Genomic DNA, 55,602 nt, shown 5'->3' with positions numbered 1-55,602 from the left:
GTCGAGCGCCTCGGCCAGCGCGGCCTGCACCGCCGCCTCCGAGGTGGAGTCGAGGCTGGCGGTGGCCTCGTCGAGCACCACGATCCGCGGCTTCGCGAGCAGCAGCCGGGCGATCGTCAGCCGCTGCCGCTCCCCGCCGGAGAGCCGGTAGCCCCGCTCGCCGACGACGGTGTCCAGCCCGTCCGGCAGTGTCGCGACCAGCGCGCCGAGCCGGGCCCGCCGCAGCGCCGACGACAGCTCGTCCTCGCTCGCCCCCGGCGCGGCCAGCAGCAGGTTCGCGCGGATCGTGTCGTGGAAGAGGTGGCCGTCCTGGGTCACGAACCCCACATCGCCGTGCAGGTCCGCCGCCCGCACGTCCCGGACGTCGACCCCGCCGACCGACACCGTGCCGCCGTCGACGTCGTAGAGCCGGGCGAGCAGCTGCGCGATCGTCGACTTGCCGGCGCCGGAGCTGCCGACCAGCGCGGTCAGCGAGCCGGCCGGGACGGTGAACGAGACGTCGTGCAGCACGGTGTCGCCGCCGCGGGCGTCGAGCGTCGCGACCTCCTCCAACGAGGCCAGCGACACCCGCGCCGCGGCCGGGTAGGCGAAGTCGACGTGGTCGAACCGGACGTCGAGCGGCCCGGCGGGCAGCGCCCGCGGCTCGTCGGGGTCCTGGATCGCCGGCTCCAGGTCCAGCACCTCGAAGACCCGCTCGAAGCTGACGACCGCGCCCATCGCCTCGACCCGGGCCCCCGCGAGCGCGGTCAGCGGCGCGTAGAGCCTGGTCAGGAGCATCGCGAGGGAGACGACGGCGCCCGGCGCCAGCATCCCGCCGAGCGCGAGCCCACCGCCGACGCCGTAGACCAGCGCGAGCGCCAGGGCCGAGACCAGCGTCAACGCCGTCACGAACACCCACTGCACCATGGCCGAGCGCACGCCGATGTCGCGCACGCGCCCGGCCCGCGAGGCGAACTCCGCCGACTCCTCCGCGGGCCGCCCGAACAGCTTGACGAGCGTGGCGCCGGGCGCGGAGAACCGTTCGGTCATCTGCGTGCTCATCGCGGCGTTGTGGTCCGCGGCCTCGCGCTGCAGCCGGGCGAGCCGCGAGCCCATCCGCCGCGCCGGCACCACGAACACCGGCAGCAGGACCAGCGCGAGCAGCGTGACCTGCCACGAGATGCTCAGCATGACCGCGAGCGTGAGCACCAGCGTCACGACGTTGCCGACCACCCCGGACAGGGTGTCGCTGAATGCCCGCTGCGCGCCCAGCACGTCGTTGTTCAGTCGGCTGACCAGCGCACCCGTGCGGGTGCGGGTGAAGAACGCGACCGGCATGCGCTGCACGTGGTCGAACACCGCCGTGCGCAGCTGCAGGATCAGTCCCTCCCCGATCGTCGCGGAGAACCAGCGGGTGAGCAGCCCGAGCCCGGCCTCGGCGACCGCGACGACGGCGATCAACCCGGCCAGCCCGCCGACGACCCGGAGCCCCTCCCGGGCGTCGATCGCGTCGACCACCCGCCCGGCGAGCAGCGGCGTGACGACGGTCAGCACCGCCCCCGCCACGCTGAGCAGCACGAACGCGGCGATCCGCCGCTTGTGCGGCCGCGCGAACCCCGCGATCCGTCGCAGCGTGACGGGCACCGGCGCCCGCGTCTCTTCCCGCTCGCGGGAGGCGGTGCGCAGGGCGCTCCAGGTGTTGACGTCCATGAGGCGACGGTAGAACCTGAAGTGAACTACAGGTCAAGCTCGCTGATCTGCACGGTGCGCCGGTCTCGTGAGACGCAGCGCCTTCGAAGATCGCCGGTGCTGTGCAGCCAGGGCGGCGGAACCCGCCCCGACTGCACGGACTCGCCGATCATGCATCGCATGATCAGCAGCTGTGTGCGCTCACGGCTCAGCCCACTGCCCTTGGCGCACTCAACCGGCGATCACGCTTCGGGTGGCTGTGTGCGTTCACGGGGTCACTTGTTCGCCTTCTCCGCGGCCGAGATGACGTTGCGGAAGAGCATGGCGACGGTGGTGGGGCCCACCCCGCCCACCCGCGGGGTGATGGCGCCCGCCACCTCGGCGCAGGACTCGTCGACGTCCGGGAGCAGCCGCTTCCCGGAGTACCGCACCCCGCCGCCGATGACCGTGGCGCCCGGCTTCACGTGCTCCGGCTGGATGATCCCCGGCACGCCGGCGGCGGCGATGAGGATCTCGGCGCGCCGGGTGTACCGGTCCCAGTCCGGGACGCCGGTGTGCACCACGGTGACCGCGGCGTTGGCGGTGGGCCGCTTCTGCGCGAGCAGCATCGCGAGCGGGCGGCCGAGGGTGGCGCCGCGGCCGAGGATCACGACCTCGCGGCCGGAGACCGGGATCTCGTGGAAGGCCAGCAGCTCCTCGATGCCCGCGGGCGTGCAGGGCAGCGGCCCGGGCAGGCCGACGGCGAGGCGGCCCATGTTCATCGGGTGCATGCCGTCGACGTCCTTGTCCGGGTCCATCTCGGCCAGCGCGGCGTCGTAGTCGAGGTGGCCGGGCACCGGGTACTGGATCAGCAGGCCGTGGACCGCGGGGTCGTCGTTGTAGCCGCGGATGGCCGCGACCAGCTGCTCCTGGGTGGCGTCCTGCGGCAGGTGCGTGTGCGGCGAGTCGATGCCGAGCTCGGCGGCCTGCTTCTGCTTGATGCGGATGTAGCCGGCGGAGGCGTCGTCGTCGCCGACGAGGATCGTGGCCAGGCTGGGGGTGACGCCGCGGGCGCGCAGCGCGTCCGCCCGGGCGGTGACGTCGGCCAGGACCCGCTCGGCGACGGGCTTGCCGGGTAGCAGTCGTGCGGTCATGGGTTCCCTCGTGACGCGGGGGCCCAGGCGGTCGACCCCCGCGGACGTCAGCTCCCCGATGGTCGTTGCCATCCTCGGTATGCCGCCAGTCGCGCGTTCGCCATGATTGTTCCACGTGCGCCCCGACCGCCGCCCAGCCGCAGCCACTGCGCGGGAATTGGCCCTTGGTGGGGAGGCCACCTCGGGGGACCCTGGGAGTGTGGATCTCCGCCCGCTCCCCGTCAGGCACGCCCCGCTCCGCCGGCTCCCGCAGCTGCTCGCCGGCCTCGCCCTCTACGGCACCTCCATGGCGATGCAGGTCCGCGGGGCGCTCGGGCTCAACCCGTGGGACGTCCTGCACCAGGGCCTGGAGACCCGGCTGCCGCTGAGCTTCGGGCTGATCACCGCGATCACCGGCGCCGTGGTGCTGCTGCTGTGGATCCCGCTGCGGCAGCGTCCGGGCGTGGGGACCGTGGCGAACGTCGTGGTGATCGCCCTGTCCGTCGACGCGGCCCTGGCCCTGATCCCCGAGGCTCACACGTGGCCCGCGCGGGTCGGGCTGATGGTCGGCGGGATCGTGCTCAACGGCGCGGCCTCGGCCGCGTACATCGGCGCCCGGCTCGGCCCGGGCCCGCGGGACGGCCTCATGACGGGACTCGCCGCCCGCACCGGCCGGTCGATCCGGCTGGTGCGGACGGCGATCGAGGTCGTGGTGCTGGCGACCGGCTGGCTGCTCGGCGGCACCGTCGGGATCGGGACGGTGCTCTACGCGCTGGCGATCGGCCCGCTCACGCAGGCGTTCCTCCCGCTGTTCCGGGTTCCGGGCGACCCGCGGCCCGCCGCTTCTGCGCCGGCCGCACGTACCAGCCGTTCCACACCATGAGCCCGACGAACGTGGCGATCCACAGCGCCGACCGAGGCGGTGACCAGCGAGTCCGCAGCAGCAGCGTGCGCGGGTCGCCGGTGGCGAAGGCCGGCGCGACGCCGCCGCCGTGGACCAGCAGCATCACCGTGGCGAAGGCGTTGAAGCTGCGCTGCCGGACCGCGGACCGGACGATCCGCGCCGCGGCGACCCCGGACGCGGCCAGCAGCGCGGGCCAGTCGGAGGCGCCGAGCAGGTGCAGGACGTAGTACGTCGCGATCGGCAGGCCGACGTCGAACGCCAGGCCCCGGAGCAGCACCCGCGGCGACGGGACGGCGGGCGCGCTCGGGGAGGTGGCCATGGTGGTCATCGAGCGTCCTCGTCGGGGATCCACGAGCCGTGGAAGCCTGCGGGTACACCGCGGGGCAGCGTCACCCGCGCGACGGGCGCGCCGGCGACGTCCGTGGCGTCGAGTACCAGCAGCTCGGAGGCCTTGCCGTCCCGGGTGGTGGTGATGGAGAGCAGCCAGCCGTCCGCCTCGCCGCGGTCCGGCGCCCCGGACGGGACGAACACGGCCTCCCCGGCGACGACGTCCGGCCCGAGGCCGTGCGCCGCGACCGTGCCGCGCTCGGCGTCGTGCTGCAGGATCCCCTCGGTGTCGGACACGGCGTAGAGGTACCGGTTCGGCCGGCCGACCCGTTCGTCGTCGACGGTCGGGAACTCCAGGCCCGCATCCGAGAGCTGGGCCTGGGCGACCGTCCCGGCGGCCGGGTCGATCGTCCAGCGGTGCAACGTGGCGACGCCCGCGGCCGCGGCGGCCGCCGCGTGCCCGGACGGGCCCGGGCCGATGGCCTGCCAGGTGGCCGCGATGGCGTCCCGGGTGTAGCGGGCGACGTCGATCACGATCCGCCCCGCCTCGTCCTCGTACGCGTTGCCGACGTGGAAGACGTAGCAGGGGTCGATCTCGAACCACCGCACCTCGCCGAGCCGGTCCAGCGGCATGACGCCGAGCCGGGCGCCGTACGCGTCGTCCCAGCCGTAGGGCATGCCCTTCTGCAGCCGGAAGGTCATCGGCAGGTCGAGGAACACGGCGTGCCGGTCGGTGATCGCGAAGTCGTGCATCATCGTCGGGCCCGCGACCGGGACCTCGGCACTGCGCACGAGCTCGCCGGCCGCGGAGAGCCGGTGGTAGGTGAGGTAGGGCGGCAGCGCGCCGTAGCCGAAGAAGTGCAGGTCCCCGGTGACCGGGTCGGTCTTGGGGTGCGCGGTCATCGCCGTGGTGAGGCGGCCGGCGAAGTCGTCCGGCCCGACGGTCTCGAGCTCCGGCGTCACGACGTACGGGAAGCCGTTCTCCACCAGCGCCAGGATCCGCCCGGCGTGCTCGATCACGTGCGTGTTGGCGACGACGGCGGTGCGGTCGAAGGTCCCGTCCGGCCGCAGGAAGGGGCGCCCCTCCATCGCCCCGGTGCGCACCCAGCGGTTGCGGTACCACTCGGCCCGGCCCTCCCGCAGCCGCACGCCGTGCAGCATCCCCTGCCCCGCGAACCAGTGCCCCGGGTCCTGGCCGGGCAGGGGATTCGGTCCGTTGCGGAGGTACCGGCCGGTGAGCTCCGATGGGAGCGTTCCCGTGACGGGCAGGTCGGCGGCCTCGATCTCGTCCGGCACCGGGGCGAGCTGGCCCTGCAGGTAGAGCGGCGTCTCCGTCGTCGTCATGGGGAGAACGGTGCACCCTCCACGTACTACCTGTCAATAGTGACATGTCGAGTTCGACAGGTAGAGTGTGTGCATGTCGCTGTCGCACGCACTGCTGGGTCTGCTCTCCGTCCACCCCCGGAGCGGGTACGAGTTGACCAAGGCCTTCGAGCGCGACCTGGGCCGGTACGCCTGGCAGGCGGGCCACACGAGCATCTACCCGGAGCTGAACCGGATGGCCGAGGCCGGCCTGGTGGAGGTCACGCACGAGGGCGCCCGGGGCGCGCGGACCTACGACGTCACCCCGGCGGGGCGCGAGGAGCTGCGCACCTGGCTGCTCACCCCGCCGAAGCAGGCCAAGGTCCGCAACGAGCAGGTGCTGCGCATGTTCCTGCTCTCCGCGCTCGAGCCGGCCGACGCGCTCGTCGTGCTCCACCGGATCGCCGAGGCCACCGACCAGGGCGTCACCGACCTGCGGAAGGTTCGGGAGGAGCACGCCGACGCACCGATGACCGGCGCGGAGGGCTTCGGCCAGCTCGCGGCGGAGTTCGGGCTGCGGCAGTACGAGGCGGTCCGCGACTGGGCGCGGTGGGCGATCGAGCGCCTGGAGCGTGAGCAGGGGGCCTGAGCACTCTCGCGAACACCCCGAGAACGCCGACGGCCCCGGGCGCGGGCCGGGGCCGTCGGTGGGGTGCGGATCAGGTTGTGCTGCCGGTGCCGGTCAGGCGACGGCGGGACGCTCGTCCACGAACTCGGGCTCGACGACGGCGGGTGCGCTCTCCTCGTCGATGTTCCCCAGCGTCCAGGGCCGGACGACGGCGAGCAGCATGGTCAGCGCGAGCACCTGCGAGCCGGCGATGGTCAGCCCCATGGCCAGCGCGTCGTTGCCGAGCAGCCCGACGACCGGCGAGGTCAGGGCGCCGACGCCGAACTGGACCGCGCCGAGCAGCGCCGCCGCGGTGCCGGCGCGCTCGCCGTGCCGGGAGAGGGCGAGCGCCGGGGCGTTGGGCAGGGCGAGCCCGACCGAGGCCAGCACCGCCCAGAGCGGCACGACCACGCCCACGAGTCCGCCGGTCCCGGTGCCGGCGAGCACGGCCAGCACGGCCGCGGCGACGGTCCCGGACACGCTGGCGGTGAGCAGCAACTGCCGCGGCTCGAAGCGGCGCAGCAGCGCGGCGTTGGCCTGCGTCGCGCCGATCAGGAAGATCGCACCGGCGCCGAACAGCAGGCCGAACTGCTGGGCGTCGAGCCCGAACTCCTGCTGGAACACGAAGCTGGACCCGGAGACGTAGCCGAACATGCCGGCCATCGCGAACCCGGCGACCAGGATCAGGCCGACGTAGACGCGGTCGCGGAAGAGCGAGCCGTAGGCCCGCAGGGTCGGTCCGACGGCGGCGCTGCGGCGGCGCTCCGGCGGCAGCGTCTCGCCGAGGGCGAAGTACAGCACGGCCAGGATGACCAGGCCGTACACGGCCAGCGCGACGAACACGCCGCGCCAGTCCGCGACCCGCAGCAGCTCGCCGCCGAGGGTCGGGGCGAGCACCGGGGCCGCGCCCATCACGAGCATCAGCCGGGAGAGCAGGGTGGCCGCGGCGCGGCCGGTGAACAGGTCGCGGACCACGGCCATCGCGACGACCGCGCCGGCGGCGGACCCGACGCCCTGCAGCACGCGCAGCACGCCGAGCACCTCGACGTTCGGCGCGACCACGATGAGCAGCGACGACACGACGTGCAGCGCCGTGCCGGCGAGGAGGGGCTTGCGGCGGCCGACGGCGTCGGCGAGCGGGCCGATGAACAGCTGGCCGAACGCCAGGCCGATCAGCGTGCCGGTGAGGGTGAGCTGGATCGTCGACGAGGAGGTCTGCAGCTCGGTCGCGATGCCCGGCAGCGCGGGCAGGTACATGTCGATGGTGAGCGGGCCGAGCGCGATCAGTGCGCCCAGCAGCAGGGCGATGCGCGCGCGGCCGGGCGTCGTGGGCGCGGGTGTCGCTGGTGGTGTGGGCAACGGCGGGGCCTTCCTGGTGCTCACGGGTCCGGATCGCCCGGCGACGTCGCTCGGTCGCGGTTCGTACCCGCCGGTGGTGTTCCGGGTGGTTCAAGGCCCGATGCCCGGCGTGCTGTTCCGGTTCCCCGAACAGGTGTGTCATGGGTCACGTACTCGCGAGTAGCTACGCTCGGCCCCATGCGCAGCGAGGCACGTACCGTCCGCACCCCGGACGGCCTGGACCTGGCCGTCCACGTCACCGGCCCGGGGGGCGCCCCGGTCGTCGTCGCGGTGCACGGCTACCCGGACGACCACACGGTGTGGGACGGCGTCGTCCCCCTGCTGGCCGACACCTTCCGGGTGGTGACCTACGACGTCCGTGGCGCGGGCGCGTCGCAGGCCCCGGCGGACCGCGACGGGTACCGGGTCGAGCGGCTGGCGGCCGACCTGGTCGCGGTGCTCGACGCCGTCGCCCCCGACCGTCCGGTGCACCTGCTCGCGCACGACTGGGGCTCGATCCAGGGCTGGCACGCCGTCACCGACCCGGCGCTGCGCCCGCGGTTCGCCTCCTACACGTCGATCTCCGGCCCGTCCCTGGCGCACATCGGGGCGTTCGGGCGCAGCGCGCGGCTGCGCGACCGGCTCCGGCAGCTGCGCCGCTCCTGGTACGTCGGGTTCTTCCAGCTGCCGGTGCTGCCCGAGCTGGCCTGGCGCTCGGGGCTGGCGGGTGGGCTCGTCGCCCGCCGGGAGGGAATCCCGCGGCCCGCGGCGCGCGACGCCGTGCGCGGGCTCGAGCTCTACCGCGCCAACCTCGGCCGCGGCGGCGGGGAGCGGCGCACGGAGGTCCCGGTGCAGGTCCTGGCCCCGACCGGGGACCGGTACGTCACGCAGGCGCTGCAGGCGAGTGCCGAGCGGTTCACGGACGACTTCCGGTTCCGCCGGGTGGCGGGCGGCCACTGGCTGCCCCGCAGCCGCCCGGAGGTGGTCGCGCGCTGCGTGCGCGAGCTGGTCGACGCCGTGTCCGCGCCCGCCGGGGCGCCGCACCGCACGCGGCCGACCCCGGGCCGGTGGACCGACCGGGTCGTACTGGTGACCGGCGCGGGCAGCGGGATCGGCCGGGCGGTGGCCCGCGGCTTCGCGCGGCGCGGCGCGGTGGTCGTCGCGGCCGACAAGGAGCTCTCGACGGCGCGGCAGACGGCCTTCGAGACCGGCGGGCACGCCTACCAGGTCGACGTGGCCGACCCCGACGCGATGGCCACCTTCGCCGACCGGGTGTGCGCCGAGGTCGGGGTGCCGGACGTCGTGGTCAACAATGCCGGCATCGCGGTCTCGGGTCACTTCCTCGCCCACGAGCCCGCGGACTGGCGGGCGATCGTCGACGTCAACCTGATGGGCGTGGTGCACGGCTGCCGGCTGTTCGCGGCCCGGATGCGCGAGCGCGGCGAGGGCGGGCACCTGGTCAACGTGGCCTCCGCCGCCGCGTTCACCCCGACGACCTTCCTGCCCGCCTACTGCGCCACCAAGTCCGCCGTGCTGATGCTGTCGGAGTGCCTGCGCGCCGAGCTCGCGGGCGACGACATCGGCGTCACGGCCCTGTGTCCCGGCTTCCTGCCCACCGGCATCGGCGGCTCGGCGCGGTTCGTCGGGGTCGACGACTCGACGGCGGCCGAGCGGCGCCGCTCCACCGACCGGCTGCTCAAGCGCCGCCGGTACCCGCTGGACAAGGTGGCCGACGCGGTGGTCGCCGCCGTCGAGGCGAACCGGGCGATCCAGCTGCTCACAGTGGAGAGCCGCATCGCCTACGCGCTGTCCAAGGTGGCTCCCGGCGCCCTCCGCCGCGTCGCCCGCCTCCCCGTCCCACGCTGACGTCGCATTATGGTTCCACAACAACGCGCGAAAACACCTGCATATTCGCAGTAGGGTTCCATGACGTCGAAAATGCGCCCGCTGAATCGCATTATGGTTCCACAATGCACGGCGGGTAGGTTCTCCACGTGCGCGTCGACGACCTCACCACGCCCGCGCTGCTCGTCGAGCGCGGGGCCCTGCGCCGCAACCTCGACACCATGAGCGCCGCGCTCCCCGGCGCCCGGCTGCGCCCGCACGTCAAGGCGCACAAGTGCACGTCGCTCGCGCGCTGGCAGCGCGACAACGGCCATCCCGGCTTCACCTGCGCCACGATCCGCGAGTGCGAGGTCATGGCCGAGCACGGCCTCGGCGGCGACCTGCTGCTGGCCAACGAGGTCGTCGACGCCTCGCGGCTCGGCAAGCTCGTCCGCGACGGCGCGCGGATCACCCTGGCCGTCGACTCCCGGGAGACGATCGCGGCGGCGCTGCGCGGCAACGTCCTCGAGGTGGTGATCGACGTGAACGTCGGCCTGCCCCGCTGCGGCTGCCCGCCCGAGCGGGCCGGTGAGCTGGCCGATCTCGCCCGGCGCAACGGCCTCGAGGTGCGCGGCGTGATGGGCTACGAGGGCCACCTGATGATGGTCCAGCCCGCCGAGGAGCGGCGCCGGCTCGTGCGCGAGGCGATGGAGAAGCTCGCGGCCGCGGCCCGCGACGTCGGCGGCGAGCTCGTCAGCGCCGGCGGCACCGGCACCTACGACGTCAACGAGTGGGCCACCGAGATCCAGGCCGGCTCGTACGCGCTGATGGACAGCGCCTACACCCAGCTCGGGCACCCGTTCGAGCAGGCGGTCTTCGTGCTGGGCACGGTGATCTCGGTGTCGGCGGAGTGGGCGGTCGTCGACGTCGGGCTCAAGGCGCTGGGCATGGACCACGGCAACCCGACCATTCCTGGCGCCCAGGTCTGGTTCTGCTCGGACGAGCACACCACGTTCGCGCCCGGGGACCTGCGGCTGCGGGTGGGCGACCGGATCCGGGTGGTGCCGGCGCACGTCGACCCGACCGTCGCGCTGCACGACGCGATGTGGCTGGTGGACGGCGAGCAGGTCGCCGAGCGCTGGGCCGTGGACATGCGAGGGTGGTAGCCATGCTGGTCCCGCGGCTGCGCCCCTTCACCTCCACGATCTTCGCGGAGATCACCCAGCTCGCCGTGCGCACCGGCGCGATCAACCTGGGGCAGGGCTTCCCGGACACGGACGGGCCGGCGTCGCTGCTGGCCGACGCCGCCGCGGCGATCACCGACGGCGGGGTCAACCAGTACCCGCCGGCCCCGGGGCTGCCGGCACTGCGCGAGGCGGTGGCGGCCCACCAGAAGCGCTTCCACTCCCTCTCCGTCGATCCCGCCGATGTGCTCGTCACCATGGGCGCCACCGAGGCGCTCGCGTCGGCGGTGATCGCGCTCTGCGAGCCGGGCGACGAGGTCGTGGTCCTCGAGCCCTACTACGACTCCTACCCGGCCGTGATCGCGATGGCCGGGGCCACGCGCCGGACGGTCCCGCTGCGCGCCCCCGACTTCCAGCCCGACCCGGCCGAGCTGCGCGCAGCATTCGGGCCGCGCACGCGGGCGGTGCTGGTCAACACCCCGCACAACCCGACGGGCGCGGTGTTCGGCCGGGACACCCTGCGCGCGATCGGGGACCTCGCGATCGAGCACGACGCCGTCGTGATCACGGACGAGGTCTACGAGCACATGACCTTCGGGGCGGAGCACGTCCCGATGGCCACGCTGCCGGGCATGGCCGAGCGCACGCTCACGATCTCCAGCGCCGGCAAGACCTTCTCGGTGACGGGCTGGAAGATCGGCTGGGTGCACGGGCCGGCCGAGCTCGTCGCGGCCGTGCGGGCGGTGAAGCAGTTCCTGACCTTCGCCGGCGGCGCCCCCTTCCAGCCGGCCGTTGCGAACGCCCTCGCCCTGCCCGACGACGTGTTCGCCGCGATCTCGGGCGACCTGCGGCCGAAGCGCGACCTACTGGCCGACGGCCTGCGCGAGGCCGGGCTGCGGGTGTTCGAGCCGAGCGGCACGTACTTCGTGGTCGCCGACCTCGCCCCGCTCGGCGTGACCGACGCCGCCGCCTACGCCCGCGCCATGCCCGAGCGGCTCGGCGTGGCCGCGGTCCCGGTCGGTGTGTTCTGCGACGACCCGCACCTGGCCCCGACCCTGCTCCGCTTCGCCTTCTGCAAGCGCGACGAGTTGCTCCGGGAGGCGGTCTCACGGCTCCGCACCGCACCTCCCGCATGAACGAGCGGCGCTGTCGCTCACTAGATCTGAGCGGGAGCGCCGTTCGCTCATCGGTCAGGCGGACGCGTGCTTGCGACTTTCACGCCCGTTCGAGGCGGACGACGACCCATTTCGAGGTGGGGGTGCCCGACTCGAGGGCTTGGGAGTCGAGGGGGACCAGCGGGTTGGTCTCGGGGTAGTAGGCGGCGACGCAGCCTTTGGGGGTGTCGTAGGAGACGAGTCGGAAGTTCTCCGCGCGGCGCTCGATCCCGTCGTCCCATTCGGACATGAGGTGGACGTGGTCGCCGTCGGTGTAGCCGAGTTCGGTGAGGTCGGCGGGGGAGACGAACACGACGCGGCGGCCGGAGTGGATGCCGCGGTAGCGGTCGTCGAGGCCGTAGACGGTGGTGTTGAACTGGTCGTGGCTGCGGATGGTCTGCAGCACCAGCCGCCCCTCGGGCACGTGGGCGACCTGGAGTGGGTTGACGGTGAACACGGCCTTGCCCTCTGCGGTGGGGAAGGTGCGGGTGTCGCGGGGCGGGTGCGGCAGGGTGAACCCGCCGCGCCGGCTGATCTTGTCGTCGTAGGCCTCGCAGCCGGGCACGACCCGGCCGATCCGGCGCCGGATGTGGGCGTAGTCGGCGGCGAACTCGGTCCACGGGATGCCGTGGCGGCTGCCCAGGGTGGCGTGCGCGATCCCGCACAGGATGTCGATCTCGGAGCGCAGCAGCGGCCCGGCGGGGGTGGCGCGGCCGCGGGAGGCGTGCACCGCGGACATGGAGTCCTCGACGGTGACCCGCTGCACGCGCCCGCCGGTGCGGTCCTGCTCGGTGCGCCCGAGCGTGGGCAGGATCAGCGCGTCGTGCCCGGCGGTGAGGTGGCTGCGGTTGAGCTTGGTGGAGATCTGCACGGTCAGCGCGGCGGAGCGCAGCGCGGCCTCGGTGACGTGGGTGTCGGACATGGCGGCGGCGAAGTTCCCGCCCAACCCGACGAACACCTTCGCGTGCCCGTCGCGCAGGGCGCGGACCGCGGCGGCGGCGTCGTGGCCGTGCCCGCGCGGCGGTGTGAAGCCGAACTCGGCGCCGAGGGCGTCGAGGAAGGCGTCCGGGGCCTTCTCCCAGATGCCCATCGTGCGGTCGCCCTGGACGTTGGAGTGCCCGCGGACCGGGCACAGCCCGGCACCGGGTTTGCCGATCATCCCCTGCAGCAGGGCGACGTTGACGAACTCGCAGATCGTGGCGACGGCGTTGCGGTGCTGGGTGATCCCCATGGCCCAGCAGTTCACGATCTTCGTCGAGGTCGCGAACAGCTCCGCGGCCGCCTCGATCTGCGCCCAGGTCAGCCCGGTGGCGGCCACGACGGCGGCCCGGTCGAGGTCACGGATGTGGCTGGCCCACGCCTCGAACCCGACGGTGTGCCGGGCGACGAAGTCGGTGTCCACGGCGCCGCGCTCCAGCAGCAGGTGCCCGAGGGCCTGCCAGAGCGCCAGGTCGCCGTTGGAACGGATCTGCAGGTAGGTGTCGGCCAGCCCGGTGCCGCGCCCGGCCAGGCCGGTGGGGGTCTGCGGGTTGTCGAAGCGCAGCAGCCCGGCCTCCCGCAACGGGTTGATCGCCAGGATGCGCGCGCCGTTCTGCTTGGCGATCTCCAGCGCGGACAGCATCCGGGGATGGTTGGTGCCCGGGTTCTGCCCGGAGATCACGATCAGGTCGGCCTCGTGCAGGTCCTGCAGCGAGACCGAGCCCTTGCCGATGCCGATCGTGCGGGCCAGCCCGACCGAGGTGGACTCGTGGCACATGTTCGAGCAGTCCGGCAGGTTGTTGGTGCCGAAGGCGCGGGCGAAGAGCTGGTAGACGAACGCGGCCTCGTTCGACGCCCGCCCGGAGGTGTAGAACAACGCCTCGTCCGGGCTGGCCAACCCGTTGAGGTGTTCGGCGACCAGGGCGAACGCGGCGTCCCAGGAGATCGGCTGGTAGTGGTCGGCCCCGGCGCGGCGGACCATCGGCTCGACCAGCCGGCCCTGCTTCTCCAGCCAGTGGTCGGACTGCTGCTCGAGCTCCGGGATCGGGTGCGCGGCGAAGAACGCCGCGCCGACGGTGTCGCGCTGCCCCTCCCAGGACACGGCCTTGGCGCCGTTCTCGCAGAACTCCGCGGTGTGCCGGGGCTCGGCCGGGTCCGGCCAGGCACACGACATGCAGTCGAACCCGTCGACCTGGTTGAGCCGCAACAGATTGCGCGCCGACTTCACCGGCCCCATCTGCCGCAGCGCCCGGCCCATCGACACCCGCACCGCCCTGAGCCCCGCCGCATGCGTGGCCGGCCGGCCCACCCGCAGCCGGGACTCCTCGACATCGACACGAGCATCGACACGGGCATCGACACGGGGGGAATCAGGGGTGGTGGACACGGGGAACCTCCGGCGAACGTGCGGGCCGGTGGGGATCCGGCGCACCCGAGTCTAGATATCGCTCAGAGCAACAGGACGAGCGCGACGATGAGGAGCAGCACACAGAAGCCGAGGAGCGCGGCGAGCACCACGCCCGGGCGCTCCAGCGGCGACCGCACCCGCGTCCAGCCCAGGCCCGCGGCGGCCTCGTCGACGATCCGGTGGCCCTCCGTGCCGGCCTGCTCGGGGGCGTCGGGTCGCCGGCCGAAGCCGGTGAGCAGCGAGCGGCGGTCGCCGGCCTCCTCGGGGGCACCGGGCACCGGGCACCGGGACCCGGGTGTCGGTGACGCGGTAGGTGCCGCCCGCGGCGTCGAGCGCGACCCGGTGGGTCAGGGTCTCCGCGCGACGGCGGCCGCGCGCCCCGGGCGGGCTGAGGACCTCGGCGACCAGCTCGAACCCGTCGGCGGTGCCGGTGACCGTGTACGGCGTGCCCTTCGCCGCCTTGCGGACACGGGCGAGCAGGACCGCCGGGTCGTGCGCCACACCGGGGTCAGGCCGCCGGGGAGGCGCCCGCGCGGCCGCACTCGGCCAGCACGTCGAGCCCGAGGCCGAGCTCCGCGGCCAGGGCGGCGACGGTGAAGAAGGCGGGGGTGGGGATCCGGCCGGTCTCGATCTTGCGCAGCGTCTCCGGCGAGATGTCCGCGGCCGCGGCGACGTCGCCGATGCTGCGGTCGCCCCGCGCGGCGCGCAGCAGGGCACCCAGCCGCTCGCCGCGCTCGCGGTCCTCGGGGGTCAGGGGGACGCGGACCATGACGTCATACTAATACCGGTATAGTTATCGATGTGATCGAGCTGAAGACGCCCGGGGAGATCGACGCGATCGACGCGGCCGGGTCCGTGGTCGCCCGCATCCTCGCCGCGGTGCGCGGGCGGGCGGCGCCCGGTGTCCGGCCGAGCGAGCTGGACGCGCTGGCCTCCGACATGATCGCCGAGGCCGGGGCGGTGTCGAGCTTCCGCGGCTACCACCCGCGGTGGGCGCCCGGGCCGTACCCGGGCGTGCTCTGCGTGAGCGTGAACGACGCGGTGGTCCACGGGATCCCGTCGCGCACGAAGCTCCACGAGGGCGACCTGCTCAGCGTCGACTTCGCCGTCCACCTCGACGGCTGGTGCGCCGACGCCGCCTTCAGCGTCGTCGTCGGGAACGGGGACCCCGCGTCGACGGTCGGCTCCGCGAGCTCCGCCTCCAGCGACGAGAAGCTGATCGCGACCACCGAAGCAGCCCTCGAGGCCGGCATCGCCGCGGCCCAGGCGGGCGCGCAGATGGGCGACGTCGGGCACGCGATCGGGCAGGTCGCGCGCGGGGCGGGCTACGGGATGCTGGCGGACCACGGCGGCCACGGCGTCGGGCGCTCGATGCACGAGGAGCCGCACGTGCCCAACGAGGCCAAGCCCCGCCGCGGGCTGAAGCTGCGCCCGGGGCTGGTCATCGCGATCGAGCCGATGCTGCACGCCGGCGGGAAGGACGCCTACCGGCACGACCGGGACGGCTGGACGATCCGCACCGCCGACGGCAGCCGCGCCGCACACGCCGAGCACACCATCGCGATCACCGAGAACGGCCCGCGGATCCTCACCCTCCTCTGACGCGCGAGTCGGCACTTTCCGCCGCTGAACTGCACATCTCGGGATGTCCCAGAACGTGAGGTTCGGTCGCGCGAGAGTGCCGGCTCGCGGGGAGCGGACCGGTGGCCCGGGGTGGGTCAGTCGCGGGTGACGCCGTCGGCGAGCAGGCCGACGCCGATCCCGGCGAGCCAGACGTCCTTCGCGATGCCCATGCCCTGCTGGCTCGGCCAGATGCTGCCCGGCCGGCGCAGGCCCGGGATCCGGACGTCGAGGCCGAGCAGGCTGCCCGCGAACGCCGTGAGCAGCGCACCGCCGACCGCCGCCGGGATGAACGGCGTGAGCAGGGCGACGCCGGTGGCGATCTCGCCCGCGGCGAGCGCCTTCATGAACTGCTCCTGCGGGACCCGCTTGAGGAAGGGGTAGGCGGTGGTCGCCATGCCGTACACGCCCGCGGCCTGCTCCGGGCCGGCCTTCCGCGCGGTGTTCGGGGAACAGGGCTGCAGGCGCCGATCGACGAGATCGCCCGACGCGCCGGGGTCGGCAACGCCACCCTGTACCGGGACTTCCCCACCCGCCGGGCGCTCGTCGCGGCGGTGTTCGCGGAGCGGATGGCGGACTTCGCGCGAGCCGCGGAGGAGGCGCTCGCCGAGCCCGACCCGTGGACCGGCTTCCGGGCCTACGTCCTCACGGTGCTGCGCATGCAGGCCGCGGACCGGGGACTCGCCGACCTGCTCACGCTGAGCGTGCCGGCCGAGCCGGAGCTGGCGGCGTTGCGCGGGCGGGTGGAGGCCGGGCTGGCCGAGCTGGTCGACCGGGCGCAGCGCTCGGGCGACCTGCGCGCCGATGTCACACCCGAGGACCTGCGGCTGCGCCGAGGCCGCACCGCACGCGTGGGAACGGCTCGCCGCCTTCCTGCTCGACGGGCTGCGCGCCCCCGCCGCCTCGGCCCCGGCCCCGCCGGGTCCCTCCCGTGAGGCCCTGGCGCGGTCGATGCGTGCCGGTGCGGCGCGCCTGGGCTGCGTGGAGTGACAAGCGGTGGCCGACCGGTTCGTCCCGGCGACCTGACCGCTCGGTCGGTCCCGCTCTGGCCCGGCGGGTGGCCGTTCGTGCAGGATGCGTGGCGTGTCCGACGTCGCGCAGTTCACCCCGCAGACCACCGAGGCGATCGCCCGGGCCCGCCAGCACTCGCTCGGCGACCTGTTGCGCCGCACCGCGTTGCGCTACCCGGACAAGCTCGCGGTGGTCGCGGGCGAGCGCCGGGCGAGCTTCGCCGAGTTCGACGCCGCCGTGAACCGGTGCGCGAACAACCTGGCCGGGAAGGGCTTGGAGAAGGGCGACCGGCTGGCCCTGCTCTCGCACAACTCGTGGCAGTTCGCCGTGCTCGCGTTCGCCACCGCCCGGCTCGGTGTAGTTCTGGTGCCGGTCAACTTCATGCTCAACGCCGAGGAGATCGCGTTCATCCTCGGGCACTCCGGTGCGAAGGGCATGGTCACCGAGGACGCGCTCGCCCCCACGGCGGAGAAGGCGCTCGCGAGCGCCGGGCTCTCCGGCGGGGTGCGCGGCTGGATCCCGCTCTCCGGAGCAGCCCCGACCGGGGACTGGGAGGACGTCGACACCTGGATCGACTCCGGCTCCTCCGAGGCTCCCGACGTGCTGGTGGCCGACGACGACCCGCTGCGGCTGATGTACACCTCGGGCACCGAGTCGCGGCCCAAGGGTGTGATGCTGTCGTCGAAGTCGCTGATCACGCAGTACGTGTCCTGTATGGTCGACGGCGGCATGACTGTCGACGACGTCGAGGTCCACACCCTGCCGATGTACCACTGTGCGCAGCTGGACTGCTTCTTCTCCGTCGACGTCTACCTGGGCGCGACCAGCATCATCCTGCCCGGCCCGGACCCGGCGCGGCTGCTCGAGACGATCGAGCGGGAGAAGGTCACCAAGCTGTTCTGCCCGCCCACCGTGTGGATCTCGCTGCTGCGCCACCGCGACTTCGACACCCGGGACCTGTCCAGTCTGCGCAAGGGCTACTACGGCGCCTCGGCGATGCCGGTGGAGGTGCTCAAGGAGCTGTCCCGGCGGCTGCCCGACGTGCAGTTCTGGAACTTCTACGGGCAGACCGAGATGTCGCCGCTGGCCACGATCCTGCGCCCGGACGAGCAGCTGCCGCACGCCGGGTCCGCCGGCCGGGCGTCGCTCAACGTCGAGACCCGCGTGGTCGACGACGACGACAACGAGGTCCCGCCGGGCGAGGTCGGCGAGATCGTGCACCGCTCGCCGCACGCCGCGCTGGGCTACTACAACGACGAGGAGAAGACCGCCGCGGCCTTCCGCAACGGCTGGTTCCACTCCGGGGACCTGGGCGTGGTCGACGCCAACGGCTACCTCGCCGTCGTCGACCGGAAGAAGGACATGATCAAGACCGGCGGGGAGAACGTCGCCTCCCGCGAGGTCGAGGAGGCCCTGTACCTGCTCGAGGGCGTGGCCGAGGTGGCGGTGTTCGGCATCAGCCACCCGCACTGGATCGAGGCGGTGACCGCGGTCGTCGTGCCGAAGCAGGGCGTGGAGCTGAGCCGCGAGCAGGTCGACACGCACGCCCGCGAGGTCCTCGCCGGGTACAAGCGACCCAAGTACATCGTGTTCGCCGAGTCGCTGCCGAAGAACCCCAGCGGCAAGATCCTCAAGAAGGACCTGAGGGTACAGCACGCCGACCTGGCAAACGAGGTCTAGCGAACGATCGTTCAGCCAGCTACAACGGAGACATGCGCAGCGCGGCGACGGTGATCTGACGTGTACCCGGGAACGTGGGCGAAGGAACGGCCGGAGCATCCGGCCACGATCATGACCGGCGGCCCGCTCGACGGCCGGGTGCAGACCTACGGCGAGCTGGACGAGCGCTCGATCCGGCTGGCCCGGGTCTTCGCCGAGGCCGGGCTGACCCGGGGCGACCACGTCGCCGTCGTGCTGGAGAATCGGCCGGAGGTCTTCGAGGCCTACTGGGCGGCGGTGCGCTCCGGCCTGATCGTCACCGCCGTGAACAGCCACCTCACGCCCGCCGAGGTCGCGTACATCGTGGACGACTGCGAGGCGCAGGTGCTCGTGGTCTCCGCGAACCTGCCGGGGATCGCCGAGGGCGTCGTCGCGGACACGCCCCGGGTGCGCAGGCGGCTCGCCGTCGGTGGCGTGATCCCCGACCACGAGGACTACGAGGCGGCGCTGGCCGCCGTGTCCGCCGATCCGCTCGACGACGAGCCGGTCGGCATGGACATGCTCTACTCCTCCGGCACCACCGGGCGTCCGAAGGGGATCACCCGGGAGCTGCCGGAACGCCGGGTGGACGAGCCGGGCGACGGGATGCTGGAGATCTTCGCCCCCGTCTACGGCTTCGACCGGGACACCGTCTACTACTCGCCCGCACCGCAGTACCACTCCGCGCCGCTGCGGTTCGGGTCGATGACCCACGCGGTCGGCGGCACGCTGGTGATCGCGGAGCGGTTCCGGCCGGAGCAGGCGCTCGCGGACATCGAGAAGTACCGGGTCACGCACAGCCAGTGGGTGCCGACGATGTTCGTCCGGCTGCTGAAGCTGGACGACGAGGTCCGCACCCGCTACGACCTGTCCTCGCTGAAGGTCGCGGTGCACGCGGCGGCGCCGTGCCCGGTCGAGGTCAAGCGCAGGATGATCGAGTGGTGGGGCCCCGTGCTCCAGGAGTACTACAGCTCCACCGAGTCCCCCGGGCAGACCCGGATCACGTCCGAGGAGTGGCTGGAGCACCCCGGCTCGGTCGGTCGCGCGACCGTCGGGATCCTGCACATCTGCGGGGAGGACGGCAAGGAGGTCGGCCCGGGCGAGGTCGGCACCGTCTACTTCGAGACCGACCGGCCGCTGTTCGTCTACCACCACGACGAGGACAAGACGGCGGACTCGCGGCACCCGGAACACCCGAACTGGGCCACCACCGGTGATCTCGGGTACGTCGACGAGGACGGCTGGCTCTACCTCACCGACCGCAAGGCGTTCATGATCATCTCGGGCGGGGTGAACATCTACCCGCAGGAGATCGAGGACGCGCTGGCCCTGCACCCCGCGGTGCGGGACGTCGGCGTGATCGGGATCCCGGACGAGGAGATGGGCGAGCAGGTCAAGGCCGTCGTCGAGACCGCCGAGGGTGCGGTGCCCGGCCCGGAGCTCGAGAAGGAGATCCTCGAGTTCGTCCGGGGCCGGATCGCGCACTACAAGTGCCCGCGCACGGTCGACTTCACCGACTCCCTGCCCCGCACGCCCACGGGCAAGCTCGTCAAGCGGCGGATCGTGGAGCGGTACCGCTGACCTGCCGTGAGTGGCGATGGTCGCTGTGGCAACCATCGCCACTCACGACGGCGGCAGGGGTGGGGCCCACTCGCTGAGCAGGTCGGCCAGGTCGTCGAGGCCGGTGAGGGAGAGGTCGCCGCGCAGGCCGCGCAGCGCGGCGGTGCGGGCGCCGGCGGCCCAGCCGGCGGCGAGGCCGGGCTCGGTGTCCTCGACGACCAGGCACGCGGCGGGGTCGACGCCGAGGGCCTTCGCCGCGCGGAGGTAGCCCTCCGGGTCCGGCTTGCCCGCGGAGATGTCCTCGCTGGTCACGAGCACCTCCGGCGGCGTGATGCCCGCAGCGCGCAGCCGGACGTCCGTCAGCCTGCGGTCGGCGCTGGTGACGACGGCCCAGGGCAGGCCGAGGACGTCGAGCAGGCCGAGCAGGCGGCGGGCGCCGGGGATCTCGCGGACGTCGTCGAGATCGGTGTACTGCAGTTCCAGTTGGCGGGCGGCGGCGTCGGCCACCCCGGCCTCGTCCAGGTCGGGCCGGGCCTCGCGGACGGTGGGGGCCGACGGGCGTCCGTGCGCCACCGCCAGCACGGCCTCCGGATCCGCGCCGTACTCCGCCGACCAGGTCCGCCACGCCCGCTCCACCGCGCCGTCGGAGTCGACGAGCGTGCCGTCCATGTCGAACAGCACCGCACGCAGATCGTCCAGGTCCATGCCCGCACGGTATCCGGGGTGGACGCCCGCGCGGGCGGATGGCGAGAAGGAGCTGAGGGCCGGATCCGGCCGCCGCGCGAACCGTGAGCTCCTGATGATCACGAGCTCGGGGTCCTCGGAATAGGGGGAGGGGGTATCGGGTTGGGCAGCGGGAAGGGAGGCTGCGATGGAGAACGCACTGATCTACCGCCTGGCCGAGGGGAGCCTCGAGGCCGGTCGGCCGCTGGAGGCCCTGGAGCTGCTGGCGCCGCTGGTCGACGAGCTGCGCGACACCGCGGCCGGTGCCCTGCTGCTCGGGCGGGCGTACTACCGGTCCGCGCAGCTGCGCCGGGCCGAGGAGACGCTGACCCGGGCCGTCGAGCTCGCGCCGAGCGACCCGTACGCCCGGTACCTGCTGGGGCGCACGCTGCAGCGGCAGAGCCGGCACGCCGACGCCCTGCCGCACCTGCGGCTGGCCGCCGCCCAGGACCCCGCCTACGCCGGGGACCGCGACGCCTGTGCCGCGCGCGTGGCGAGCTGATCGTCCGGCAATGAACGAACGGCGCTCTCGCTCACTTCAAGTGAACGAGAGCGCCGGTCATGTTCCAGGCGAGCGGAGGGTCGGGGTGCGCTGGGGCGTGGCGAGCGCGGGGTGGAGCGAGCCGCGCCGTCGCCGTTCCGCACGACAGTGCCGTTCGTGCGGTAGGTCTGCACGAAAGTGCCGTTCGTGCGGTAGGTCTGCACGAAAGTGCCGTTCGTGCAATCGCGTGCGGGGGATGCTGCGGAAGCGGGTGGCGGTGAGCGGCGCTCTCGTTCAGTAGGTGTGAACGAGAGCGCCGTTCCTCACTCAGTTGGTGATCGGGGCGGCGATCGGGTCGGCGTTGGTGCCCGTGTCGGTACCCGTGCCGTTGCCCGCATCCGTGTTGGGGTTCGGGCTCTGGGTACGCGTGCGCGTCCGGGTCGTGGTCGGGGCCACAGTGGTCGTCGGCGCGGGGGCGACCGTCGTGGTGGGGGCGACCGTCGTGGTGGCCGGCGCGGCGGGGGCCACAACCGGGGCGGCGGGGGTGCGGGTGGTCCTGGCGGCGGGCTTGGCGGCGGTGGTGGGCGCGGCCGCCTCCTCCGCCACCGGCTCCGGCGGCGGGGCGATCTCGTCCGTGTTCACCGTGTCGCTGGCCTCGGCGGAGCTGGCGCCCCCGAGCAGCGGGATCTCCATCAGCGGGCCCCGGTTGCCCGCGGCGAGGCTGATCCCGACGACCGCGAGGAACACGATGCACACCGCGACCACGCTGTAGACGCCGAACTTGATGCCGCGGGTGCGGCGGCCGCGCTCGTCGACGAACACCGGGCGCACCGAGGCGATGGCGGCGGTGGCGTCGATCGGCGACTCGGCCGCCAGCTCCGCCCGGCGCCGCGCCGAGATCGCCGTGGTCGCGTCGATCGCGGGCAGGCCGGCATCGGCCGCCGTCCCGGGGGCGTCCCAGGCCGCCGACGTTCCGCCGACCCGGGTCGCGTCGTCGTCCCGGGGCCCGGTCGGGGTCGCGTCGACGGGCCCGACCCGCGTCGCGTCGTCCCGGTTGCCGACCCGCGTCGCGTCGTCGTCCCACTGCCCGACCCGCGTCGCGTCCTGGTCCCAGCCCGGACCGCCGCCGACCCGCGTCGCGTCGTCGGTCCACGGCGCCGTCCGCCGGGAGCCCGGCCACCCGGGCGTGCCGAGGGGCGGGGCCGGGGAGCCCAGCGGCGCGTCGTCGACGTCGTCGAGGGGACGGCGGGGAGCCGGGACGGAGCGCAGGGCGCGCGTCTCGTCGTCGATCATGGGGTCACGTCCTCCGGGGGAGCGAGGCCCGCGCTCACGTCGCGGATTGTCCGGATGAAGGCGAAGCGGGTCTGTGCGATCCCGCTGCACGCGTAGGACGCCGTGGCGTTGCCGGGGCAGTCGCCGTTGTCGCGTCCCACGGACCACAGGCCGACGGCGCCGATGCCGCGGTCCCGGGCGACCCCGGCGACGCCCGCGGCGTCGGCGAGGGTGGTGACCGGACCCGTGTCGGTCCGGCCGAGCATGAGGGTGACGCCGATCCGCGACGGGGCGCGGTCCAGCTGCTCGACGATCGTGTCCGTGGCCCGGAGCATCGCTCCCGACCAGTCGCCCTCGTCGGGGAAGTTCATGACCATCGCGTTGACCCGGGCGTCGACGCCGTGCGCGTCGACGGTGCGGACCAGGTCGAGCGCGGCGGCGGTGAGGCCCTGTGCGGCGTCGTGCACCGGCAGGGTCAGCGTGACGTCGACGCCCGTGAGCAGCGCGAGCGCGCTGGCGACCTTCTCGGCGTCGACCCCGGTCTCCACGTCGACGTCGAGCCGCGTGGCGCCGACGGACGCGAGCGCACTGCGGTACGCCCCGGCCAGCGTCTCGGGGGTCGGGCAGGCGTTCTCCAGGTAGGTGCCGGTCGCACCGCCGGTCGCCACCGTGACCTGCTCGAGCGACCGCGCCGCCTCGACCACGACGGGATCCGTGGTCGCGGTCTGGCCGCCCCACGAGGGCGTGCAGCTGCCGTCGGCGGACAGCACGAACGCGAGAACCGCCGAGCGGACGCCGGTCTGCGCGACCATGTCCGGCAACGGCGAGGGCCGCAGCGAGACGTCGACGTACGGCAGTACCTCGGGCGCCGCCTTCTGCGGGGCGGGCGCCGGGTCCGCCGTGGGCGCGGCGCATGCGAGCAGCACGGCGCCGAGGGCGAGCGGCAGCGCGAGCAGCGCGACCGGCCGCCGGCGCACGCGGGATCGCCGCATCGGCGCGTCCTCCACCGGATGGACCAACAGGGAGCGGGCGGCGGCTACTCCGCGCGGCGTCGGGGTGCCGCGCGGGCGCAACCGCCGCGCTAACCCTCCATCGAAAGAGTGACGAGGACCGTTACGGCGTCGAACGACGTGTGACTCTCAGCCCATCGGCTCAACCTCCGGCAGGGCTCAGCCCACCATCTCCGGCACCGACGCCGTCGCGCCGCTCTCCGCGGCCGGGTCCTCGAGCAGCGGGCAGGCGATCCAGCCCTCGGGGATGCCGAAGGCGTCGACCAGCAGCCGGGCGTGCGGGCGCAGTTCGCCGCACAGCTCGTTCACGGCGGCGACGACGGCGCGGGTCTCGGCCGCCGTGAGCCGGCCGTGCTCGAGGTACCAGGCGCGGTCCCGCTCGATCGTCGCGAGCGCGTGCAGGTCGCACACCGTCTCCAGCAGCGCCGTCACCGACGGGTCGGCCGCCCGCTCGATCCCGGCGACGAACGCGTCGAACACGAGGACGTCGACGTGCGCGCGGGCGGCGTCGAGCAGGTGGTCCTGCGCCGCGTTGAAGATCGCGAACTGGTCGGCGCCCTTCCCGAGCGCCGGGCGCAGCCGCCGCGCGACCCCGGCGAGCAGGTGCTCGGCCCGGTTCGCGAGGAGCCGGCGCTGCTCGGCCCGGTCCCGCGGGTGGAAGCCGCGGCCCGGGAGCCGGCGCGGCAGCTTGTTGACGCCGGTCTTCTCGACGGCCGCGTCGAGCGCCTGACCGCCGACGAACCGGGCCAGCCCGAGCGGCGAGAGCTTCTGGACGCTCTTGCCGTAGTCCGTCAGCAGGTTCTTGGCGAGCAGCTGGAGCAGGACGGTGTTGTCGCCCTCGAAGGTGGTGAAGACGTCCGTGTCCGCCTTGAGCTGCGGCAGCAGGTTCTCGGAGAGGTAGCCGGCGCCGCCGCACGCCTCGCGGCAGGTCTGGATGGTGCGCGTGGCGTGCCAGGTGCCGATGGCCTTGACGCCCGCGGCCCGGCTCTCCAGGTCCCGCTGCGCCGTCTCGTCCGGCTCCGCACCCTGCCGATCGGTGTGGGGCGCCTGCAGCCGGTGCATCTCGGCGACCAGGTCGTCCTGCGCGAACTGCAGCGCGTAGGTGGTGGCCAGCGCCGGCAGCAGCTTCCGCTGGTGGGCGCGGTAGTCGAGGATCGCGGTCTCCTGCCCGGTGCCCGGGTCGGCGAACTGCCGGCGGCGCTCGCCGTAGCGGATCGCCAGGGTCAGCGCCTTCTGGGACGCGCTGCCGGCGCCGCCCGCCACGCTGATCCGCCCGCGGACGAGCGTGCCGAGCATGGTGAAGAAGCGGCGGCCCTCGTTCTCGATCGAGCTGGAGTAGGTGCCGTCCGGCGAGACGTCGGCGAACCGGTTGAGCAGGGCCTCGCGCGGCACCCGCACGGAGCGGAAGGTCAGCCGGCCGTTGTCGACGCCGTTGAGCCCGGCCTTGTGTCCGCAGTCGCCGATCTCGAGGCCGGGCATCGCGGCGCCGGCATCGTCCCGGATCGGGACGAGGAAGGCGTGCACGCCGTGGGTCTCCCCGCGCGTGACGAGCTGGGCGAACACGACCGCCATCCGGCCGTCGCGTGCCGCGTTGCCGATGTAGTCCTTGCGCGCCCCCGGCTCCGGGGTGTCGATCACGAACTCCTCGGCGACCGGGTCGTAGGTCGCCGTGGTGCGCAGGTGCTGGACGTCCGAACCGTGCCCGGTCTCGGTCATCGCGAAGCAGCCGAGCAGCTCGCCGTCCATGATCTGCCGCAGGTACCGCTCGTGGTGCCGCTCGGTGCCGAGCACCTGTACGGCACCGCCGAACAGGCCCCACTGGACACCGGCCTTGACCAGCAGCGACAGGTCGCCGTAGCCGAGGGTCTGGAAGGCGGTGACGACGCCCCCGACGTCCCCCTTGCCGCCGTACTCGGGCGAGAACCCGGTGTGCGGCTGGCCGGTCTCGGCGAGCTCGCGCACCAGCTCGAGGATCTTCGCCCGGTACTCCTCGGTCGACAGGTCCGGGTCGACCGGGCGGAACCGGGACATCTGCTCCCGGACCGAGCTCCGGACGTCGGCCCAGCGGCCGTCGAGCGTCGTGCGGAGCGCGTCCACGGACGGCGTCATGCGGTGCCTCCTGCTGTGCTGGTGCTCGCGTCGCGAGCTGCAGTCGGTGTGGTCGCCAGGCCGGCGAGCCCGGACCAGGCGAGGTCGGTGAGACGGGCGGTGAGTTCGCCCCGGGTGGTGCCGGTGGGGCGGGCGAGCCAGTCGTCCGCGGCCCCGCGGACCATGCCGACGAGCGCGTGCCCCCAGGTGCGCGCGGCGGGGGCGCCGGGCAGGTGGGTCTCGATCACCGCGGCCACCTGGTCGCCGATCACGGTGACCAGGTCGGTGACCGGATCCGCGCCGGCGACGGCGGCGCCGAGGAGCGGGCGGTGCACCACGAACCGGTACACCTCGCGGTCGGACTCGATGAGCCGCAGGTAGGCGTCGATCCCCGCGGCGACGGCGGCGTGCGGGCCCGCGCCCTCGGCCAGCGCCCGGTCGGTGGCGCGCCGGATCTGCCCCGTGAGCACGCGCGCGACCGCCTCGCACACCGCGGCGTACAGCCCCGTGCGGTCCCGGAAGTGCCGGTAGACCGCGGTCTTGGAGGTGCCCGCGGCGGCGGCGATCTCGTCCATCCCCACGCCGGCCCCGTGCTGCCGGATCGCCGCGACGGTGGTACCGACGAGCTCGGCACGGCGCTGCTCGCGGTGGGCGTCCCACCGGGAGTCGCGCCGGTCACGGGCCGGATCGAGGGTCGGCTCCGCGAGCTTCGCCTCCGGCTTCATGGGACCGACGGTACCGGGTACTGTGAGTTCTGGCTACTCGCGGGTAATACCGATACCACCGCGACCACCGCAGGGCTCATCCGCACAGGAGGGAACGCCATGCCGTCCACACCGCGGCGCGCCGCCGTCATCGGGGGCAACCGGATCCCGTTCGCGCGCGCCAACGGGCGCTACGCCCGTGCGTCGAACCTCGACATGCTCACGACCACGCTCGACGGCCTGGTGGCCCGGTTCGGGCTGGCCGGCGAGCGTCTGGGCGAGGTGGTCGCCGGTGCCGTGCTCAAGCACTCGCGCGACTTCAACCTCACCCGCGAGGCGGTGCTCGGCTCGCGGCTCGCGCCGTCCACCCCGGCCTACGACGTCCAGCAGGCCTGCGGGACGGGTCTGGAGGCCGCGATCCTGGTGGCGAACAAGATCGCGCTGGGTCAGATCGAGAGCGGGGTCGCGGGCGGGGTCGACACGGCGAGCGACGCACCGATCGCCGTGAACGAGGACCTGCGCAAGGTGCTCGTCGCGATCAACGGCGCGAAGACGGTGCAGCAGCGGCTGAAGCTGCTGGCCAAGCTCCGGCCGGGACAGATCGTGCCGGACATCCCGCGCAACTCCGAGCCGCGCACGGGCCTGTCCATGGGCGAGCACGCGGCGATCACCGCGAAGGAGTGGGGCGTCTCGCGCGAGGCGCAGGACGAGCTCGCGGCGGCCAGCCACCGCAACCTCGCCGCCGCCTACGAGCGCGGCTTCCTCGACGACCTGGTCACCCCGTACCTGGGCCTGACCCGCGACGACAACCTCCGCCCGGACTCGTCGGTCGAGAAGCTGGCGAAGCTCAGGCCGGTGTTCGGGAAGCAGTTCGGCGACGAGGCGACCATGACCGCGGGCAACTCGACCCCGCTGACCGACGGCGCCGCGCTGGCTCTGCTCGGCTCGGACGAGTGGGCGGCCGAGCACAAGCTCCCGGTGCTGGCCCACTTCGTCGACGCCGAGACGGCCGCCGTGGACTACGTGCACGGGCGGGACGGGCTGCTCACCGCGCCGGTCCACGCCGTGCCGCGCCTGCTCGAGCGCAACGGCCTCACCCTGCAGGACTTCGACTTCTACGAGATCCACGAGGCCTTCGCCTCCACGGTCCTGGCCACCCTCAAGGCGTGGGAGGACGTCGAGTTCGCCAAGGACCGGCTCGGCCTCGACGCCCCGCTCGGGTCGATCGACCGGTCGCGGCTCAACGTCACGGGCTCGTCGCTCGCGGCCGGGCACCCGTTCGCCGCGACCGGCGGCCGGATCGTCGCCACGCTGGCGAAGCTGGTGCACGAGAAGGGCACCGGCGAGGGCGGGCGGAAGGCCCGCGGCCTGATCTCGATCTGCGCCGCCGGCGGCCAGGGCGTCGTCGCGATCCTGGAGGCGGCCTGAGATGAGCAACGACCGTTTCCGCGACCTGTCCAACACCGCGCTCGCCGGGCGGCTCGGCGTCCCGCGGGTACCGCTGCTGCGCCGCTACGAGCCCGGTCAGGCGCTCCTGCCCGGCCCCGCGCTCGTCACCTCGGTCGGCGCCGGCCGCTTCGCGAAGCCGATCGCCGCGCTGGTCGAGGAGTCCGGCCAGCACGTGGTCGACGAGGTGGGGGACCAGAAGCTCGCCGCGGTCGTCGTCGACCTGACGGCGGCCGTCACGCTCGACGACCTCGCCGCGGCCCGGGCGATCCTCACCCCGGCCGTGCGGAAGCTGGCCCCGTCCGGACGGCTGCTGCTGCTCGGCCCCGAACCCGCCGAAGCAGCCTCGACGGTCGGCTCCGCGAGCTCCGCCTTCGCAGGCGTCGAGGCCGCCGCCACCGCCCAGGCGCTCGACGGGCTGGTCCGCACCATCGCCAAGGAGCTGCGGGCGGGCGCGACCGCGAACCTGCTGGTCGTGGCGGCCGACGCGCCGCCCGCCGCCGTCGACAGCTCGGTGCGGTTCTTCCTGTCCGCCCGCTCGGCCTACGTCGACGGGCAGGTCGTCCGGGTCGGGGCGCCGGTCGGCTCCCCGCAGGACCCGGCCGCGATGGACAGCCCGACGGCGCCGGAGAAGCCGCTGGCCGGGCGGGTCGCGGTGGTCACGGGCGCGGCCCGGGGCATCGGAGCGGCGATCGCCGACACCCTCGCGCGCGACGGCGCCACGCTCGTCGTCGTCGACATCCCGGCGGCCGGGGAGAACCTGGCGAAGGTGGCCAACCGGACCGGCGGCACGGCGCTGCAGCTCGACATCACCGCCGTCGACGCCCCGGAGCGGCTGGTCGCCCACCTGACGCAGCGCCACGGCCGGGTGGACCTGCTGGTGCACAACGCCGGCATCACCCGGGACAAGCTGCTGGCCAACATGGACCCGGACCGCTGGAACGCGGTGCTGAACGTCAACCTGCGCGCCCAGCTGCGGATCACCGAGGCGCTGCTGGCCGACGGGACGCTGCTGCAGGACGGCTCCCGGATCGTCTGCGTGTCCTCGCAGAGCGGCATCGCGGGCAACCGCGGGCAGGCGAACTACGTGGCGTCCAAGGCCGGGATCATCGGGATGGTGCGCGCGCTCGCCCCGGTCGTCGCCGAGCGGGGGGTGACCATCAACGCGGTCGCGCCCGGCTTCATCGAGACCGAGATGACCGCGAGGATGCCCGTCGGCACCCGGGAGGCCGGGCGGCGGGTCAACTCGCTGCGCCAGGGTGGTCTGCCGGTCGACGTCGCCGAGACGATCGGCTGGCTGGGCCAGGCCGAGTCCGGTGGGGTCAACGGGCAGGTCGTGCGGGTGTGCGGCCAGTCGATGCTGGGGGCGTGATGATCGGCCTGTACGCGAAGGCGGCCGTCGGCGCGGTCCTGCCCGGGCGCGCGCGGTCGTTGCCGGGGACCGTCCTCGAGCGGTCGGTCACGCCGGAGGTCGGGCACCTCGCGGACTATGCGGGGGTGTGCGGCTTCCCGCTCGGCGACCGGCTGCCGCTCACGTTCCCGCACGTCCTGGCCTTTCCGCTGCAGATCGAGCTGATGGCGGCGCGGTCGTTCCCGTTGCCGCTGCCGGGGCTCGTGCACGTCGCGAACCGGATCACGGTGCACCGCGCGATCGGGCTCGGCGAGCAGCTCGACGTCCGGGTGCGGGCCGAGCGGTTCGCCGCGCACCCCCGTGGGGCGCAGGTGGACCTGGTGGCCGAGGTGTCGGTCGGCGGCGACCGGGTCTGGGACGGGCGCAGCACCTACCTGGCCCGCGGCGCGCAGGCCCCGACCGGGCTCGCGGGCGAGCTGCCCGACCTGCCCGAGGTCGACGGTCCCGGCGCGGCGGTCTGGCGGGTGCCGGCGGACACCGGCCGGCGCTACGCCGCGGTCAGCGGGGACGTGAACCCGATCCACCTGAACCCCGTCACGGCCAAGGCCTTCGGGTTCCCGCGGGCGATCGCCCACGGGATGTGGACGGCGGCCCGGGCCCTCGCCGCCCTGCAGGGCCGGGTCCCCGACGCCGCGACGTACGAGGTCGGCTTCCGCAAGCCGCTGCTGCTGCCGTCGACCGTGGAGCTGGTGACGGAGCAGGCCAAGGAGGGCTGGGACCTGGCCGTCCGCAACCGGAAGGGCGCGGTGCACCTGGTCGGGACGGTCCGCTAACCGAGGAGCGGGAGCACCGCCTCCGGGGCCTCGACGTGCGCGTTGTGGCCGAGGCCCGGGAGGTCGACGGGCGCCGGGACGAGTGCGGCCAGCTGGTTCGCCGTGACCATCGGGTCGTGCTCGCCCCGGGCCAGCACCACCGGCACCGGTGCGGCGGCCAGCAGGGCCGCCACCTGCGGGTCGCCGACGCCGAAGGCCCTCGGGTCGAGGGCGGTCCGCCAGTTCTCGCCGGTCCGGGCGACCGCGCCGTCGAGCGCGGGGTCGGCCGGGTCGACCAGGCCGTCGAGCCCGGCGACGCGCAGGTGCCGGGCCACGGCCTCCTCGCGGGTGCCGAACTCCGCCGGGGCGCGGGCGGCCAGCGCGGCGGCGCGGGCCAGCTCGTCGGCCGTCCACGCCACCTTGATCCCCAGCCCGACCACCGCGCGCACACCGGGCCGACCCGCCAGGTGCAGGGCGACGACGCCGCCGAAGGAGTGCCCGAGCACCACCGTCCCCGCGGGGTCGACGAGTGGGGCCACCGCCTGGGCGATCGCCGTGAACGTGTACTCCGGCAGCGGCGCGGACCGGCCGTGGCCGGGCAGGTCCGGCGCGACCCACGCCCGGTCACCGAGGGCGCGGGCGATCCCGTCCCACACCCGGCCGGTCGCCCCGAGCCCGTGCAGCAGCAGCACGGCGGGCCCACGGGTGCCGCCGCGCCAGACCTCCAGCTCCGTCATGTCCCCCAGCATGGCCGACACCCGTTCGGCCTAGACTCCGCCCATGGCGGACCGTCTGCGGCCCGGCGGCTTCGTGCTGGGGCTGCCGCTCCGGCTGCTGCTCAGCGTCGCGGTGATCCTCGCGAACTTCGGCGGAGCGGCCGTGGTGTTCGTGCTCGCCGCGTGGGTCGTGCCGGACGGGCGGGTCGCCGACCCCGGGCAGGTCCGGCTCGTCAACATCGCGGTGTTCGCGGGGTACCTGGTCGTCGTCACGCCGGTGGGGCTGGCCGTCGGGCGGGCGCTGTTCCGGCTCCACGGCCCCGGAGCCCGCGTCGACCCGGCCCGGCGCGCGCGGCGCCTCGTGCTCTACGGCCCGCTGCGGCTCGTGGTGGTGCTGGCCTTCCTCTGGGCCGGCGCCGTCGTGCTGTTCGGGCTGCTCAACCTGCAGTTCTCCGCCCGGCTTGCCTTCTCGGTCGCCGCCACGATCACCATCGGCGGGATCGCCACCTGCTCGCTGTCCTACCTGCTGGGCGAGCGGATCCTGCGCGGGCCGGCGTCCGTGGTGCTGGCCGGGGTGCCGCCGCGCAGCCGGGCCCTCCCGGGCGTGCTGCTGCGGCCCGTCCTGTTCTGGGCGCTCGGCACGGCGGTCCCGGTGTTCGGCCTGCTCCTGGCCGGGACCACGGCCCTGGTGTTCCAGGACGTCACCGTGGACCGGCTGGCCGTCATGATCCTCGGCATCGGCGGCGCCGCGCTCTTCGCCGGTCTGCTCACCACCATCGGCTCCGCCCGGTCCACCGCGGACCCGGTGATCGCGGTGCGGCGTGCGATGCAGCGGGTGGAGAAGGGCGAGCTCGACGTCTCCGTCCCCGTCTACGACCACACCGAGCTCGGCCGGCTGCAGGCCGGGTTCAACACGATGGTCGAGGGCCTGCGGGAGCGGGAGCGGATCCGGGACCTGTTCGGCCGGCACGTCGGGCAGGACGTCGCCCGCGCCGCCGCCGCGTCCGACGACGCCGAGCTCGGCGGCGAGGTCCGCCGCGTCGCCGTGCTGTTCGTCGACCTCGTCGGCTCCACCGCGATGGCCACGGAGCGGCCGCCCGCCGAGGTCGTCGAGGTGCTCAACGGGTTCTTCGCGGTCGTCGTCGGCGTGGTGGAGGAGCACGGCGGCTGGATCAACAAGTTCGAGGGCGACGCCGCGCTGGCGGTGTTCGGCGCGCCGGTGACCGTCGACGACCCGGCCGGCTGCGCCCTGGCGGCCGCGCGGAAGCTGCGCGAGCGGCTCGCGGACGAGATGCCCGAGCTCGCGGCGGGGATCGGCGTCTCTGCGGGCGACGCCGTGGCGGGCAACGTCGGCGACCCGCGACGCTACGAGTACACGGTGATCGGCGACCCGGTGAACGAGGCCGCGCGGCTCACCGACCTCGCCAAGTCCCGCGGCGGGATCGCGGCGTCGGGCGCGGCGCTCGCCCTGGCGAGCCCCGACGAGGCGCGCCGCTGGGAGCTCGGCGAGCCGGTGGTGTTGCGCGGACGCGGCGTGCCCACGGACATCGCCGTCCCGCGTTCCCGCAGCTCGGTGCGATGAGCGAGCGGCGCTTTCGATCATGAGGTATGAGCGGAAGCGCCGCTCGCTCGATCGTTCAGCCGGTGTTCTTCATCCCCGCCGCGATGCCGTTGATGGTGAGCAGGAGGGCGCGCTCGAGGTCGGCGTCGTCCTCGCCCCGGCGGCGGCGCTGGTCGAGCAGCTCGACCTGCAGGTGGTGCAGCGGCTCGAGGTAGCCGTTGCGGACCGCGAGGGTGTTGCGCAGCACCGGGTGCCGGTCGAGCAGCACCGGGTCGCCGGTCAGCGCCAGCACCTCGCGCAGCGTGCGCCCGTGCTCGGCCCGGATCAGCTCGAACAGCCCCTGCTGGCCGGGTTCGACCAACGTCGAGACGTAGTAGGAGGCGATCCGCAGGTCCGTCTTGGCGAGCGTCATCTCGACGTTGCCGAGCAGGTTGGCGAAGAACGCCCACTCGCGCATCTCGTCGAGGACCTCGCCGTAGCCCGCGTCGCGCGCCGCCTTCAACCCGCTGCCCAGGCCGTACCAGCCGGGGACGACCATCCGGGTCTGCGTCCAGCCGAAGACCCACGGGATCGCGCGCAGGTCGTCGAGCGACGGGGTGCCCTTGCCCGGGCGCTTCGACGGCCGGGAGCCCACGTTGAGCCGGCCCAGCTCGTCGACCGGGGTGGCCGCGGTGAAGAACTCCGGCAGCGCCGGGTCGCCGACCAGCTCGCGGTAGGCCTTCTTGCCCGCCTCGGACACGCAGGTCATGACCTCGTCCCACCGGGCCAGGGTCTCGTCCGGCCAGCGGGAGGCCTTGTGCAGCACGCTCGCGTCGAGCATCGAGGCGAGCAGGATCTCGAGGTTGTCGTGCGCCAGCGTGGGCAGGGAGTACTTGTCGGAGATGACCTCGCCCTGCTCGGTGAGCTTCATCGCGGCGTCGACGGAGCCGTAGGGCGCCGATGCGATCGCCTCGCCCGCCGGCCCGCCGCCGCGGCCCACCGAGCCGCCGCGGCCGTGGAAGAGCCGCAGGTTCACGCCGTGCTTCGCCGCGACGTCCCGCAGCTGCCGCTGGGCCCGGTGGATCTCCCACTGCGAGCTGGTGATCCCGGCGCCCTTGTTGGAGTCCGAGTACCCCAGCATGATCTCCTGCAGGTCGCCGCGGTTGCGCACCTGCCGCCGGTAGCCCGGGTCGGACAGCAGCCCCTCGAGCAGCGTGCCCGCCTGGGACAGCTCCTCGACGGTCTCGAACAGCGGCACCAGGTCGACGGACGAGCGCGGGTCGGTCCGCAGTTCCACCATGTACGACTCGCGGGCGAGGACGGCGACGGCGAGCAGGTCGTCGACGTCCTGGGCCATCGACACGATGTAGGTCCGGGCGACCTCCGGCCCGAACTCGTGCTGGACCTCGTGCAGCATGTCGAACGTCGCGATCACCTGGGCCGCCGCCTCGGGCACGCCGTAGTGCCGGCGGATCAGCGGGCGGTGCCCCAGCAGCTCCTTCGACAGCAGCGCGCGGCGCTCCTCGCGGGTCAGCTCGGCGTACGGCCTGTCCAGCTCGCCGAGCTCGTCGTAGATCGCGCCGAGGGCGTCGTGGTGCTTCTGGCTGTGCTCGCGGATGTCCAGCTCGGCCAGGTGCAGGCCCAGCGCCCGGGCCGCGCGCAGCGCGCGGGCGAGCGTGCCGTCGGCGATCCGGGCGCCGAGGTGCCCGCGCAGCGAGCGGTCCAGCACGCCCAGGTCGGCAACGTAGTCGGCGACGCCCAGGTAGTCCCGCCCGGCGACGTGTGGGTCCCGGTTCGCGATCCGGCTGCGGGTGTTCTCCAGCCGCGCCTGGAGGTAGCTCAGGTGGAGCCGGTAGGGCTCGTGGGCGTTGAGCCGGATGAACCGGTCGTGCACCTCGGGCAGCGCGCGCCGGTCGCGGGCCAGCGCGCCGCGCAGCTCCTCGGACACGCCCATCACGCGGGTGGAGATCGACAGCTCCTGGATGAGCTGCTCCACGAGGGCGCCGTGGATCTTCAGGGCGCGGTCCGTGTACAGCTCCAGGACCTCGCGGGTGACCTCGGGCGTGACGTTCGGGTTGCCGTCCCGGTCGCCGCCGACCCAGCAGCCCAGGCTCAACGGCCGGGAGTCCGGCGGGACCTGGAAGCCGTGCGCGCGCACCTCGGCCTCGAACTCCCCGACCAGGTCGGGGACGGTGCGGGTGCCGAGCTGCTCCATGAACCAGGCGACCCCGCGGGCCTCGTCGGTCACCGTGGGCTTGCCGGGCCGGATCTCGTCGGTCTGCCAGAGGAGGTCGACGAGGGCGCCCAGCTCGTCGTCCGACGCGCCGTGGTCGAGCCCCTCGGCCACCCGCCGGAGGATCGCGAGGACGGACTGCCGGGACGACTCGGTGGGGTGCGCGGTGAACACGGGCCGCAGCTGGGCGCGGGCCAGCACCTCCTGCACCGCGCCGCGGTCGGCCTCGGCGGCCAGCCGCTCCATCACGGTGTGCAGCGGACGGCGGTCCGCCGGGCGCAGGCTGCGCAGCTCGCGCGAACGGTGCAGCTGCTCGGCGACGTTGGCCAGCTGGAAGTACTGGGAGAAGGCCCGGGCCAGGACGACGGCGGTGCCGGTGTCGAGGCCGGACAGCCGGCGGGTGACGGCGTCCGGGTCGCCGCTCTCGCCGGCCGCCTCCCGGGCGAGCTTGCGGACCTCCTCCACCAGCTCCAGCACCTCGTCGCCGGCCTGCAGCGCGACGGTCTGGCCGAGCATCGTCGAGAGCCTGCGGATGTCGGCGCGCAGGGCGCTGTGCTCGGTCTCGGAGACGACCCCGGAGTGCGCGGCCAGGGAGTCCGGGGCGAGGAGTTCGGTGCGGTGGGCGCTCGCGGTCACCGTGGTGGGGCTCCGTTCACGGGAGGGGCCGCTCGCGGCGTCGGGAACGGCGGGACTACCGGCCATCGTCGCGCCTGCGCCGAGGCGGGGCCATCGCTGGCGGGAGGCCGTAACCCGCCGTTGACATGCCGGCCGACACGGCTGTGCGCGGTCAGTGGTGCCGGAGCACCACCGACCGCGCACGGGGGGCGACGCCGCAGGTCAGCTGGGGACGGCGTCCAGGTCGGTGGCGAGCAGCTCGGCCAGCGCGTCGAGCGAGGCCTCGCCGTCGGCGTCGTCGCTGCTGGTCAGGACGACCTCCTCACCGGAGCTCACGCCGAGCCCCAGCACCGAGAGGATGCTGCGGGCGTCGACCGGGCCGCGGTCACCCGCGGCGATGGTGACCTTCGCGGGCTGCTGCCCGGCGGCCTTGCAGAACAGGTTGGCGGGGCGGGCGTGCAGCCCCACGGACGATCCGACCTTGACGCGGCGCTCGGCCATGACGATCTCTCCTACGGAATCAGGCGTGGGCGGCGGCGCGGGGCGCCGACGTGGACTCGGTGGTGGCGGCGGCCTTCTTCTTCTGGCCCACCGACTTGAGGACGATCACGATCGCGGCGGAGACGAGCGTCCCGGCGACGATCGCCACCAGGTAGCCGAACGGGTTGCCGATCAGCGGGACCACGAAGATGCCGCCGTGCGGGGCCCGCAGCGTGGAGCCGAAGGCCATCGACAGGGCACCGGTCACGGCGGATCCGGCCATGAGCGACGGGATGACGCGCAGCGGGTCGGCGGCGGCGAAGGGGATCGCCCCCTCGGTGATGAAGGAGGCCCCGAGCAGCCAGGCGGCCCGGCCGTTCTCCCGCTCGGCCTCGGTGAACAGCTTCTTCCGGACGGTGGTGGCCAGCGCCATGGCCAGCGGCGGGGTCATCCCGGCGGCCATGACCGCGGCCATGATCAGCAGCGCGGTCTGCGAGTTGGTGGACAGCCCGGCGACGGCGAAGGCGTAGGCGGCCTTGTTCACCGGGCCGCCCATGTCGAAGGCCATCATCAGGCCGAGCAGGGCGCCGAGCAGGATCGCGTTGCTGCCGGACAGGCCGTTGAGCCAGTTGGTGAGGCCGGTCGTGATCGCGGCGAGCGGCTGCCCGATCACCACGAACATGATCCCGCCGATGATCGCCGTGCCGACCAGCGGCAGCACCAGCACCGGCATGATCCCGGCGATGGCCTTGGGGGCCTTCCACTTCTTCATCCAGAAGATCAGGCCACCGGCGAGCAGGCCGGAGGCGAGGCCGCCGATGAACCCGGCGCCGACCTCGACGGCGACCAGGCCGCCGACGAAGCCCGGCACGAGCGCGGGCCGGTCGGCGATCGCGTAGGCGATGAAGCCGGACAGCACCGGCACGAGCAGGCCGAAGGCCAGCGAGCCGAGCTGGAACAGCAGTGCCGCCCAGCTGGTGTGCGAGGTCCAGGAGAAGCTCTCCGTGACCGACGGGGCGTCGGAGATCTGGTAGCCGCCGAGGGCGAAGCCCAGGGCGATCAGCAGGCCGCCGGCGGCGACGAACGGGATGACGTACGAGACGCCTGTCATCAGCCAGCCGCGGACCTTCGACGCGGTGCCGGGGCCGGTCTGCTTGACCGCGAGCTGCGGCTCGGCGGCGGCCGCGGGCGCGGAACCCTTCGGCGCCGCCTCGGCGGCGGCCACGGCCTGCTCGATGAGGGCCGGTGCCCCGCCGATCGCCTTCTTCACCCCGGCGGTCACCGTGGGCAGGTGGGCGAAGCGGTCCTTGTCCCGGACCTCGACGTCCGCCGCGAGGATGATCGCGTCGGCGCCGGCGAGCTGCTCCGGGGTGAACGGGGTGGAGCCGGCCGAGCCCTGCGTCTCGACGACGATCTCGTGCCCGGCCTCCTCCGCCGCGACCTCGAGGGCCTCGGCGGCCATGTAGGTGTGCGCGATGCCCGTCGGGCACGCGGTGACGGCCAGCAGCTTCACGCGCCGACCTCCTTCCGGATGTAGTCGGCGACGTGCCCGGCGTCGGTCGCGCCGAGGAGCTCGTCCTTGAACGCCTTGCGGACCAGCCGGCGGGCCAGCGCGGCCAGCACCGTCATGTGGTCGGTGTCGCCGCCCTCGGGCGCGGCGATCATGAAGACGAGCCGGGCCGGCCCGTCCTCGGCGCCGAAGTCGACGCCCGCGGTGCTGCGGCCGAACGCGAGGCTCGGCACGGTGACGGCGGCGGACCGGCAGTGCGGGATGCCGATCCCGCCCTCGAGCCCGGTCGGCATCTGCTGCTCGCGGGCCTCGATGTCGGCGAGGAACTGCGCGAGGTCGGTCACCCGGCCCGCCTTCTGCAGCCGCTCGGCCAGCGCCCCGACCGCGGCACGGCGGTCGGTGGACGGGAGGTCGAGGTCGACGAGATCGGCGGTGATCAGGGCGGACTGCTCGGTCATGCGGCATCTCCGGTGAGGACGAGATCGGCGTGCGGGCGTCCGACGCGGACGTCGGCGAGCGGGAGCTCGTGGGGTCCGGGCATCTCGCTGCCCGGCAGGCGGCAGGCCGCGGCGCCGTAGGCGACGGCGCGGGCGAGGGCGTCCGGCCCGGCGCCCCCGGCGGCCAGGAACCCGGCCAGGGTGGCGTCGCCGGCGCCGACCGTGCTGCGCACGGTCACGGGCGGGGTCGCGGCGTGGTACTCGCCGGACTCCTCGACCAGCACGGCGCCGCCGGCGCCCAGGCTGACGAGGACCGCGCCGACCCCGGCGGCGCGGAGCTCTCGGGCCGCGGCGAGGACGTCGCCGAGGCTGGCGAGGGGCCGGCCGACCAGCTCGGCCAGCTCCTCGTGGTTGGGCTTGACCAGGTCCGGCCGCGCCGCGACGGCGGCGGCGAGCGGGGCCCCGCTGGTGTCCACGGCGGTCCGGGTACCGGCCCGCCGGACGAGGGTGGCGTGCAGGTCGACGGGCATGCCCTCGGGCAGCGACCCGCAGGTCACCAGCCAGTCGGCGCCGCGGGAGCGGGCCACGGCCTGTTCGGTGACCTCCTCGACCTCCTCCGGCGTGAGCACCGGGCCGCTCTCGTTGATCTTCGTCGTGGTGCCGTCCGGCTCCACGAGCGTGATGTTGGAGCGGGTGGCGCCGTGGATCGGCACGGTGACGGCGGGGACGCCCAGGGCGTCGAGCAGGCCGTTGAGCCGCCCGCCCGGGGCGCGGCCCGAGGGCAGCACCGCGAGGGCGTCGACACCGGCGCGGGTGAGGGCGCGGGCGACGTTGACGCCCTTGCCGCCCGGGTCCAGCCGCACGGACAGGGCCCGGTGCACCTCGCCGCGGACCAGCCCGGCCAGCTCGACGGTCCGGTCGAGGCTGGGGTTGGGGGTGACGGTGACGATCAAGGCTTCACCTCCTCGTGAAGTCGGTCGTGGAGTCGGTCGTGTGCGGGTCAGGCCCGGACGACGCGGGGGCCCGCGGCCTCGATGGCGGCAGTGGCCGCGTCGTCGAGTCCGGTGTCGGTGACCAGGGCGTCGACCTGGTCCAGCCGCGCGAAGCGGACGAACTGGTCGGTGCCGTACTTGGCGGCGTCGGCCACCACGACGGCGCGGCGGGCGGCGGCGATCATGGCCCGCTTGGCGGCGGCCTCGGCCGGGTCGGGCGTGGTGAGCCCGCGCTCCGGGGAGAAGCCGTTGGTGCCGAGGAACGCGACGTCGACGGTGAGGGTGGCCAGGGTGTCGGTCATCCAGTCGTCGACCGCCGCCATCGTGGTGCCGCGGACGCGCCCGCCGAGCAGCCGCAGCACGACGTTGGGCCGGGTGGCGAGCATCGAGGCGATCGGCAGCGAGTTCGTGACGACGGTCAGCTCGCGGTCGGTCGGCAGGATCGAGGCGAGCCGGGACGTGGTGGTGCCCGCGTCGAGCAGGACGGTCAGGCAGCCCTCGAGCTCGGCGAGGGCGGCCTTGGCGATGCGCTCCTTCTCCGGGCCGGCCACGGTGTCGCGCTGGCCGATGGCGGGCTCGAAGTCGAGGCGGTCGGCGGGGATGGCGCCGCCGTGCACCCGGCGGACGAGGCCCTGGCGCTCCAGGGTGCCGAGGTCGCGCCGGATCGTCTCCGGCGTGACCTGCAGCTCCTCGGCCACGGCACCGACGTCGACCCGCCCCGCGTCGCGGGTACGGGTGAGCAACCACTGCTGACGCTCCGCTGCGTACATCTTCGTTCGCTCCCGGATCGGTGCCCGAATCTGCTTGCTTGTTTCCGAGTATGTGGGTTTTACTGGAGTTCGTCAACGGGTCACGCCGAAGTCATCCGAACGGATCGAGGGAGTTCGCAATGCAGCTGAACGGCATCCCTGCCAGTCCCGGGCGTGCGGGAGGACGCGTCGTGCGCGTCGCCGACGCCCCCGGCGAGCCTCCGGTCGGGCCCGTTCCCACCGATCCGGACACCGAAGCGGGCAGGATCGGACCCGCGATGGAGCTCGTCTCCGCCCGTCTGCAGACCCGCGCCGACGCCGCGTCCGGCGACGCGAAGGACGTCCTCGAGGCGACGATCACGATGGTCGGCGACCCGGCCCTGCTCGAGAACGCCGAGAACCTCGTGCGTGAGGGCGGCCGGCCCGCGCCCCGCGCGGTCTGGGAGGCGGCCAACACCTTCGCCGACATGCTCGCCGCGATGGGCGGCTACATGGGCGAGCGGGCGGCCGACGTGCGCGACGTCCGCGATCGGATCGTCGCCGAGCTGCAGGGCCTGCCCGCGCCGGGCGTGGCCGACCTGGCCGAGCCCGCCGTCCTGGTCGCCGCCGACCTCGCCCCCGCCGACACCGCCGGCCTGCGCCCGGGCATCGCGCTCGCGCTCGTGACCGAGCAGGGCGGGCCGACCAGCCACACCGCGATCCTCGCCCGCTCGCTGGGCATCCCGGCCGTCGTCGGCTGCGCGGGGGCGCGGCAGCTGGTCGAGGGCGCCTTCGTCGTGGTGGACGGCGGCGCCGGTTCCGTCGAGGAGGTCGGGTCGGCCGAGGAGGCGGCCGTGATCGTGGAGGCGGTCGAGGCCGTCGAGTGGGACGGCGTCGGCCGGACCGCCGACGGGCATCCCGTCCCGCTGCTGGCCAACGTCGGCGACGCCGACGGCGCGGCCGCGGCGGCCGCGCGGCGGGCCCAGGGCGTGGGCCTCTTCCGGACCGAGCTCGCCTTCCTGTCCGCGGCCGAGGAGCCCTCGGAGAAGCGGCAGCGCGAGGTCTACGACGGCGTGTTGGGCGCGTTCGCGGGCAAGCCGGTGACCGCCCGGACGCTCGACGCCGGTGCCGACAAGCCGTTGCCCTTCCTGACCCTCGACGGCGAGCCGAACCCCGCGCTGGGTGTGCGGGGCCTGCGGATCGCGCGGGTGCCGGGGATCGGCGCCGACGTCCTGGAGCGCCAGCTCGCCGGGCTGGCCGCCGCGGCGAAGGAGACCGGCGCCGAGCTGAAGGTGATGGCGCCCATGGTCGCCACCGCCGAGGAGGCGCGCTTCTTCGTGCAGCGGTGCCGCGCGCACGGGATCACCAGCGCGGGCGTGATGATCGAGATCCCGGCGGCCGTGCTGGTGGCCCGGGAGATCATGGCCGAGGTGGACTTCGTGTCGGTGGGCACCAACGACCTGGCTCAGTACCTGTTCGCGGCGGACCGCCAGTCCGGTCCGGTCGCGGCGCTCAACGACCCGTGGCAGCCCGCGCTGCTCCGGCTGATCCGGATGCTGGGCGAGGCCTCCGCGGAGACCGGCGTCCCGGTCGGCGTGTGCGGCGAGGCCGCGGCCGATCCCGCCCTCGCCCCCGTGCTGGTGGGCCTGGGCGTCGCGACGCTCTCGATGGGCTCCGGCGCGCTGGCCGCGGTCGGCGCCTCGCTCGCCGGCCTCACCCTGGAGCAGTGCCGGGCCCTGGCCGCGGCCGCCTGCGCCGCCCCGGACCCGATGTCGGCCCGCCAGGCCGTGAGCGCGAACTGCCCCTAGAGGGGCGGTACGCGCTCACGACCCCCGGTGAGCTGCGGAAACCGGTCTGCCGTGAGCTGCGCACGCGGTTCAGCGCGGATGCTTGCGCGGGCGGCCGGGGCGGCGCTTGACGGGCACGACCACGCCCTCCTGGAAGATCTCGCCGCCCCACACGCCCCACGGCTCGCGCCGCCGCAGCGCCCCGGCCAGGCACTCGGCCCGCATGGGGCAGCCGCGGCAGGCGGCCTTCGCGCGGTCGAGGTCGGCGGGGTCGTCGGCGAACCACATCCCGCCGCCGGGTCCGTGGCAGGGCAGCTCGGTGGCGAGGAGATCCGCGGGCCCGGCTGCCGTCCCCCCGGCAGCCGGTCCCGCGGGTACGCCCGCGATCGACCTCACTTCCGTGCACCCCCACGATCGCCGGGCCTCCGGCCCCCCGGCCGGAGTTGCCACTGCGCCCGTCGCCCTCCCCCCGACCGGCGGGACCGGGCGCGCACCCGTCGGACGGCGCGTCCCGGACGGCCCACCGGCCACCGCAGTCGGTGACGAGGGGCGCAGCAGCACGGGAACCACCCTGCCGCCTGCTGCGTGTGCGCGGATCCGGAGAAAGTCCCCATCCGGCTCGCCGGATCCCCTAGGGGTTCCGGCCGCGGATCCCGGTTGTGTAGCGTGCTCACCTCTCTCCGACTCCGTCCGGCGGTCGAATGTGACGGTCCTGGCCGGAAAAGTTGTCGCCCGGGCCGGCACCCGGCCGGCGGTGCGTGAGGTCGTCGAAGCGCGGCGCGGGCGCTAGCGTCGCCGGCATGGTCGATCACGACGCTCCTCCCGTCGCCCTCGTCACCGGCGGAGGCAGCGGGATCGGCCGCGCCACCGTGTCCCGGCTGCGCGCCGCGGGGTGGTCGGTGCTGCTCGCCGACCTCAACCCGGAAACCGGCCCGCGGGCGGCCGCCGAGCTGGGCGCGGCCTTCGAGCGCGTCGACGTGGCCGAGGAGGCGCAGGTCGAGGCGGCGGTCGCGCGGTGCGTCGCCGAGTACGGCCGGATCGACGCGGTGGTCAACAACGCCGGCGTGGGCGGGGCCTTCGGCGCCCTCACCGACCTCGCGGTCGAGGACTGGGACTACACCTTCGCCGTGCTGGTCCGCGGGGTGTTCCTCGGCGTCAAGCACGGGGCGCGGGCGATGCGGGCGGCCGGGGTCGGCGGCGCGATCGTCAACGTCGCCTCCATCGCGGCCCACGGCGGCGGGGCCGGCCCGCAGGCCTACTCGGCGGCGAAGGCCGCGGTTCTCAACCTGACGCGGGTCGCGGCCGTCGAGCTGGCCGAGGACCGGATCCGGGTCAACGCGGTGTGCCCGGGCGTGATCGCGACGCCGCTGGTCGGGCGGGACCCGGCGCGGGCCCTCGACGGGGTGCAGCCGTGGCCGGAGGTGGGGCGGCCCGAGGACGTCGCCGAGGTGATCGCCTTCCTGTGCGACGACGCCTCCCGCTTCGTGACGGGCGAGGAGATCACGGTCGACGGCGGGCTCACCGCGGCCGGCCCCCGCATCCACGCGGCCTACGGCGGCGACCCTCGGAAGCGCGGCCTGACGGGCGTCAACCGCGGCACCACGGGCGAGCCCCCGACCATCCGCTCGGGTCGGTGAGGGTCGGTGGCTCGCTCGACCGTCGGCAAGATCGCTGATCGGGTGCACCGGCGGCGCTGCGAGCCTCACGAGCAGTGCTCGCGAGGACGCCGGCCCGGGCGCCGCCGCTCCCACACGATCGCTGTTTCCGTGCACCGACGGTTTCTCGGGGAGCCGCGAGTGCACTGGAGTGGCGAGCATGGTCCGCCGACCGGTGGCACGGGGATCGGAGCGCGGCACATCGGCCTCGCCTGGTGTGCGAGGTGCCGGAATCCTGTGCGAGCGCCGGCGGTCCTGGGTGGTGATGGCAGTTGCGCCGGCATGATCGCTGTTTCTGCGCAGGGATGGCTCCACGAGGAGCCGTGATGGCAGCGGTGTAGCGATCATGACCCGCGATCGGCCCCGTCGGCTGCTCGGGCGCGGAGAGTTCAGGTGCCCGACCGCCCTGCCTCGACATGATCGCTGTTTCCGAGCGCTGACGGTTACCGGAGAGGCCGTGAGTGCACCGAGCGGCGATCATGGTCCGCAGCTCAGTCGTCCGCCCCGATGGCACGCCGGATCGGGGAGCGACGCGGGCGCCAGTGCGTCAGATGGCGACCGCCGCCTGCCCCAGCGCCTCGGTGAGCAGTGCGCGGACGTGGGCGCTCTCCGCGGTGTAGTAGATGAACGTGCCCTCGCGCCGGCCCTCGACCAGCCCGGCGAGGCGCAGCTTGGCCAGGTGCTGGCTCACCGCCGTGGGGGCCGCGCCGACCAGCTCGGCGAGGCAGGCCACCGAGGTCTCGCCCTGCAGCAGCGCCCAGAGGATCTTGATGCGGGTGGGGTCGGCGAGCAGGCGCAGCGAGTCGGCCGCCCGGCGGACCTCCTGCTCGGACGGCATCGCGAAGTCCGGGATGCCCTCGTGCACGCCGCGAGTCTAGCGAACACCTGAGCGACCGTGCAGGTGTCAGGATCACTCTTCATCTGAGTGCATACCTTCGTGCATGCGCAGGTATGTTCTCACGCATGCTGTCCCTGCCCGAGGTGCGGAGCGCCGCGCTGGCCCTGCTCTTCTTCGCCGCCGCCGTGCCCGCCGACCTGCTCGGGGCGCCGTGGCCGCTCGTCGCCCTGCTCTACGCCGCCTGCTACGTCACGGGCGGATGGGAGCCGGCCTGGTCCGGGCTGCAGGCGCTGCGCCAGCGGACCCTCGACGTCGACCTGCTGATGGTCGTCGCCGCGCTCGGCGCCGCGGCGATCGGCCAGCACCTCGACGGCGCGCTGCTGATCGTGATCTTCGCCAGCTCCGGCGCGCTCGAGGCGGTGATGACCGCCCGCACCCGCGCGAGCATCACCGGCCTCCTCGACCTCGCGCCCGAGACGGCCCACCGGATCGCCGACGGCCGGGAGGAGCAGGTCCGGGCCGCGGACCTCGCGGTCGGGGACGAGGTCGTCGTGCGGCCGGGGGAGAAGATCCCCGCCGACGGCACCGTCTGCGACGGGGCCACCGAGGTCGACGCCTCCACACTCACCGGCGAGCCGCTGCCGATCCGCCGCGGGCCGGGCGACCAGGTCTTCGCGGGCACGCTCAACGGCACCGGGACGGTGCGGGTCCGGGTCGACCGCGACCCGGCGGACACGGTGGTGGCCGGGATCGCGGCGCAGGTGGAGCGGGCGGCCGAGACCAAGTCGAAGCGCCAGCTCTTCGTCGAGAAGGTGGAGCAGCGCTACTCGGTGGTGGTCGTGGTCGCGGCCCTCGCGCTGCTGGTCGGGCCGCTGCTCTTCGGCGCCGACTTCCGCGACACGCTGCTGCGCGCGATGACCTTCATGATCGTCGCCTCGCCCTGCGCCGTGGTGCTCGCGACGATGCCGCCGCTGCTCGCCGCGGTCGCCGTCGCGGGCCGGCGCGGCGTGCTGCTCAAGGACGCCGGCGTGGTCGAGGCGCTCGCCGAGGTCGACGCCGTCGCCCTGGACAAGACCGGCACCGTCACCCGCGGCCGCCCCGAGGTCCACGCCGTCGAGCCCCTCGACGGCCGCTCCGCCGACGAGCTGCTCGCCCTCGCCGCCGCCGTGGAGCAAGGCTCGGAGCACGTGCTGGGCCGCGCGGTCGTCACCGAGGCCCACCGCAACGAACTGCCCCTCCCCGCGGTCCGCGACTTCGCCGCCCTGCCCGGCGAGGGCGTGCGCGCAGCGGTGGGGACCGCCGTGATCACGGTCGGGCGCCCGACCGGCGGCGAGGAGCGGGATCGGGTGGCCGGGGCGGAGCGCGAGGGCCACACCGCGGTCGTCGTGCGCGTCGACGACGTGCCCGTCGGCCTGCTCGTCCTCGCCGACGAGGTCCGCCCCGGCGCCGCGGAGGCGATCGCGGCCGTCGGCCGGGCCGTCGCCCCGCCCGTCCTGCTCACCGGCGACGCCGAGGGGCCCGCCCGCCTGGTCGGCGACCGGATCGGGGTGGGCGAGGTCCGCGCCGGGCTGCTGCCCGCCGACAAGGCCGCGGCCGTCGAGGAGCTCGGGCGCGGCGGCCGGCGGGTGCTCGCCGCCGGTGACGGCCTCAACGACGCTCCGCTGCTCGCGACCGCGCACGTCGGGCTGGCCGTCGGCGAGGGTGCCGGGACGCTCTCGGTCGAGGCGGCCGACGGCGTCCTCCTGCGGGACCCGCTCGGCGCGCTCGCCCCGCTGGCCGCCCTGGCCCGCCGGGCCCGGCGGGTCGCGCGCGCCAACCTGGCGTTCGCCGCCGTCGTCATCGTCGGGCTGGTGACCTGGGACCTGGTCGGGACGCTGCCGCTGGCCCTCGGTGTGGCCGGGCACGAGCTGTCGACGGTGCTGGTCTGCCTGAACGGGCTGCGGCTGCTGCTGCGCCCCGGCTGGCCGATGTCAGAGCGCGGTGAGCGCGGTGAGCGCCATGCGGCGGAGCAGGCCGGCGACCTCGTCGGGAGCCGCGCGTGAGCCGCTGTGCGGGGTGGAGTTGAGCAGCCCGAACGTGCCGTGCGCGGCCACCCGGGCGGCGTCGGGGTCGAGCCCGGGGTGCAGCCGGCGCAGCGTGTCGACCCAGATCTCGACGTAGGTGCGCTGCAGCCGGCGCACCCGGCGCCGGTCCCCCTCGGGCAGGTTGTCGAGGTCCCGGTCCTGCACCACGATCAGCTCCGGCTCGCGCAACGCGAACTCCAGCTGGAAGTCGACGAGCGCGGCCAGCACCTCGTCCGGGTCGCCCGTGGACCGCTCCCGCCCGCCGGCGAGCAGGCGCTCGCTGATGTCCACGAGCAGCTCGGCGAGCAGCGCCTCCTTGCCCGGGAAGTGCCGGTAGAGGGCCGGCCCGCTGATCCCGACGGCGGCCCCCAGCTCGGCGATGCTCACCCCGTGGAAGCCGTGCCGGGCGAAGAGGACGGCGGCCGTGCGGAGGATCTGCTCGCGCCGGGAGGGTGCGTTGTCGACCCGCGGCGCCGCCATTCGGCCAGCGTAGCGCGTCGGGGTTAACGACCGCTAACCACCGGGACGGGGACGCCACGTCTCAGCCCCGGCACAGGACGCGGCACCTACCCTGGTCCCATGGCCCGCGACCCGGATCCGGACCCCGCCGCGGGGTCCGGTGCTGCCCCGGACCGGCCGTCGGGGCCGTTCCGCGGGCTGCGGGACCGGCTGCGCGCCCGGCTCGGGGTCCGGACGACGACCGCGCTGGCCGCCGCGCTGACCGTCGGGGTCGTGCTCCTCGTGGCCGGGGCGATCCTGGTGCTCGGGCTCAACGCGCTGCTGCGGATGCAGCTGGTCAACGCCGCCACCCAGCAGGCGACCCAGCTCGGCGAGCGGGTCGCGGCGAACTTCGCCGACACCGAGGACGTCAAGCGCAACGCCGTCCAGGCCACCGGCAAGCGGTCCGACCTGGTCGAGGTGGTCACGAACTACAACCGGGACCCCCACCGGCCGCCGGACATCCAGAACATCGGCTCCTCGGACCCGCTGCCGCAGTACCCGCTGATGTCCGACGTCCTGGCCGAGCCGGACGAGGTCGAGGTCGTCCACTCCACGTGGATCACCCTCGACGACGGCAAGCACGAGGAGGTGCTGGTCGTCGCGATGGGCTTCGAGTTCCCGCCGACCGGCCAGCCCTTCACCGTGCTGGCCGCCCAGCCGCTGGACTTCCTGCACCGCGCGGTCGACACGGTGCTGGCGATGGTGCTGGTCGGCATCCCGGTGCTGGTGGTGCTGGTCGGCGGCTTCACCTATCTCTTCGCCGGACGGGCGCTGCGCCCGGTCGAGGCGATGCGCGCGCGGGTGGCGAGCATGACCGACCGGGACCTCGGCACGCGCGTACCCGTCCCCCCGGCGCGGGACGAGGTGGGCCGCCTCGCCGAGACCATGAACCAGATGCTCGGCCGGATGGAGAGCGCGCAGACCACCCAGCGCCGGTTCGTCGCCGACGCCAGCCACGAGCTGCGCAGCCCGCTCGCCACGATCGCGTCCGGCCTGGAGCTGCTGGCCGGGTCGGTGGACGAGTCCGACGCGTCGACCGTCCGGACCCTGCGCGGCGAGGCCGGCCGGCTCGACCGGCTGGTCGACGGGCTGCTCCTGCTCGCCCGCTCCGACGAGCGCGGGCTGCAGCCGCGCCGCGAGGACGTCGACCTCGACGAGATCGTGGAGGCCGAGCGCGGCCGCCCGTCCGACGTCGGCGGCGTGGCCCCCGAGGTCCGCGCCGAGCCCGTCCGGGTCTCCGGCGATCGCGCGCAGCTGGTCCGGGCGGTGCGGAACCTGGTCGACAACGCGCGCCGGCACGCCGACTCGCGGGTGCTGGTCACGCTGCGGGCCGAGGGCCCCGACGCGGTGGTGGACGTCGACGACGACGGCCCCGGCGTCGCGCCGGAGGACCGCGGCCGCGTCTTCGAGCGGTTCGTGCGCCTCGACGAGGCCCGCGCCCGGTCGGACGGCGGCGCGGGGCTCGGCCTCGCGATCGTCCGGGAGATCGTGGCGGTGCACCACGGCAGCGTCGAGGTGCTCGACTCGACGCTGGGCGGGGCGCTGTTCCGGCTGCGGCTGCCCCGCACCGAGACGTCGGCCGAGCCCGAGCCGGGGCCGGAGGGGCCGCCGCCCGGGGTCGGGACGTCCGACGCGCCGGACCCCGGCGACCTGCGGGACGACCGCCCGACCGGTCCGCTGCCCGTCCTCACCCCGCCGACCCGCGAGACCCCGCCGACCCGCGAGACCCCGCCGACCCGCGAGACCCCGCCGACCCGCGAGACCCCGCCGACCCGCGAGCCGGAGACCGCGCCGGTGCCGCGCGAGCCAGACACCCGGCCGGCGCCCGCCGGCCGCCGGCCCTCGCCGGTGCCGCACGAGCAGGAGACCGCGCCCGTGCCGCGTCCGTCGCCGGTCCCGCGCGGGAGCCACGAGGACGAGCGGGTCCGGCCCGCGACGTCCGTGCCGATCCGGCTCGGCGACGCGCTCTCGCCCGCGGACGTCAACCCGACGGCGCCGATCCCCGTCGTCCGGCCGCCCGCCCGCTGAGCGGGGGCCGGTCAGGCCGGCTCGACCATCCGGTACCCGACGCCGCGCAGCGTCTCGATGGTCTGCGTGCCGAAGGGCGCGTCGATCTTCTTGCGGACGTAGCCGACGTAGACCTCGACGACGTTGACCTCGCCCTCGTAGTGCGCGTCCCAGACCGCGCGGAGGATGTCGGTCTTGGTCACGACCTCGCCCGCGTGCCGCATGAGGTGCTCGAGCACGCCGAACTCGCGCGGGGTCAGGGTGATCTCGGTGTCGCCGCGGTGCACCCGGTGCCGGGCCGGGTCGAGCTTCAGGTCGCCGACGGACAGCACGGTGGGCCGGGCGTCGCCCGCGCGGCGCTGCAGGGCGCGCAGCCGGGCCAGCAGCACGACGAACGAGAAGGGCTTGGTGAGGTAGTCGTCGGCGCCCAGGTCGAAGGCGTCGGCCTCGTCGTACTCGCCGTCCTTCGCGGTCAGCATCAGCACCGGGCTCCACACGCCGGCGGCCCGCAGCTGCTGCAGGATCCGGTACCCGGACAGGCCGGGGAGCATGATGTCGAGGATGACGACGTCGTATCCCCCCTGGATCGCGGCGTCCAGGCCCGAGGGCCCGTCGTGCCGGACGTCGACCGCGTGGCCCTCGCGGGCCAGCCCGCGGCGGACCATCTCGGCCAGCGGGCGCTCGTCCTCCACCAGCAGCAGGCGCACGAGGAGCACCGTAGGGCCCGCGGCTGTGACGTTCCTGAGGGGACTGGCGCTCCGTGTTAATGACCGCTAACCTAGTTAACGATCGCTAACCGATCCGACGAGGGACGGCAGATGCAGGGTGTGGCGAGGCGCTCCGGGGCCGCAGCTCCGGTGCTGGGCAGCAAGGTCGACCCCGGGGCGGAGCAGTTCGCCCGCAACGCGGAGTCGCACCGCTCGCTGGTGGCGGACCTGAACGCGCAGCTGGCGGCGGCGCGGCTGGGCGGCCCGGAGCGGTCGCGGCAGCGGCACGTGGAGCGGGGCAAGTTGTTGCCGCGGGACCGGGTGGACTCGCTGGTGGATCCGGGGTCGCCGTTCCTGGAGCTGTCGCCGTTGGCGGCGCACGGGCTCTACGGCGGGGACGCGCCGGCCGCGGGGATGATCACCGGGGTCGGGCGGGTCGCAGGCCGGGAGTGCGTGATCGTGGCCAACGACGCCACGGTCAAGGGCGGCACCTACTACCCGATGACGGTGAAGAAGCACCTGCGGGCACAGGAGGTGGCGCTGCACAACCGGCTGCCGTGCGTGTACCTGGTGGACTCGGGTGGGGCGTACCTGCCGGCGCAGGACGAGGTGTTCCCGGACCGGGAGCACTTCGGGCGGATCTTCTACAACCAGGCGCAGATGTCGGGCAAGGGGATCCCGCAGATCGCGGCGGTGCTGGGCTCGTGCACCGCGGGCGGCGCGTACGTGCCGGCCATGAGCGACGAGGCGGTGATCGTCCGCAACCAGGGGACCATCTTCCTGGGCGGGCCGCCGCTGGTGAAGGCCGCGACCGGGGAGGTGGTCACGGCCGAGGAGCTCGGCGGCGGGGACCTGCACTCCAAGATCTCCGGGGTCACCGACCACCTCGCGAACGACGACGCGCACGCGCTGCGGATCGTCCGGTCGATCGTCGGGACGCTCGGGCCGCGGGTGCCGGCGCCGTGGGAGCGGGAGCCGACCGAGGCGCCGGTGGTCGACCCGGGCGAGCTGTACGGGGCGGTGCCGACGGACTCCCGGATCCCCTACGACGTGCGCGAGGTGATCGCCCGGGTCGTCGACGGGTCACGGTTCCACGAGTTCAAGGCCGAGTACGGCACGACGCTGGTCACGGGCTTCGCGCACGTCCACGGGCACCCGGTGGGGATCATCGCCAACAACGGGATCCTGTTCTCCGAGTCGGCCATGAAGGGTGCGCACTTCATCGAGCTGTGTGACCAGCGTGGGATCCCGTTGGTGTTCCTGCAGAACATCACCGGGTTCATGGTCGGCCGGGAGTACGAGGCCGGCGGGATCGCCCGCAACGGCGCGAAGCTCGTCACCGCGGTCGCCTCGACCCGGGTGCCGAAGCTGACCGTGGTGATCGGCGGGTCGTTCGGCGCGGGGAACTACGCGATGTGCGGGCGGGCCTACTCGCCCCGGTTCCTGTTCATGTGGCCCAACGCCCGGATCTCGGTCATGGGCGGCGAGCAGGCCGCGACGGTGCTCGGCACGGTCGGGTCGGGCGCTGCGAACGGCGGGGACGCGGCGGCGCAGGAGGAGCTCAAGGAGCGGATCCGCGCCCAGTACGAGACCCAGGGGCACCCCTACTACTCCACCGCCCGGATCTGGGACGACGGCGTGATCGACCCCGCCGACACCCGCACGGTCCTGGGCCTGTCGCTGTCGATCGCCGCGAACGCCCCGCTGGGCGACCCGGCCTTCGGCGTCTTCCGGATGTGAGTCAGATGCACCGACTGTCGATGAGCGAGCGGCGCGTTCGCTCAGACCTAGTGAGCGAGAGTGCCGTTCGCTCGTCGTCCGGGGAGGGGTGTTGATGTTCTCCACCGTGCTCGTGGCCAACCGCGGGGAGATCGCGGTCCGTGTCATCCGCACCCTGCGTGCCCTCGGCATCCGCTCCGTGGCGGTGTACTCCGACGCCGACGCGGGCGCCCCGCACGTGGCCGCCGCGGACGTCGCGGTGCGGCTCGGCCCGGCGGCGGCGTCGGAGTCCTATCTGGCGATCGACACCGTGATCGAGGCGGCGAAGGCCACCGGGGCGCAGGCCATCCACCCCGGTTACGGCTTCCTGAGCGAGAACACCGCGTTCGCCGCGGCGTGCGAGGCGGCGGGGATCGTGTTCGTCGGCCCGCCGTCGTCGGCGATCGAGGCGATGGGCGACAAGATCCGCGCCAAGCAGACGGTGGCGAAGGCCGGCGTGCCGGTCGTGCCGGGCTCGGACGGCGTCGGGCTCTCCGACGCCGACCTGGCCCTGGCCGTCGAGCAGGTCGGGTTCCCGGTGCTGCTCAAGCCCTCCGCCGGGGGCGGCGGGAAGGGCATGCGTGAGGTCCACCGCGCCGAGGACCTGCCCGACGCGATCGCCTCCGCCCGACGCGAGGCCCGCGGCTCGTTCGGCGACGACACCCTGCTGGTCGAGCGGCTGATCACCACGCCACGGCACATCGAGATCCAGGTGCTGGTCGACACCCACGGCAACGTCGTGCACCTGGGCGAGCGGGAGTGCTCGCTGCAGCGCCGGCACCAGAAGATCGTCGAGGAGGCCCCGTCGCCGCTGCTCACCCCCGAGCAGCGCGAGGCGATGGGTCGCGCGGCGTGCGAGGCCGCCCGGGCCTGCGGGTACGTCGGCGCGGGGACCGTGGAGTTCATCGTCGGGGCCGACCGGCCGGGCGAGTTCTTCTTCATGGAGATGAACACCCGGCTGCAGGTCGAGCACCCGGTGACCGAACAGGTCTACGGCGTCGACCTGGTCGAGGCGCAGCTGCGGGTGGCCGCGGGCGAGCAGGCGCCGTGGCCGGCCGAGCTCGTGCCCCGCGGGCACGCGATCGAGGTCCGGGTCTACGCCGAGGACCCGGCGTCGGGGTTCCTGCCCACCGGCGGGCGGATCCTGGCCCTGCGCGAGCCGCGGAACGTCCGGGTGGACTCCGGCGTCGCCGAGGGCGGTGTCGTCGGCTCGGACTACGACCCGATGCTGTCGAAGATCATCGCGTACGGCACCGACCGGGCCGAGGCCCTGCGCAAGCTCGACGCCGCGCTCGGCGAGACCGTGCTGCTCGGGCTGGGCACCAACATCGGGTTCCTGCGCGCGCTGCTCGCCGACCCGGACGTCCGCGCCGGGGACCTCGACACCGGGCTGGTCGGGCGCCGTCTCGAGTCGCTGACCGGGCAGGACCTGCCGGCCGACGTCGTCGGGGTCGCCACCGGGCTGGCCCTGCTCGACCTCGAACCGGCCGGGGATCTCACCGACCCGTTCGACATCCCCGGCGGCTGGCGGATCGGCGAGGCGGCCTGGACGACCCGACGGCTGGTCGTCGCCGGTCACGAGCCGGTCGAGGTCCGCTCCCGCGGGCGCGCCGCCGACGCCGAGCTGTCCGTCGACGGCGGCGAGCCCTTCCGCACGTCCACCCGGCTCACGGGCACCGGCGTCACGCACTCCCAGGGGGGCGTGACCAGGGAGTACGCGGTCGCGCGGGACGAGTCCGGGGTGCACTGGATCGGACGCGACGGCCTGGTCTGGGCCGTGCGCGAACAGGAGGCCCTCGAGGCCGCGGCCGAGGAGGCCGCCGCCGGGGCGGGCGGGCCCGTGCTCTCCCCGATGCCCGGCACCGTGACCGTCGTCGAGGTCACCGAGGGCCAGCAGGTCACGGCGGGTCAGACGCTCGTCGTGGTCGAGGCCATGAAGATGGAGCACGTGCTCACCGCGCCCGTCGACGGCACGGTCCGCGAGCTGCGCGCGCGCCCCGGCGGGACGGTCGCGAAGGACGCCGTCCTCCTCGTCGTCGAGGTGGACACAGAAGGAGACACCGATGGATCTTGAGCTGTCCGAGGAACACGCGGCACTGCGGGCGACCGTCGAGGACTTCGCGCAGAAGGAGGTCGCCCCGGTCATCGGGGAGTTCTACGAGCGCGGCGAGTTCCCGTACGAGCTGGTGCGCAAGATGGGCGCGATGGGCCTGTTCGGCCTGCCGATCGCCGAGGAGCACGGCGGCATGGGCGGCGACTACTTCGCCCTCTGCCTCGCCCTGGAGGAGCTGGCGCGGGTCGACTCCTCCGTCGCGATCACGCTGGAGGCGGGCGTCTCGCTGGGCGCCATGCCGATCAGCCGGTTCGGCAGCGACGAGCAGAAGGCGACGTGGCTGCCCCAGCTCGCCGCGGGCGAGAAGCTCGGCGCGTTCGGGCTGACCGAGCCCGGCGGCGGCTCCGACGCCGGCGCCACCCGCACCACCGCCAAGCTCGACGGCGACGAGTGGGTGATCAACGGGTCGAAGTGCTTCATCACCAACTCCGGCACGGACATCACCGAGATCGTCACCGTCACCGCGGTCACCGGCGAGCGGGACGGCAAGAAGGAGATCTCCGCGATCGTCGTGCCGTCCGGGACGCCCGGGTTCACGGTGAGCGAGAAGTACTCCAAGGTCGGCTGGTCGGCGTCGGACACCCGGGAGCTGTTCTTCGACGACGTCCGGGTGCCGGCGGAGAACCTGCTCGGCGAGCGCGGCCGCGGCTACGCCCAGTTCCTGTCCATCCTCGACGAGGGGCGCATCGCGATCGCGGCGCTGTCGGTCGGGCTGGCGCAGGGCTGCGTCGACGAGTCGCTGCGCTACGCCCACGAGCGCGAGGCCTTCGGCCACCCGATCGGCCACTACCAGGCGATCCAGTTCAAGATCGCCGACATGGAGGTCCGGGCGCACACCGCGCGGCTGGCCTACTACGCGGCCGCGGCGAAGATGCTGAAGGGCCAGCCGTTCAAGAAGGAGGCGGCCATCGCGAAGCTGGTCTCCTCCAACGCCGCGATGGACAACGCCCGGGACGCCACGCAGATCTTCGGCGGCTACGGCTTCATGAACGAGTACCCGGTCGGCCGCTTCTACCGGGACGCCAAGATCCTGGAGATCGGCGAGGGGACCTCCGAGGTCCAGCGCATGTTGATCGCCCGGCACCTGGGTCTGTAGGCGCCCGTCCGGGACGCGGTAGGTTGCCCTCGCGCCGGGCCCGCAGCAAGGGCCCGGCGGACCGGGGGAGGAGCCGACGTGGCCAGCTGGACCGATCTGGTGTCCTACGTGCGGGTGCGGTACGAGGTGATGCGCTCGACCGACACCGAGCTGTGGTTCAACCTGCCGACCACGGAGGAACGTACCCAGCTCGTGGTCGTCCGCAGCGTGACGGGCGAGGACGACCTCCCGTGGGCGCAGATCGCCTCACCCGTCGGCAAGCTCGGCGACCTCGACCTGGCCACGCTGCTGGCGAAGGCGGGCGAGTCGGTCGTCGGCGGCGTCGCCTCGCAGGACGGGGTGGTGGTGTTCCGCCACTCCATCCCGCTGCACGAGGGCGAGGTCACCGCCTTCGACCGGCCCTTCCAGCTCGTCGTGAAGGTCGCCGACCAGCTCGAGGAGCTCCTCACCGGGCGGGACGAGCACTAGCTCAACCCACGGGCAGCGGTTCCAGCGCCTGCTCGACGACGGTGCGCAGCCGGGCCAGCAGCTGATCGGCCTCGGCCCAGGTGAGGGCACCGGTGGCGACGCCGCCCCGGATCTCCTCCGCCACGGCCCGCGCGAAGCGGGTGGACCACTCGTGCCGCTGCTGCCCGTCCGTCATCGCCACAGTGTGACCTGTGTCATTGATCACCCCTGATCCGGGGGTCACTCGTGTCACGGGAGTCACTGCGGCCCCGTCGGCGACGTCGAGATGAACATGCGGTGCCGGCGAGGAGGCGTGCCGACGGCACCGCGGTGACGGAGCGTGGTCAGCGGCCGTCGAGCAGGCCGGGGATCGAGGAGATCGAGCGCAGCTCGCTGAGCGTGGGGTGGCCCCGGGCGAGCAGGGCGACGTCCGTGCCCTCGGCGGGGATCTCGTGGGGCTCGGAGATCGTGGTGAGCAGCGTGCCCGGTGCGCCGTCCACACCCGACTCGTGTTCCACCCGCACCTGCACGGAGCCGAAGTGGGCCAGCTCCGCCTCGCGCAGCGGGCCGATCTCGGCGGCCGGCCGGTCCGGGACGTTGAGCGAGAGCACCGTGCCGCGCGGGCGGGCGAGGAGGACCTCGAGCACCTCCGGCAGGAGGTCCACCACGGACTCCCAGTGCGCGCCGTCGCGGCCGCGCAGGCCGCAGTCCAGCGACGTCGCCAGGCCCGACCAGCCCTTGAGGGCGCCGGTGAGCACCGCCCCGACCGTCCCGGAGTGGATCACCGCGTGCCCGACGTTGGCGCCGACGTTGATCCCCGACAGCACGATGTCCGGCCGGGGGTCGAACCAGCCGTCGCCGGCGGCGTGCACGATGAACGCCGGGTGGGCCTCCACCGAGAAGGCCGGGACCTGCTCGAGCCCGGGCAGCACCTGCGGGTGCACCTTCACCCGCCGGCCCTCGGCCACGGCGAACACGGACGCCCCCACGCCCGTCGAGTCGACGTGGGGCGCGGCGACGGTGACGTCGAAGCCCGCCGCGAGTGCGCCGCGGGCGAGGGCGTGTAGCCCGGGGGAGGCGATGCCGTCGTCGTTCGTGATCAGGGCGCGCACGTCACGACCCTAATTCAGCCGCCTGGCCTCCGAGCGGCGCTCGCTGCGCCTGGTTGGCACCTAGTTGAGGTGGGCCAGCAGGGAGCGCGCGGTGCGGCGCAGGCGTTCCTCCCGCTCCGGCGGGTGCGTGCCGCCGGCCAGGTAGGCGGTGATCAGCCGGGCGCCCTCGTCCCAGCGGGCCTGGGTGCCGAGGACCTCGCCGAGCTCGACGAGCCGCTCCTCGTCCGGCCGCACCGCCAGCCGCATCCGCAGCACCCACTCGCGGTCCGCGGGGCCGCCTCGGGTCCGGTACACCGCCCGCAGGTTCTCCAGCATCCGCACGAGGATGTCCCGGGTCGACGTGCGGGGCAGCATGTCCGGGCCGAAGGGCGCGGCCGACCCCGTGACGGCCCGGAACCGCTCCTCGCAGCCGGCGCGGTCCAGCCGGCGGCCGCCGTCGAACACGTCGAGGTACTGCTCGGTGTCGGCCACCCGCACCAGGAAGTGCCCCGGCATCCCGATCCCCTCCAGCCGGATCCCGGCCCGGCGCGCCACCTCGATCGCGACCACGGACAGCGTGATCGGGATCCCGGTGCGGCGGGCGAGCACCTGCGGCAGCAGCGAGTTGCGCGGATCGGTGTAGTCG

General features: G+C 74.2%; 50 protein-coding genes, 1 pseudogene and 1 riboswitch (2 of these 52 only partly in view). Of the genes and pseudogenes, 23 read left to right on the top strand and 28 right to left on the bottom strand.

Going from position 1 to position 55,602, the window contains the following annotated elements; all coding sequences use genetic code 11:
* Positions 1-1,689: the 5' portion of an ABC transporter ATP-binding protein gene (locus ACQP04_RS34920; protein ID WP_433504696.1), read on the bottom strand. The gene continues 183 nt to the left of window position 1, outside the view; the window shows 1,689 of its 1,872 coding nt (coding positions 1-1,689); its start codon is at positions 1,687-1,689; its stop codon lies beyond the left edge, outside the window.
* Positions 1,690-1,943: 254 nt separating this feature from the next.
* Positions 1,944-2,801, bottom strand: a complete 858-nt coding sequence (locus tag ACQP04_RS34915; protein ID WP_433504695.1) for a bifunctional 5,10-methylenetetrahydrofolate dehydrogenase/5,10-methenyltetrahydrofolate cyclohydrolase — start codon at positions 2,799-2,801, stop codon at positions 1,944-1,946.
* Positions 2,802-2,815: 14 nt separating this feature from the next.
* Positions 2,816-2,904: riboswitch (ZMP/ZTP riboswitch) on the bottom strand.
* A gap of 96 nt (positions 2,905-3,000) precedes the next feature.
* Between ACQP04_RS34915 and ACQP04_RS34910 the strand changes: the two genes are divergently transcribed.
* On the top strand, positions 3,001-3,663 hold the full coding sequence (locus tag ACQP04_RS34910; protein WP_433504694.1) for a YczE/YyaS/YitT family protein: 663 nt from the start codon (positions 3,001-3,003) through the stop codon (positions 3,661-3,663).
* On the opposite strand, the gene ACQP04_RS34905 is transcribed toward ACQP04_RS34910, so the two are convergent.
* Together ACQP04_RS34905 and ACQP04_RS34900 are read right to left on the bottom strand one after the other, a co-directional pair.
* Positions 3,569-4,012 (bottom strand): hypothetical protein, encoded by a 444-nt coding sequence (locus ACQP04_RS34905; protein WP_433504693.1) that lies wholly within the window; start codon positions 4,010-4,012, stop codon positions 3,569-3,571. The two genes, ACQP04_RS34910 and ACQP04_RS34905, sit on opposite strands and share 95 nt — an antisense overlap.
* Positions 4,009-5,355, bottom strand: a complete 1,347-nt coding sequence (locus tag ACQP04_RS34900; protein ID WP_433504692.1) for a carotenoid oxygenase family protein — start codon at positions 5,353-5,355, stop codon at positions 4,009-4,011. Before ACQP04_RS34900 ends, ACQP04_RS34905 begins: the two co-directional genes overlap by 4 nt.
* A gap of 73 nt (positions 5,356-5,428) precedes the next feature.
* Here ACQP04_RS34900 and ACQP04_RS34895 point away from each other — a divergent pair, with 73 nt between their 5' ends.
* The gene (locus tag ACQP04_RS34895; RefSeq protein WP_433504691.1) at positions 5,429-5,962 is read left to right on the top strand and encodes a PadR family transcriptional regulator; all 534 of its coding nucleotides are present in this window, start codon (positions 5,429-5,431) and stop codon (positions 5,960-5,962) included.
* Between the two features lie 93 nt (positions 5,963-6,055).
* On the opposite strand, the gene ACQP04_RS34890 is transcribed toward ACQP04_RS34895, so the two are convergent.
* Positions 6,056-7,363, bottom strand: coding sequence for a multidrug effflux MFS transporter (locus tag ACQP04_RS34890; protein ID WP_433504690.1), 1,308 nt, complete (start codon positions 7,361-7,363; stop codon positions 6,056-6,058).
* A gap of 153 nt (positions 7,364-7,516) precedes the next feature.
* Here ACQP04_RS34890 and ACQP04_RS34885 point away from each other — a divergent pair, with 153 nt between their 5' ends.
* The 3 genes from ACQP04_RS34885 to ACQP04_RS34875 all read left to right on the top strand — a co-directional run bounded on the left by ACQP04_RS34885 (position 7,517) and on the right by ACQP04_RS34875 (position 11,462).
* Positions 7,517-9,184: an SDR family oxidoreductase gene (locus ACQP04_RS34885; protein WP_433504689.1), complete on the top strand. Its 1,668-nt coding sequence runs from the start codon at positions 7,517-7,519 to the stop codon at positions 9,182-9,184.
* Positions 9,185-9,312: 128 nt separating this feature from the next.
* Positions 9,313-10,308: an alanine racemase gene (locus ACQP04_RS34880; RefSeq protein ID WP_433504688.1), complete on the top strand. Its 996-nt coding sequence runs from the start codon at positions 9,313-9,315 to the stop codon at positions 10,306-10,308.
* A 2-nt stretch (positions 10,309-10,310) separates the two neighbouring features.
* Positions 10,311-11,462 carry a pyridoxal phosphate-dependent aminotransferase gene (locus tag ACQP04_RS34875; protein ID WP_433504687.1) on the top strand — a complete coding sequence of 384 codons (1,152 nt, stop codon included), beginning with the start codon at positions 10,311-10,313 and terminating at the stop codon, positions 11,460-11,462.
* Between the two features lie 79 nt (positions 11,463-11,541).
* Here ACQP04_RS34875 and ACQP04_RS34870 read toward each other — a convergent pair whose 3' ends face one another.
* The 3 genes from ACQP04_RS34870 to ACQP04_RS34860 form a co-directional block, all read right to left on the bottom strand.
* Complete coding sequence (locus ACQP04_RS34870) at positions 11,542-13,767, bottom strand: FdhF/YdeP family oxidoreductase (protein ID WP_433504686.1); 2,226 nt, start codon at positions 13,765-13,767, stop codon at positions 11,542-11,544.
* 140 nt (positions 13,768-13,907) lie between these two features.
* Positions 13,908-14,144 carry a hypothetical protein gene (locus tag ACQP04_RS34865; RefSeq protein ID WP_433504685.1) on the bottom strand — a complete coding sequence of 79 codons (237 nt, stop codon included), beginning with the start codon at positions 14,142-14,144 and terminating at the stop codon, positions 13,908-13,910.
* Between the two features lie 230 nt (positions 14,145-14,374).
* Positions 14,375-14,635: a helix-turn-helix domain-containing protein gene (locus tag ACQP04_RS34860; RefSeq protein ID WP_433504684.1), complete on the bottom strand. Its 261-nt coding sequence runs from the start codon at positions 14,633-14,635 to the stop codon at positions 14,375-14,377.
* A 32-nt stretch (positions 14,636-14,667) separates the two neighbouring features.
* Here ACQP04_RS34860 and map point away from each other — a divergent pair, with 32 nt between their 5' ends.
* On the top strand, positions 14,668-15,468 hold the full coding sequence (gene map / locus ACQP04_RS34855) for a type I methionyl aminopeptidase (protein ID WP_433504683.1): 801 nt from the start codon (positions 14,668-14,670) through the stop codon (positions 15,466-15,468).
* A 116-nt stretch (positions 15,469-15,584) separates the two neighbouring features.
* Here the strand turns inward: map and ACQP04_RS34850 are convergent, their stop codons facing one another.
* Entirely contained in the window at positions 15,585-15,884 is a 300-nt protein-coding gene (locus ACQP04_RS34850) for a hypothetical protein (RefSeq protein ID WP_433508523.1), read from the bottom strand.
* On the opposite strand from ACQP04_RS34850, the pseudogene ACQP04_RS34845 reads away from it, so the two are divergent.
* The 4 genes and pseudogenes from ACQP04_RS34845 to ACQP04_RS34830 all read left to right on the top strand — a co-directional run.
* Positions 15,837-16,031 (top strand): annotated as a pseudogene (locus ACQP04_RS34845) (TetR family transcriptional regulator); the annotation flags it as partial. The gene ACQP04_RS34850 and the pseudogene ACQP04_RS34845 overlap by 48 nt on opposite strands.
* A 24-nt stretch (positions 16,032-16,055) precedes the next feature.
* A complete protein-coding gene (locus ACQP04_RS34840) occupies positions 16,056-16,421 on the top strand; it encodes a hypothetical protein (RefSeq protein ID WP_433508497.1) in 366 nt (121 codons plus the stop codon).
* A 148-nt stretch (positions 16,422-16,569) separates the two neighbouring features.
* Entirely contained in the window at positions 16,570-18,177 is a 1,608-nt protein-coding gene (locus ACQP04_RS34835; protein WP_433504682.1) for an acyl-CoA synthetase, read from the top strand.
* Positions 18,178-18,237: 60 nt separating this feature from the next.
* The gene (locus tag ACQP04_RS34830) at positions 18,238-19,776 is read left to right on the top strand and encodes an acyl-CoA synthetase (protein WP_433504681.1); all 1,539 of its coding nucleotides are present in this window, start codon (positions 18,238-18,240) and stop codon (positions 19,774-19,776) included.
* Between the two features lie 42 nt (positions 19,777-19,818).
* Here ACQP04_RS34830 and ACQP04_RS34825 read toward each other — a convergent pair whose 3' ends face one another.
* Positions 19,819-20,460 carry an HAD-IA family hydrolase gene (locus tag ACQP04_RS34825; RefSeq protein ID WP_433504680.1) on the bottom strand — a complete coding sequence of 214 codons (642 nt, stop codon included), beginning with the start codon at positions 20,458-20,460 and terminating at the stop codon, positions 19,819-19,821.
* A gap of 166 nt (positions 20,461-20,626) precedes the next feature.
* Here ACQP04_RS34825 and ACQP04_RS34820 point away from each other — a divergent pair, with 166 nt between their 5' ends.
* A complete protein-coding gene (locus ACQP04_RS34820; RefSeq protein WP_433504679.1) occupies positions 20,627-20,980 on the top strand; it encodes a tetratricopeptide repeat protein in 354 nt (117 codons plus the stop codon).
* Between the two features lie 306 nt (positions 20,981-21,286).
* Here ACQP04_RS34820 and ACQP04_RS34815 read toward each other — a convergent pair whose 3' ends face one another.
* From ACQP04_RS34815 to ACQP04_RS34800, 4 genes are all read right to left on the bottom strand, one after another.
* Entirely contained in the window at positions 21,287-22,252 is a 966-nt protein-coding gene (locus ACQP04_RS34815) for a hypothetical protein (protein ID WP_433504678.1), read from the bottom strand.
* The gene (locus ACQP04_RS34810) at positions 22,249-23,223 is read right to left on the bottom strand and encodes a carbohydrate-binding protein CenC (RefSeq protein WP_433504677.1); all 975 of its coding nucleotides are present in this window, start codon (positions 23,221-23,223) and stop codon (positions 22,249-22,251) included. The genes ACQP04_RS34815 and ACQP04_RS34810 overlap by 4 nt, the downstream gene beginning before the upstream one ends.
* Positions 23,224-23,400: 177 nt before the next feature.
* Positions 23,401-25,350, bottom strand: coding sequence for an acyl-CoA dehydrogenase family protein (locus tag ACQP04_RS34805; RefSeq protein WP_433504676.1), 1,950 nt, complete (start codon positions 25,348-25,350; stop codon positions 23,401-23,403).
* Entirely contained in the window at positions 25,347-26,054 is a 708-nt protein-coding gene (locus ACQP04_RS34800; RefSeq protein WP_433504675.1) for a TetR family transcriptional regulator, read from the bottom strand. Before ACQP04_RS34800 ends, ACQP04_RS34805 begins: the two co-directional genes overlap by 4 nt.
* Positions 26,055-26,153: 99 nt before the next feature.
* On the opposite strand from ACQP04_RS34800, the gene ACQP04_RS34795 reads away from it, so the two are divergent.
* From ACQP04_RS34795 to ACQP04_RS34785, 3 genes are read left to right on the top strand one after another with little or no spacing between them, the layout of a single operon-like run.
* Positions 26,154-27,461 (top strand): acetyl-CoA C-acetyltransferase, encoded by a 1,308-nt coding sequence (locus ACQP04_RS34795; protein WP_433504674.1) that lies wholly within the window; start codon positions 26,154-26,156, stop codon positions 27,459-27,461.
* A 1-nt stretch (position 27,462) separates the two neighbouring features.
* Complete coding sequence (locus ACQP04_RS34790) at positions 27,463-28,851, top strand: 3-oxoacyl-ACP reductase (protein WP_433504673.1); 1,389 nt, start codon at positions 27,463-27,465, stop codon at positions 28,849-28,851.
* Positions 28,851-29,663, top strand: coding sequence for a MaoC/PaaZ C-terminal domain-containing protein (locus tag ACQP04_RS34785; RefSeq protein WP_433508496.1), 813 nt, complete (start codon positions 28,851-28,853; stop codon positions 29,661-29,663). The genes ACQP04_RS34790 and ACQP04_RS34785 overlap by 1 nt, the downstream gene beginning before the upstream one ends.
* On the opposite strand, the gene ACQP04_RS34780 is transcribed toward ACQP04_RS34785, so the two are convergent.
* Positions 29,660-30,379 (bottom strand): alpha/beta fold hydrolase, encoded by a 720-nt coding sequence (locus ACQP04_RS34780; protein ID WP_433504672.1) that lies wholly within the window; start codon positions 30,377-30,379, stop codon positions 29,660-29,662. The genes ACQP04_RS34785 and ACQP04_RS34780 overlap by 4 nt on opposite strands.
* A gap of 43 nt (positions 30,380-30,422) precedes the next feature.
* Between ACQP04_RS34780 and ACQP04_RS34775 the strand changes: the two genes are divergently transcribed.
* Positions 30,423-31,940, top strand: coding sequence for an adenylate/guanylate cyclase domain-containing protein (locus ACQP04_RS34775; RefSeq protein WP_433504671.1), 1,518 nt, complete (start codon positions 30,423-30,425; stop codon positions 31,938-31,940).
* Between the two features lie 55 nt (positions 31,941-31,995).
* Here the strand turns inward: ACQP04_RS34775 and ppc are convergent, their stop codons facing one another.
* The 6 genes from ppc to ACQP04_RS34745 all read right to left on the bottom strand — a co-directional run bounded on the left by ppc (position 31,996) and on the right by ACQP04_RS34745 (position 38,935).
* Positions 31,996-34,767: a phosphoenolpyruvate carboxylase gene (gene ppc, locus ACQP04_RS34770; protein WP_433504670.1), complete on the bottom strand. Its 2,772-nt coding sequence runs from the start codon at positions 34,765-34,767 to the stop codon at positions 31,996-31,998.
* Between the two features lie 201 nt (positions 34,768-34,968).
* Positions 34,969-35,247, bottom strand: a complete 279-nt coding sequence (locus tag ACQP04_RS34765; RefSeq protein WP_433504669.1) for an HPr family phosphocarrier protein — start codon at positions 35,245-35,247, stop codon at positions 34,969-34,971.
* A 19-nt stretch (positions 35,248-35,266) separates the two neighbouring features.
* Positions 35,267-36,739, bottom strand: a complete 1,473-nt coding sequence (locus tag ACQP04_RS34760) for a PTS fructose transporter subunit IIC (protein WP_433504668.1) — start codon at positions 36,737-36,739, stop codon at positions 35,267-35,269.
* Positions 36,736-37,194 carry a PTS sugar transporter subunit IIA gene (locus ACQP04_RS34755; protein ID WP_433504667.1) on the bottom strand — a complete coding sequence of 153 codons (459 nt, stop codon included), beginning with the start codon at positions 37,192-37,194 and terminating at the stop codon, positions 36,736-36,738. The genes ACQP04_RS34760 and ACQP04_RS34755 overlap by 4 nt, the downstream gene beginning before the upstream one ends.
* Positions 37,191-38,126, bottom strand: coding sequence for a 1-phosphofructokinase (pfkB, locus tag ACQP04_RS34750; protein ID WP_037045201.1), 936 nt, complete (start codon positions 38,124-38,126; stop codon positions 37,191-37,193). Before pfkB ends, ACQP04_RS34755 begins: the two co-directional genes overlap by 4 nt.
* A gap of 47 nt (positions 38,127-38,173) precedes the next feature.
* Positions 38,174-38,935, bottom strand: coding sequence for a DeoR/GlpR family DNA-binding transcription regulator (locus ACQP04_RS34745; RefSeq protein ID WP_433504666.1), 762 nt, complete (start codon positions 38,933-38,935; stop codon positions 38,174-38,176).
* A 119-nt stretch (positions 38,936-39,054) separates the two neighbouring features.
* Here ACQP04_RS34745 and ACQP04_RS34740 point away from each other — a divergent pair, with 119 nt between their 5' ends.
* Positions 39,055-40,701 (top strand): phosphoenolpyruvate--protein phosphotransferase, encoded by a 1,647-nt coding sequence (locus ACQP04_RS34740; protein WP_433504665.1) that lies wholly within the window; start codon positions 39,055-39,057, stop codon positions 40,699-40,701.
* A gap of 69 nt (positions 40,702-40,770) precedes the next feature.
* Here ACQP04_RS34740 and ACQP04_RS34735 read toward each other — a convergent pair whose 3' ends face one another.
* Positions 40,771-41,076, bottom strand: coding sequence for a WhiB family transcriptional regulator (locus ACQP04_RS34735; protein ID WP_433504664.1), 306 nt, complete (start codon positions 41,074-41,076; stop codon positions 40,771-40,773).
* A 404-nt stretch (positions 41,077-41,480) separates the two neighbouring features.
* On the opposite strand from ACQP04_RS34735, the gene ACQP04_RS34730 reads away from it, so the two are divergent.
* On the top strand, positions 41,481-42,317 hold the full coding sequence (locus ACQP04_RS34730; RefSeq protein WP_433504663.1) for an SDR family NAD(P)-dependent oxidoreductase: 837 nt from the start codon (positions 41,481-41,483) through the stop codon (positions 42,315-42,317).
* 565 nt (positions 42,318-42,882) lie between these two features.
* Here ACQP04_RS34730 and ACQP04_RS34725 read toward each other — a convergent pair.
* The gene (locus tag ACQP04_RS34725) at positions 42,883-43,200 is read right to left on the bottom strand and encodes an ArsR/SmtB family transcription factor (RefSeq protein WP_433504662.1); all 318 of its coding nucleotides are present in this window, start codon (positions 43,198-43,200) and stop codon (positions 42,883-42,885) included.
* A 98-nt stretch (positions 43,201-43,298) separates the two neighbouring features.
* Here ACQP04_RS34725 and ACQP04_RS34720 point away from each other — a divergent pair, with 98 nt between their 5' ends.
* Complete coding sequence (locus ACQP04_RS34720) at positions 43,299-45,215, top strand: heavy metal translocating P-type ATPase (protein ID WP_433504661.1); 1,917 nt, start codon at positions 43,299-43,301, stop codon at positions 45,213-45,215.
* Here ACQP04_RS34720 and ACQP04_RS34715 read toward each other — a convergent pair.
* Positions 45,144-45,716, bottom strand: coding sequence for an SACE_7040 family transcriptional regulator (locus ACQP04_RS34715; RefSeq protein ID WP_433504660.1), 573 nt, complete (start codon positions 45,714-45,716; stop codon positions 45,144-45,146). The genes ACQP04_RS34720 and ACQP04_RS34715 overlap by 72 nt on opposite strands.
* Positions 45,717-45,815: 99 nt before the next feature.
* On the opposite strand from ACQP04_RS34715, the gene ACQP04_RS34710 reads away from it, so the two are divergent.
* On the top strand, positions 45,816-47,765 hold the full coding sequence (locus tag ACQP04_RS34710) for an ATP-binding protein (protein ID WP_433504659.1): 1,950 nt from the start codon (positions 45,816-45,818) through the stop codon (positions 47,763-47,765).
* Positions 47,766-47,776: 11 nt separating this feature from the next.
* On the opposite strand, the gene ACQP04_RS34705 is transcribed toward ACQP04_RS34710, so the two are convergent.
* Positions 47,777-48,451, bottom strand: coding sequence for a response regulator transcription factor (locus ACQP04_RS34705; protein ID WP_037045391.1), 675 nt, complete (start codon positions 48,449-48,451; stop codon positions 47,777-47,779).
* 111 nt (positions 48,452-48,562) lie between these two features.
* Between ACQP04_RS34705 and ACQP04_RS34700 the strand changes: the two genes are divergently transcribed.
* The 4 genes from ACQP04_RS34700 (at position 48,563) to ACQP04_RS34685 (ending at position 53,886) form a co-directional block, all read left to right on the top strand.
* On the top strand, positions 48,563-50,191 hold the full coding sequence (locus ACQP04_RS34700; protein WP_433504658.1) for a carboxyl transferase domain-containing protein: 1,629 nt from the start codon (positions 48,563-48,565) through the stop codon (positions 50,189-50,191).
* Positions 50,192-50,285: 94 nt separating this feature from the next.
* Entirely contained in the window at positions 50,286-52,283 is a 1,998-nt protein-coding gene (locus ACQP04_RS34695; RefSeq protein WP_433504657.1) for an acetyl/propionyl/methylcrotonyl-CoA carboxylase subunit alpha, read from the top strand.
* Entirely contained in the window at positions 52,273-53,418 is a 1,146-nt protein-coding gene (locus ACQP04_RS34690) for an acyl-CoA dehydrogenase family protein (protein WP_433504656.1), read from the top strand. The genes ACQP04_RS34695 and ACQP04_RS34690 overlap by 11 nt, the downstream gene beginning before the upstream one ends.
* A gap of 78 nt (positions 53,419-53,496) precedes the next feature.
* Positions 53,497-53,886, top strand: coding sequence for a hypothetical protein (locus tag ACQP04_RS34685; RefSeq protein ID WP_433504655.1), 390 nt, complete (start codon positions 53,497-53,499; stop codon positions 53,884-53,886).
* A gap of 1 nt (position 53,887) precedes the next feature.
* Here the strand turns inward: ACQP04_RS34685 and ACQP04_RS34680 are convergent, their stop codons facing one another.
* The 3 genes from ACQP04_RS34680 to ACQP04_RS34670 all read right to left on the bottom strand — a co-directional run.
* Entirely contained in the window at positions 53,888-54,061 is a 174-nt protein-coding gene (locus ACQP04_RS34680; RefSeq protein WP_156067544.1) for a hypothetical protein, read from the bottom strand.
* A 148-nt stretch (positions 54,062-54,209) separates the two neighbouring features.
* Positions 54,210-54,977, bottom strand: coding sequence for a 5'/3'-nucleotidase SurE (surE, locus tag ACQP04_RS34675; RefSeq protein WP_433504654.1), 768 nt, complete (start codon positions 54,975-54,977; stop codon positions 54,210-54,212).
* A 60-nt stretch (positions 54,978-55,037) separates the two neighbouring features.
* Positions 55,038-55,602, bottom strand: the 3' portion of a protein-coding gene (locus tag ACQP04_RS34670) for a SirB1 family protein (RefSeq protein WP_433504653.1). Its footprint extends 200 nt past the window's final position; the window shows 565 of its 765 coding nt (coding positions 201-765); its start codon lies beyond the right edge, outside the window — the gene reads right to left on this strand; it ends in the stop codon at positions 55,038-55,040.

It is taken from the genome of Pseudonocardia halophobica (genome assembly GCF_050948485.1).
GTDB lineage: Bacteria > Actinomycetota > Actinomycetes > Mycobacteriales > Pseudonocardiaceae > Pseudonocardia > Pseudonocardia halophobica.
Note: the sequence above shows the minus strand (reverse complement) of the source record. Positions and strands in the feature narration are given on the sequence as shown.

What these genes read in the sequence shown, in the direction of transcription:
- ACQP04_RS34915 (WP_433504695.1), bottom strand. Translation starts at nt 2,801, where the DNA reads ATGACCGCACGACTGCTACCCGGCAAGCCCGTCGCCGAGCGGGTCCTG.
- ACQP04_RS34905 (WP_433504693.1), bottom strand. Translation starts at nt 4,012, where the DNA reads ATGACCACCATGGCCACCTCCCCGAGCGCGCCCGCCGTCCCGTCGCCG.
- ACQP04_RS34900 (WP_433504692.1), bottom strand. Translation starts at nt 5,355, where the DNA reads ATGACGACGACGGAGACGCCGCTCTACCTGCAGGGCCAGCTCGCCCCG.
- ACQP04_RS34895 (WP_433504691.1), top strand. Translation starts at nt 5,429, where the DNA reads ATGTCGCTGTCGCACGCACTGCTGGGTCTGCTCTCCGTCCACCCCCGG.
- ACQP04_RS34885 (WP_433504689.1), top strand. Translation starts at nt 7,517, where the DNA reads ATGCGCAGCGAGGCACGTACCGTCCGCACCCCGGACGGCCTGGACCTG.
- ACQP04_RS34875 (WP_433504687.1), top strand. Translation starts at nt 10,311, where the DNA reads ATGCTGGTCCCGCGGCTGCGCCCCTTCACCTCCACGATCTTCGCGGAG.
- ACQP04_RS34860 (WP_433504684.1), bottom strand. Translation starts at nt 14,635, where the DNA reads ATGGTCCGCGTCCCCCTGACCCCCGAGGACCGCGAGCGCGGCGAGCGG.
- ACQP04_RS34850 (WP_433508523.1), bottom strand. Translation starts at nt 15,884, where the DNA reads ATGGCGACCACCGCCTACCCCTTCCTCAAGCGGGTCCCGCAGGAGCAG.
- ACQP04_RS34840 (WP_433508497.1), top strand. Translation starts at nt 16,056, where the DNA reads ATGGCGGACTTCGCGCGAGCCGCGGAGGAGGCGCTCGCCGAGCCCGAC.
- ACQP04_RS34825 (WP_433504680.1), bottom strand. Translation starts at nt 20,460, where the DNA reads ATGGACCTGGACGATCTGCGTGCGGTGCTGTTCGACATGGACGGCACG.
- ACQP04_RS34820 (WP_433504679.1), top strand. Translation starts at nt 20,627, where the DNA reads ATGGAGAACGCACTGATCTACCGCCTGGCCGAGGGGAGCCTCGAGGCC.
- ACQP04_RS34815 (WP_433504678.1), bottom strand. Translation starts at nt 22,252, where the DNA reads ATGATCGACGACGAGACGCGCGCCCTGCGCTCCGTCCCGGCTCCCCGC.
- ACQP04_RS34810 (WP_433504677.1), bottom strand. Translation starts at nt 23,223, where the DNA reads ATGCGGCGATCCCGCGTGCGCCGGCGGCCGGTCGCGCTGCTCGCGCTG.
- ACQP04_RS34805 (WP_433504676.1), bottom strand. Translation starts at nt 25,350, where the DNA reads ATGACGCCGTCCGTGGACGCGCTCCGCACGACGCTCGACGGCCGCTGG.
- ACQP04_RS34800 (WP_433504675.1), bottom strand. Translation starts at nt 26,054, where the DNA reads ATGAAGCCGGAGGCGAAGCTCGCGGAGCCGACCCTCGATCCGGCCCGT.
- ACQP04_RS34795 (WP_433504674.1), top strand. Translation starts at nt 26,154, where the DNA reads ATGCCGTCCACACCGCGGCGCGCCGCCGTCATCGGGGGCAACCGGATC.
- ACQP04_RS34790 (WP_433504673.1), top strand. Translation starts at nt 27,463, where the DNA reads ATGAGCAACGACCGTTTCCGCGACCTGTCCAACACCGCGCTCGCCGGG.
- ACQP04_RS34785 (WP_433508496.1), top strand. Translation starts at nt 28,851, where the DNA reads ATGATCGGCCTGTACGCGAAGGCGGCCGTCGGCGCGGTCCTGCCCGGG.
- ACQP04_RS34780 (WP_433504672.1), bottom strand. Translation starts at nt 30,379, where the DNA reads ATGACGGAGCTGGAGGTCTGGCGCGGCGGCACCCGTGGGCCCGCCGTG.
- ACQP04_RS34775 (WP_433504671.1), top strand. Translation starts at nt 30,423, where the DNA reads ATGGCGGACCGTCTGCGGCCCGGCGGCTTCGTGCTGGGGCTGCCGCTC.
- ACQP04_RS34765 (WP_433504669.1), bottom strand. Translation starts at nt 35,247, where the DNA reads ATGGCCGAGCGCCGCGTCAAGGTCGGATCGTCCGTGGGGCTGCACGCC.
- ACQP04_RS34755 (WP_433504667.1), bottom strand. Translation starts at nt 37,194, where the DNA reads ATGACCGAGCAGTCCGCCCTGATCACCGCCGATCTCGTCGACCTCGAC.
- ACQP04_RS34745 (WP_433504666.1), bottom strand. Translation starts at nt 38,935, where the DNA reads ATGTACGCAGCGGAGCGTCAGCAGTGGTTGCTCACCCGTACCCGCGAC.
- ACQP04_RS34740 (WP_433504665.1), top strand. Translation starts at nt 39,055, where the DNA reads ATGCAGCTGAACGGCATCCCTGCCAGTCCCGGGCGTGCGGGAGGACGC.
- ACQP04_RS34730 (WP_433504663.1), top strand. Translation starts at nt 41,481, where the DNA reads ATGGTCGATCACGACGCTCCTCCCGTCGCCCTCGTCACCGGCGGAGGC.
- ACQP04_RS34720 (WP_433504661.1), top strand. Translation starts at nt 43,299, where the DNA reads ATGCTGTCCCTGCCCGAGGTGCGGAGCGCCGCGCTGGCCCTGCTCTTC.
- ACQP04_RS34715 (WP_433504660.1), bottom strand. Translation starts at nt 45,716, where the DNA reads ATGGCGGCGCCGCGGGTCGACAACGCACCCTCCCGGCGCGAGCAGATC.
- ACQP04_RS34710 (WP_433504659.1), top strand. Translation starts at nt 45,816, where the DNA reads ATGGCCCGCGACCCGGATCCGGACCCCGCCGCGGGGTCCGGTGCTGCC.
- ACQP04_RS34700 (WP_433504658.1), top strand. Translation starts at nt 48,563, where the DNA reads ATGCAGGGTGTGGCGAGGCGCTCCGGGGCCGCAGCTCCGGTGCTGGGC.
- ACQP04_RS34695 (WP_433504657.1), top strand. Translation starts at nt 50,286, where the DNA reads ATGTTCTCCACCGTGCTCGTGGCCAACCGCGGGGAGATCGCGGTCCGT.
- ACQP04_RS34690 (WP_433504656.1), top strand. Translation starts at nt 52,273, where the DNA reads ATGGATCTTGAGCTGTCCGAGGAACACGCGGCACTGCGGGCGACCGTC.
- ACQP04_RS34680 (WP_156067544.1), bottom strand. Translation starts at nt 54,061, where the DNA reads ATGACGGACGGGCAGCAGCGGCACGAGTGGTCCACCCGCTTCGCGCGG.